General features: G+C 69.5%; 53 protein-coding genes and 1 pseudogene. 32 read left to right on the plus strand and 22 right to left on the minus strand.

All coding sequences use genetic code 11. The features are described from left to right. From A5673_RS11025 to A5673_RS11050, 6 genes are all read right to left on the minus strand, one after another. A partial coding sequence (locus A5673_RS11025) for a lipid-transfer protein (protein ID WP_068231329.1) occupies positions 1-790 on the minus strand: 790 nt, incomplete at its 3' end. Then, entirely contained in the window at positions 790-1,191 is a 402-nt protein-coding gene (locus A5673_RS11030; RefSeq protein ID WP_068231332.1) for a MaoC family dehydratase, read from the minus strand. The genes A5673_RS11025 and A5673_RS11030, both read right to left, overlap by 1 nt. Then, positions 1,188-2,135 (minus strand): bifunctional MaoC family dehydratase N-terminal/OB-fold nucleic acid binding domain-containing protein, encoded by a 948-nt coding sequence (locus A5673_RS11035; RefSeq protein ID WP_068231335.1) that lies wholly within the window; start codon positions 2,133-2,135, stop codon positions 1,188-1,190. The genes A5673_RS11030 and A5673_RS11035 overlap by 4 nt, the downstream gene beginning before the upstream one ends. Next, complete coding sequence (gene fadE29 / locus A5673_RS11040; RefSeq protein WP_068231338.1) at positions 2,132-3,295, minus strand: acyl-CoA dehydrogenase FadE29; 1,164 nt, start codon at positions 3,293-3,295, stop codon at positions 2,132-2,134. The genes A5673_RS11035 and fadE29 overlap by 4 nt, the downstream gene beginning before the upstream one ends. Beyond that, positions 3,286-4,299 (minus strand): acyl-CoA dehydrogenase family protein, encoded by a 1,014-nt coding sequence (locus A5673_RS11045; RefSeq protein ID WP_068231341.1) that lies wholly within the window; start codon positions 4,297-4,299, stop codon positions 3,286-3,288. The genes fadE29 and A5673_RS11045 overlap by 10 nt, the downstream gene beginning before the upstream one ends. Next, positions 4,299-5,552 (minus strand): cytochrome P450, encoded by a 1,254-nt coding sequence (locus A5673_RS11050; RefSeq protein ID WP_068231344.1) that lies wholly within the window; start codon positions 5,550-5,552, stop codon positions 4,299-4,301. The genes A5673_RS11045 and A5673_RS11050 overlap by 1 nt, the downstream gene beginning before the upstream one ends. A 183-nt stretch (positions 5,553-5,735) precedes the next feature. On the opposite strand from A5673_RS11050, the gene A5673_RS11055 reads away from it, so the two are divergent. From A5673_RS11055 to A5673_RS11070, 4 genes are read left to right on the plus strand one after another with little or no spacing between them, the layout of a single operon-like run. After that, positions 5,736-6,899: a steroid 3-ketoacyl-CoA thiolase gene (locus tag A5673_RS11055; RefSeq protein WP_068231347.1), complete on the plus strand. Its 1,164-nt coding sequence runs from the start codon at positions 5,736-5,738 to the stop codon at positions 6,897-6,899. After that, a complete protein-coding gene (locus A5673_RS11060) occupies positions 6,900-7,274 on the plus strand; it encodes a hypothetical protein (protein WP_068231350.1) in 375 nt (124 codons plus the stop codon). A 21-nt stretch (positions 7,275-7,295) separates the two neighbouring features. Then, a complete protein-coding gene (locus tag A5673_RS11065) occupies positions 7,296-7,751 on the plus strand; it encodes a nitroreductase family deazaflavin-dependent oxidoreductase (protein ID WP_068231353.1) in 456 nt (151 codons plus the stop codon). A 2-nt stretch (positions 7,752-7,753) separates the two neighbouring features. Next, positions 7,754-8,215, plus strand: a complete 462-nt coding sequence (locus A5673_RS11070; RefSeq protein WP_068231466.1) for a nitroreductase family deazaflavin-dependent oxidoreductase — start codon at positions 7,754-7,756, stop codon at positions 8,213-8,215. Here A5673_RS11070 and A5673_RS11075 read toward each other — a convergent pair. Together A5673_RS11075 and A5673_RS11080 are read right to left on the minus strand one after the other, a co-directional pair. Continuing rightward, on the minus strand, positions 8,203-9,108 hold the full coding sequence (locus A5673_RS11075) for an SDR family oxidoreductase (protein WP_068231356.1): 906 nt from the start codon (positions 9,106-9,108) through the stop codon (positions 8,203-8,205). The genes A5673_RS11070 and A5673_RS11075 overlap by 13 nt on opposite strands. A gap of 14 nt (positions 9,109-9,122) precedes the next feature. Next, a complete protein-coding gene (locus tag A5673_RS11080; RefSeq protein ID WP_197518348.1) occupies positions 9,123-9,908 on the minus strand; it encodes an SDR family oxidoreductase in 786 nt (261 codons plus the stop codon). Between the two features lie 57 nt (positions 9,909-9,965). On the opposite strand from A5673_RS11080, the gene echA20 reads away from it, so the two are divergent. From echA20 to A5673_RS11125, 9 genes are read left to right on the plus strand one after another with little or no spacing between them, the layout of a single operon-like run. After that, positions 9,966-10,724, plus strand: coding sequence for a (7aS)-7a-methyl-1,5-dioxo-2,3,5,6,7,7a-hexahydro-1H-indene-carboxyl-CoA hydrolase (gene echA20, locus A5673_RS11085; RefSeq protein WP_068231359.1), 759 nt, complete (start codon positions 9,966-9,968; stop codon positions 10,722-10,724). Next, positions 10,721-11,605, plus strand: coding sequence for a cholesterol ring-cleaving hydrolase subunit IpdA (gene ipdA, locus A5673_RS11090; RefSeq protein ID WP_068231362.1), 885 nt, complete (start codon positions 10,721-10,723; stop codon positions 11,603-11,605). Before echA20 ends, ipdA begins: the two co-directional genes overlap by 4 nt. After that, positions 11,602-12,348 carry a cholesterol ring-cleaving hydrolase subunit IpdB gene (ipdB, locus tag A5673_RS11095; protein ID WP_068231365.1) on the plus strand — a complete coding sequence of 249 codons (747 nt, stop codon included), beginning with the start codon at positions 11,602-11,604 and terminating at the stop codon, positions 12,346-12,348. Before ipdA ends, ipdB begins: the two co-directional genes overlap by 4 nt. After that, complete coding sequence (ipdC, locus tag A5673_RS11100) at positions 12,345-13,418, plus strand: (3aS,4S,5R,7aS)-5-hydroxy-7a-methyl-1-oxo-octahydro-1H-indene-4-carboxyl-CoA dehydrogenase (protein ID WP_068231368.1); 1,074 nt, start codon at positions 12,345-12,347, stop codon at positions 13,416-13,418. Before ipdB ends, ipdC begins: the two co-directional genes overlap by 4 nt. A gap of 56 nt (positions 13,419-13,474) precedes the next feature. Continuing rightward, positions 13,475-13,894 carry a nitroreductase gene (locus A5673_RS11105; RefSeq protein ID WP_068231371.1) on the plus strand — a complete coding sequence of 140 codons (420 nt, stop codon included), beginning with the start codon at positions 13,475-13,477 and terminating at the stop codon, positions 13,892-13,894. Between the two features lie 42 nt (positions 13,895-13,936). Beyond that, complete coding sequence (locus A5673_RS11110) at positions 13,937-14,584, plus strand: SatD family protein (RefSeq protein WP_068231374.1); 648 nt, start codon at positions 13,937-13,939, stop codon at positions 14,582-14,584. After that, positions 14,581-15,321, plus strand: a complete 741-nt coding sequence (locus tag A5673_RS11115; RefSeq protein ID WP_068231377.1) for a hypothetical protein — start codon at positions 14,581-14,583, stop codon at positions 15,319-15,321. The genes A5673_RS11110 and A5673_RS11115 overlap by 4 nt, the downstream gene beginning before the upstream one ends. A 19-nt stretch (positions 15,322-15,340) precedes the next feature. Further along, a complete protein-coding gene (locus tag A5673_RS11120; RefSeq protein WP_068231470.1) occupies positions 15,341-15,817 on the plus strand; it encodes a helix-turn-helix transcriptional regulator in 477 nt (158 codons plus the stop codon). Next, on the plus strand, positions 15,810-16,241 hold the full coding sequence (locus A5673_RS11125; protein WP_068231380.1) for a VOC family protein: 432 nt from the start codon (positions 15,810-15,812) through the stop codon (positions 16,239-16,241). The genes A5673_RS11120 and A5673_RS11125 overlap by 8 nt, the downstream gene beginning before the upstream one ends. Before the next feature lie 102 nt (positions 16,242-16,343). Here the strand turns inward: A5673_RS11125 and fadA6 are convergent, their stop codons facing one another. Both fadA6 and kstR2 read right to left on the minus strand, forming a co-directional pair. Further along, positions 16,344-17,504, minus strand: a complete 1,161-nt coding sequence (gene fadA6 / locus A5673_RS11130; protein ID WP_068231382.1) for a steroid 3-ketoacyl-CoA thiolase FadA6 — start codon at positions 17,502-17,504, stop codon at positions 16,344-16,346. Positions 17,505-17,559: 55 nt separating this feature from the next. Continuing rightward, positions 17,560-18,159 (minus strand): TetR family transcriptional regulator KstR2, encoded by a 600-nt coding sequence (gene kstR2 / locus A5673_RS11135; RefSeq protein WP_068231384.1) that lies wholly within the window; start codon positions 18,157-18,159, stop codon positions 17,560-17,562. Positions 18,160-18,443: 284 nt separating this feature from the next. Here kstR2 and A5673_RS11140 point away from each other — a divergent pair, with 284 nt between their 5' ends. Next, a complete protein-coding gene (locus A5673_RS11140) occupies positions 18,444-20,102 on the plus strand; it encodes a PPE family protein (protein WP_068231386.1) in 1,659 nt (552 codons plus the stop codon). A gap of 4 nt (positions 20,103-20,106) precedes the next feature. Here A5673_RS11140 and ipdF read toward each other — a convergent pair whose 3' ends face one another. Together ipdF and ipdE1 are read right to left on the minus strand one after the other, a co-directional pair. After that, positions 20,107-20,895, minus strand: coding sequence for a (5R,7aS)-5-hydroxy-7a-methyl-1-oxo-2,3,5,6,7,7a-hexahydro-1H-indene-carboxyl-CoA reductase (ipdF, locus tag A5673_RS11145; RefSeq protein ID WP_068231388.1), 789 nt, complete (start codon positions 20,893-20,895; stop codon positions 20,107-20,109). A gap of 28 nt (positions 20,896-20,923) precedes the next feature. Continuing rightward, positions 20,924-22,072, minus strand: coding sequence for an acyl-CoA dehydrogenase IpdE1 (ipdE1, locus tag A5673_RS11150; protein WP_068231391.1), 1,149 nt, complete (start codon positions 22,070-22,072; stop codon positions 20,924-20,926). Between the two features lie 118 nt (positions 22,073-22,190). On the opposite strand from ipdE1, the gene fadD3 reads away from it, so the two are divergent. From fadD3 to A5673_RS11175, 5 genes are read left to right on the plus strand one after another with little or no spacing between them, the layout of a single operon-like run. After that, positions 22,191-23,732 (plus strand): 3-((3aS,4S,7aS)-7a-methyl-1,5-dioxo-octahydro-1H-inden-4-yl)propanoate--CoA ligase FadD3, encoded by a 1,542-nt coding sequence (gene fadD3, locus A5673_RS11155; protein WP_068231473.1) that lies wholly within the window; start codon positions 22,191-22,193, stop codon positions 23,730-23,732. After that, positions 23,732-24,865 (plus strand): acyl-CoA dehydrogenase family protein, encoded by a 1,134-nt coding sequence (locus A5673_RS11160; RefSeq protein ID WP_068231393.1) that lies wholly within the window; start codon positions 23,732-23,734, stop codon positions 24,863-24,865. The genes fadD3 and A5673_RS11160 overlap by 1 nt, the downstream gene beginning before the upstream one ends. Then, on the plus strand, positions 24,865-25,800 hold the full coding sequence (locus tag A5673_RS11165; protein ID WP_068231396.1) for an acyl-CoA dehydrogenase family protein: 936 nt from the start codon (positions 24,865-24,867) through the stop codon (positions 25,798-25,800). The genes A5673_RS11160 and A5673_RS11165 overlap by 1 nt, the downstream gene beginning before the upstream one ends. Further along, entirely contained in the window at positions 25,797-26,747 is a 951-nt protein-coding gene (locus A5673_RS11170; protein WP_068231399.1) for an acyl-CoA dehydrogenase family protein, read from the plus strand. The genes A5673_RS11165 and A5673_RS11170 overlap by 4 nt, the downstream gene beginning before the upstream one ends. Further along, on the plus strand, positions 26,744-27,913 hold the full coding sequence (locus A5673_RS11175) for a pyridoxal phosphate-dependent aminotransferase (RefSeq protein ID WP_068231402.1): 1,170 nt from the start codon (positions 26,744-26,746) through the stop codon (positions 27,911-27,913). The genes A5673_RS11170 and A5673_RS11175 overlap by 4 nt, the downstream gene beginning before the upstream one ends. Here A5673_RS11175 and A5673_RS11180 read toward each other — a convergent pair. Both A5673_RS11180 and A5673_RS11185 read right to left on the minus strand, forming a co-directional pair. Continuing rightward, a complete protein-coding gene (locus tag A5673_RS11180; RefSeq protein ID WP_068231404.1) occupies positions 27,903-29,762 on the minus strand; it encodes a fatty acyl-AMP ligase in 1,860 nt (619 codons plus the stop codon). The two genes, A5673_RS11175 and A5673_RS11180, sit on opposite strands and share 11 nt — an antisense overlap. Before the next feature lie 81 nt (positions 29,763-29,843). Continuing rightward, entirely contained in the window at positions 29,844-30,674 is an 831-nt protein-coding gene (locus A5673_RS11185) for an arylamine N-acetyltransferase (protein ID WP_068231406.1), read from the minus strand. Between the two features lie 157 nt (positions 30,675-30,831). On the opposite strand from A5673_RS11185, the gene A5673_RS11190 reads away from it, so the two are divergent. Further along, positions 30,832-33,888 (plus strand): serine/threonine-protein kinase, encoded by a 3,057-nt coding sequence (locus tag A5673_RS11190; protein WP_068231408.1) that lies wholly within the window; start codon positions 30,832-30,834, stop codon positions 33,886-33,888. Positions 33,889-33,983: 95 nt separating this feature from the next. Beyond that, on the plus strand, positions 33,984-34,421 hold the full coding sequence (locus A5673_RS11195) for a hypothetical protein (RefSeq protein WP_068231411.1): 438 nt from the start codon (positions 33,984-33,986) through the stop codon (positions 34,419-34,421). A 56-nt stretch (positions 34,422-34,477) separates the two neighbouring features. On the opposite strand, the gene A5673_RS11200 is transcribed toward A5673_RS11195, so the two are convergent. The 5 genes from A5673_RS11200 to hsaA all read right to left on the minus strand — a co-directional run bounded on the left by A5673_RS11200 (position 34,478) and on the right by hsaA (position 38,906). Next, a complete protein-coding gene (locus A5673_RS11200) occupies positions 34,478-35,305 on the minus strand; it encodes a CHAD domain-containing protein (protein ID WP_068231414.1) in 828 nt (275 codons plus the stop codon). A 69-nt stretch (positions 35,306-35,374) separates the two neighbouring features. Further along, a complete protein-coding gene (gene hsaB, locus A5673_RS11205; RefSeq protein WP_068231417.1) occupies positions 35,375-35,938 on the minus strand; it encodes a 3-hydroxy-9,10-secoandrosta-1,3,5(10)-triene-9,17-dione monooxygenase reductase subunit in 564 nt (187 codons plus the stop codon). Positions 35,939-35,947: 9 nt separating this feature from the next. Further along, positions 35,948-36,850, minus strand: a complete 903-nt coding sequence (gene hsaC / locus A5673_RS11210; RefSeq protein ID WP_068231420.1) for an iron-dependent extradiol dioxygenase HsaC — start codon at positions 36,848-36,850, stop codon at positions 35,948-35,950. Continuing rightward, the gene (gene hsaD / locus A5673_RS11215; protein ID WP_068231426.1) at positions 36,847-37,722 is read right to left on the minus strand and encodes a 4,5:9,10-diseco-3-hydroxy-5,9,17-trioxoandrosta-1(10),2-diene-4-oate hydrolase; all 876 of its coding nucleotides are present in this window, start codon (positions 37,720-37,722) and stop codon (positions 36,847-36,849) included. Before hsaD ends, hsaC begins: the two co-directional genes overlap by 4 nt. Beyond that, positions 37,722-38,906 (minus strand): 3-hydroxy-9,10-secoandrosta-1,3,5(10)-triene-9,17-dione monooxygenase oxygenase subunit, encoded by a 1,185-nt coding sequence (gene hsaA, locus A5673_RS11220; protein ID WP_068231430.1) that lies wholly within the window; start codon positions 38,904-38,906, stop codon positions 37,722-37,724. Before hsaA ends, hsaD begins: the two co-directional genes overlap by 1 nt. Before the next feature lie 149 nt (positions 38,907-39,055). Between hsaA and A5673_RS11225 the strand changes: the two genes are divergently transcribed. Together A5673_RS11225 and A5673_RS11230 are read left to right on the plus strand one after the other, a co-directional pair. Further along, positions 39,056-40,138 (plus strand): ferredoxin--NADP reductase, encoded by a 1,083-nt coding sequence (locus A5673_RS11225; RefSeq protein WP_068231433.1) that lies wholly within the window; start codon positions 39,056-39,058, stop codon positions 40,136-40,138. Between the two features lie 28 nt (positions 40,139-40,166). Further along, positions 40,167-40,703, plus strand: coding sequence for a hypothetical protein (locus A5673_RS11230; RefSeq protein ID WP_068231436.1), 537 nt, complete (start codon positions 40,167-40,169; stop codon positions 40,701-40,703). On the opposite strand, the gene A5673_RS11235 is transcribed toward A5673_RS11230, so the two are convergent. Further along, positions 40,700-41,581 carry an SDR family oxidoreductase gene (locus A5673_RS11235; RefSeq protein WP_068231438.1) on the minus strand — a complete coding sequence of 294 codons (882 nt, stop codon included), beginning with the start codon at positions 41,579-41,581 and terminating at the stop codon, positions 40,700-40,702. The two genes, A5673_RS11230 and A5673_RS11235, sit on opposite strands and share 4 nt — an antisense overlap. Positions 41,582-41,665: 84 nt before the next feature. On the opposite strand from A5673_RS11235, the gene A5673_RS11240 reads away from it, so the two are divergent. Continuing rightward, positions 41,666-42,229, plus strand: coding sequence for a TetR/AcrR family transcriptional regulator (locus A5673_RS11240; protein ID WP_068231441.1), 564 nt, complete (start codon positions 41,666-41,668; stop codon positions 42,227-42,229). Here the strand turns inward: A5673_RS11240 and A5673_RS11245 are convergent. Further along, positions 42,226-44,337 carry an acyl-CoA dehydrogenase gene (locus A5673_RS11245; protein WP_068231443.1) on the minus strand — a complete coding sequence of 704 codons (2,112 nt, stop codon included), beginning with the start codon at positions 44,335-44,337 and terminating at the stop codon, positions 42,226-42,228. The genes A5673_RS11240 and A5673_RS11245 overlap by 4 nt on opposite strands. Positions 44,338-44,605: 268 nt before the next feature. Here A5673_RS11245 and kstR point away from each other — a divergent pair, with 268 nt between their 5' ends. Then, complete coding sequence (kstR, locus tag A5673_RS11250; RefSeq protein WP_197518349.1) at positions 44,606-45,211, plus strand: cholesterol catabolism transcriptional regulator KstR; 606 nt, start codon at positions 44,606-44,608, stop codon at positions 45,209-45,211. Positions 45,212-45,217: 6 nt separating this feature from the next. Here kstR and A5673_RS11255 read toward each other — a convergent pair whose 3' ends face one another. Then, the gene (locus A5673_RS11255; protein ID WP_068231449.1) at positions 45,218-46,300 is read right to left on the minus strand and encodes a LacI family DNA-binding transcriptional regulator; all 1,083 of its coding nucleotides are present in this window, start codon (positions 46,298-46,300) and stop codon (positions 45,218-45,220) included. A 142-nt stretch (positions 46,301-46,442) separates the two neighbouring features. Between A5673_RS11255 and A5673_RS11260 the strand changes: the two genes are divergently transcribed. The 7 genes and pseudogenes from A5673_RS11260 to A5673_RS11290 all read left to right on the plus strand — a co-directional run. Further along, positions 46,443-47,327 carry a metal ABC transporter solute-binding protein, Zn/Mn family gene (locus tag A5673_RS11260; protein WP_082958671.1) on the plus strand — a complete coding sequence of 295 codons (885 nt, stop codon included), beginning with the start codon at positions 46,443-46,445 and terminating at the stop codon, positions 47,325-47,327. Positions 47,328-47,333: 6 nt separating this feature from the next. Further along, positions 47,334-48,158, plus strand: coding sequence for a metal ABC transporter ATP-binding protein (locus A5673_RS11265; protein WP_068231455.1), 825 nt, complete (start codon positions 47,334-47,336; stop codon positions 48,156-48,158). Continuing rightward, positions 48,155-49,015 (plus strand): metal ABC transporter permease, encoded by an 861-nt coding sequence (locus A5673_RS11270; RefSeq protein ID WP_068231475.1) that lies wholly within the window; start codon positions 48,155-48,157, stop codon positions 49,013-49,015. Before A5673_RS11265 ends, A5673_RS11270 begins: the two co-directional genes overlap by 4 nt. Positions 49,016-49,048: 33 nt before the next feature. After that, the gene (locus tag A5673_RS11275; RefSeq protein WP_068231458.1) at positions 49,049-49,759 is read left to right on the plus strand and encodes a sensor domain-containing protein; all 711 of its coding nucleotides are present in this window, start codon (positions 49,049-49,051) and stop codon (positions 49,757-49,759) included. A gap of 39 nt (positions 49,760-49,798) precedes the next feature. Continuing rightward, the gene (locus A5673_RS11280) at positions 49,799-50,557 is read left to right on the plus strand and encodes a LamB/YcsF family protein (RefSeq protein ID WP_068231460.1); all 759 of its coding nucleotides are present in this window, start codon (positions 49,799-49,801) and stop codon (positions 50,555-50,557) included. Continuing rightward, positions 50,557-51,477 (plus strand): MBL fold metallo-hydrolase, encoded by a 921-nt coding sequence (locus A5673_RS11285; protein ID WP_068231463.1) that lies wholly within the window; start codon positions 50,557-50,559, stop codon positions 51,475-51,477. Before A5673_RS11280 ends, A5673_RS11285 begins: the two co-directional genes overlap by 1 nt. 5 nt (positions 51,478-51,482) lie before the next feature. Next, a pseudogene (locus tag A5673_RS11290) lies at positions 51,483-51,752 on the plus strand (arsenic transporter); the annotation flags it as partial. Between the last annotated feature and the right edge of the window lie 67 nt (positions 51,753-51,819).

A 51,819-nucleotide genomic window follows, 5' to 3' on the forward strand; every position in this document is an offset into this window, starting at 1 on the left:
GCCGGTAGTAGCTGACCATCGTGTACTGGTCGGGGCTGGATCCCTGCGCGGCCGCCTCGATGATCGCCGGCCGCTGCTTGAGGTCGCGCGCGCGCTCAGGCGAAGTCACCACGATCGCGACCGCACCGTCGGTCTCCTGGCAGCAGTCCAGCAGCCGCAGCGGCTCGGCGATCCACCGCGAATTCTGGTGATCCTCAATGGTGATCGGCTTCTCGTAGAAGTACGCCTTGGGGTTTTTGGCGGCGTGCTTGCGGTCGGCCACCGAGATGACGCCGAAGTCCCGGCTGGTCGCACCGGACAGGTGCATGTAGCGCTGGGCGATCATCGCGACCTGCGCGGCCGGCGTGGAAAGCCCGTGCGGGTACGAGAACGCGTTGTCGGCCGTCGTCGAATCCGCGCTTGCCCCACCGTCTCCCGCCAACCGGCTCTGCACCTGGCCGAACCGCATCCCTGACCGTTCGTTGAACGCCCGGTAGGCGACCACGACGTCGGCCACCCCCGTCGCGACGGCCATCGCCGCCTGCTGCACGGTCGCGCACGCGGCCCCGCCGCCATAACCGATCTGGGAGAAGAACTTCAGGTCGCCGATGCCGACCGCGCGCGCCACCGCGGTCTCGTTGTTGCTGTCCATCGTGAACGTGGTCAGCCCGTCGACGTCGGCCGGGCTCAGGCCGGCATCGTCCAACGCGTCCAGGACGGCCTCGGCCGCCAACCGCAGCTCGCTGCGGCCGGAGTCCTTCGAAAAGTCGGTGGCCCCGATGCCGACGATGGCCGCCTTACCCGAAAGCATCAGGCATCCCCCATCGTCAGCGTGGCCGTCGCGATGACGTGATCGCCAAGGCTATTGGCGCCCACCACTTTCACGGTGATCACGCCATCTGCCACGGCGGTCACCTCACCGGAGAACGTCACCGTGTCGTACGCGTACCACGGCACCCCGAGCCGCAGGCCGATCGACTTGATCAGCGCCGACGGCCCGGCCCAGTCGGTGACGTAGCGCTGCACCAGCCCGGTGTCGGTGAGGATGTTGACGAAGATGTCCTTCGACCCCTTGGCCTGCGCGAGGTCACGGTCGTGGTGCACGTCCTGGAAGTCGCGGGTGGCCAGGGCCGTCGAGATGATGAATGTGGGGTCGCCGTGCAGTTTCAGCTCGGGCAGCTTGGTGCCCACTTCGATCACCGGCGCGCTCATGCGTCAGGCTCCCAGGCGTAGAGGGTCCATTCCGGGCCGCTGTCGCCGGCCGGGAAGTCGATATACGTTGCGCGCACCGGCAATCCGATCTTCACCGCGGCGGGGTCGATCCCGCGCAGCTCGCCCAGCATGCGGACGCCCTCGTCGAGCTCGACCAAGGCGATGACGAAGGGCGGGGTGCGACCCGGCACCTTCGGAGCGTGGTGCACCACGAAGCTGAACACCGTGCCGCGACCGCTGGCCACCGCGTAGTCGATGGGCGCGGTCTTGTCCTGCCACACCGCCGGCACCGGCGGGTGCTGCAGGCTGCCGTCGGGACGCCGCTGCAGCCGCAGTTCGTGCGCCTTGACACCTTCCCAGAAGAACGCGGTGTCCCGCGACGACGAGGGGCGCATCATGGCGTCGGGGTCCAAATCCGCCGGCACCGCGGACGGCGCGGCCTCCCGGGGCTTGAACTTGAGGATGCGCCAATTCATTTCGGCGACGTCCTCGTCGCCCACCCGCCAGATGATGTGCTGGTTGATGAAGTAGCCCTCGCCCAAACCGGTTTGTTTGGGGCCCACCACGTCGCCCATCTCCGAGCTGATGCTGACCTGCTCGCCGGGTTGCAGGTAGCGGTGGTAGGTCTGCTCGCAGTTGGTGGCGACCACACCGATGTAGCCGGCGTCGTCGAACAGCTTCATCATGGGGCCCATCGGGTCGTCCGTCGGGCGTTCCCCGCCGAGGCCGAACATCGTCCACACCTGAATCATGGCCGGCGGGGCGACAATTCCGGGATGGCCGACCGAGCGGGCCGCGGCCTCGTCGACATAGATCGGGTTGCGGTCGCCGATGGCCTCCACCCAGTTGTTGATCATCGGACGGTTCACCGGATCGCGGCCGGCGCGCGGCTTGGGGTCGCCGGCCGCCTTGATCTCGGCGACGGCTTCGGCGATGTCCGTCATCGTGGCACCCTCGGCACTTTGAGGCCGGCGGCCGCGATCATTTCACGCATGACTTCGTTCACGCCGCCACCGAAGGTGATGACCAGGTTCCGCTTGGTTTGCGAGTCCAGCCAGTCGAGCAGCTCCGCGGTGTCCGAGTCAGCGGGGTTGCCGTACTTGCCGACGATCTCCTCGGCGAGCCGACCGATGTACTGAATGCGCTCGGTGCCAAAGACTTTGGTCGAGGCGGCGTCGGCCACGTTGATGTCCTCGCCCGCGGCGGCGACCTGCCAGTTCAGCAACTCGTTGATCCGCCACATCGCGTGGATCTCGCCGAGCGCCCGCTTGACGTCGTGATGGTCGATCGGCGTGACACCGTCGCTGCCCGGCTTGCTGGCCCAGGCGTGCACTCGGTCGTAGATGCCGGCGACGCGTCCCGCCGGGCCGAGCATCACTCGCTCGTTGTTGAGCTGGGTGGTGATCAGCCGCCATCCGCCGTTCTCCTCACCGACCAGCATGTCGGCGGGCACCCGAACGTCGTTGTAGTAGGTGGCGTTGGTGTGGTGGGCGCCGTCGGACAGGATGATCGGCGTCCACGAGTAGCCCGGATCCTTGGTGTCGACGATCAGGATCGAAATGCCCTTGTGCTTCACGGCTTCCGGGTCTGTGCGGCAGGCCAGCCAGATGTAATCCGCGTCGTGGGCGCCGGTGGTGAAGATCTTCTGCCCGTTGACGATGTACTCGTCACCCTGGCGCACGGCGGTGGTGCGCAGCGAAGCCAGGTCGGTACCGGCCTCGGGCTCGGTATAGCCGATCGCGAAGTGCACCTCGCCAGCCAGTATCGCCGGCAGGAACTTCTTCTTCTGCGCCTCGCTGCCGAACTGCTGCAGGGTGGGGCCGACCGTCTGCAACGTCACCGCGGGCAGTGGCACGTCGGCGCGATGCGCCTCGTTGACGAAGATCGACTGCTCGATGGGCCCGAAGCCCAGGCCGCCGAACTCTTTCGGCCACCCGACCCCGAGCTTGCGGTCCTGGCCCATGCGCCGGATCACCGCGCGGTAGGCCTCGTTGTGGCGGTCCTGCTCCATCGCCTTCATCTCGTCGGTCGAGATCAGGTTCGAAAAGTATTCCCGCAGTTCGGCTTGCAGCTGCCGCTGCTCCGGAGTCAGTTCTATGAACATTGCGCTCCCACCAGATCGAGGCGATGAGATGGCCCGCCCAGAATCCGGGACAGGTCCTTGATCGTGGAGTAGTACCGGTGCATGGGATAGGTGATGTCCATGCCCATGCCGCCGTGCAGGTGGTGGCAGAGCTGCATCACCGGCGGCGCCTGCGAGGCGATCCAGTAGCCCAGGACGTCCACGTCGTCGTCGGCATCCCGCCCTTCCGACAGCCGCCAGACGACCGACTTGGCCGCCAGATCGATGGTGCGCGAGGCGATGTAGATCTCGGAGAGCTGCGCCGCCACCGTCTGGAAGGTGGACAGCGGCTTGCCGAACTGCTTGCGGTTGGCCACGTAGTCGGCGGTCAGCCGCAGCGCCCCGGCCACCAGCCCGTCGGCGAAGGCCCCCATCGCGGCCAGGGCCAACTGGTTGACCCGGTGCGCCGACGCACCGGCCAAGACGTCCGAATCACTTACCGCCACAGCGTCAAAGGTGACGGTGTACTCGTCCGAGCCGTTGGACGTCGGGGTGTGCACCAGCCGCACGCCGTCGGCCTTGGGCGACACCACCACGACGGCGCTGTCGGCCGTCACGATCATCCACTCCGCCTGCTCGGCATAGCCGACGCCGACTTTGGTGCCGGACAGCCGGCCGTCCGCGAACGCCACCCCCGGCCGGTCGGGCAGGGCCGCGCCGGGCTCGTTGAGCGCCGCGGTCAGCACGCCGCCTTTGGCCACCCCGGCCAGGAAGCGGTCCTGCTGCTCGTCGGAGGCCAGGTCCAGCAGCGGCAGCACGCCGAAACCCAGCGTGGCCAACGCCGGCGTGATCGCGCCGTGGCGACCGGCTTCCGTGAGCACCGTGGCGACCTCGGGCAGGCCCACCTCGTCGCCGCCGAGGCGTTCCGGCACCGGCAGCGCCGTCACGCCGCCGCTGACCAGCGCCTCCCACGAGAGGTCCCGGTCCAGCACCGACGTCACCACGTCGGCGACCGCCTGCTGTTCGGCGGTGAGGTCGAAGTCCATCAGTGGTTCACCGGGCACGTGCCGGTGTAGTCGACCTGCCAGCGCTTGATGCCGTTGAGCCAACCCGAGCGCAGCCGCTCCGGCTCCGAGATCGGCTTGAGGTCGGGCATGTGGTCGGCCACCGCGTTGAAGATCAGGTTGATCGTCATCTTCGCCAGGTTGGCCCCGATGCAGTAATGCGCGCCCGTGCCGCCGAAACCGACGTGCGGGTTGGGGTTTCGCAAGATGTTGAAGGTGTAGGGGTCGTCGAAGATCTCTTCGTCGAAGTTGGCTGAGCGGTAGAACATCACCACTCGCTGGCCCTTCTTGATCTGCACTCCCGAGAGTTCGTAGTCCTCCAGCGCCGTGCGCTGGAAACAGGTGACCGGGGTGGCCCAGCGGACGATCTCGTCGGCGGCGGTCTCCGGGCGCTCCTTCTTGAACAGCTCCCATTGGTCGGGGTAGTCGGCGAACGCCATCATCCCCTGGGTGATCGAGTTGCGGGTGGTCTCGTTACCGGCCACCGCGAGCATCATCACGAAGAAGCCGAACTCGTCGTCCGAAAGCTTTTCGCCGTCGATGTCGGCGTTGATCAGCGTGGTGACGATGTCGTCGCCGGGCTTCTCGGCCTTGATGGCCGCCATCTGCATCGCGTAGTTGAGCACCTCGAACGACGACGTCTTGGGATCGACGTCGGCATACTCCGGATCGTCATTGCCGGTCATCTCGTTGGACCAGCGGAAGAGCTTTTCGCGGTCCTCCTGCGGCACCCCGAGCAACCCGGCGATCGCCTGCAGCGGGAGCTCGCAGGACACCTGCTCGACGAAGTCACCGGAGCCGGCGGACGCCGCGTCCCGGGCGATCTTCTGGGCGCGCTCCCTGAGCTCGGCCTCCAGGCGCCCGACCGCCCGCGGCGTGAAGCCGCGGGAGATGATCTTGCGCAGCCGGGTGTGGTGCGGCGCGTCCATGTTGAGCATGACGAACCGCTGCAGCTCGATGTCCTCGCGCGCGATGTCGTCGTTGAACCGCGGGATCACGCAGTTCTCGTAGCTGGAGAAGACATCGCTGCGCCGCGAGATCTCCTTGACGTCGTTGAGCTTCGTGATCGCCCAGAAGCCGCCGTCGTTGAACCCGCCGCCGTGGCCCGGGGCCTGCTCGTTCCACCAGATCGGCGCGGTCGCGCGCAGCTCGGCGAACTCTTCGACCGGAATCCGCTCCGAGTAAATGTCGGGGTCGGTGAAATCGAACCCGGGCGGAAGGTTGGGGCTGGGCACGCTACTTCTCCTTTAACTGCTGGTCCCTATGCTGGTCTGGCGACTGGCCAGTGACTGGCAATCCCAGGACACTAGCTTCCCTAGTGGAGGTCTGTTGCCAGTAAAACATGCCTCCACCGTAGAAAAAAGGCGCGGACGCGTCGTCGCTTGTCATAGTAATGAAACGTGTTCTAGCCTGGCCCCATGGGTAACCCGGTAATCGTTGAAGCCACCCGCAGCCCGATCGGCAAGCGCAATGGCTGGCTGTCAGGACTGCACGCCACCGAGCTGCTCGGCGCGGTGCAAAAGGCGCTGGTCGAAAAGGCCGGCATCGACGCCGCTGAGGTGGAGCAGGTCGTCGGCGGCTGCGTGACGCAGTTCGGCGAACAATCCAACAACATCACCCGGGTGAGCTGGCTCGTCGCCGGCCTGCCGGAGCACGTCGGCGCCACCACCGTGGACTGCCAGTGCGGCAGCAGCCAGCAGGCCAACGGCCTGGTCGCCGGGCTGATCGCGGCGGGCGCCATCGACATCGGCATCGCCTGCGGAATCGAGGCCATGAGCCGCGTCGGACTCGGCGCCAACGCCGGCCCCGACCGCAGCATCCTGCGGCCCGCGTCGTGGGACATCGACCTGCCCGACCAGTTCACCGCCGCCGAGCGGATCGCCAAGCGGCGCGGCATCACCCGCGAGGACATCGACGCCTGGGGCTTCCAGTCGCAGCTGCGCGCCAAGCAGGCCTGGGCGGAGGGGCGCTTCGACCGGGAGATCTCGCCGATCGAGGCGCCGGTGCTCGACGAGCAGAAGCAGCCCACCAGCGAGCGCCACATGGTGGGCCGCGACCAGGGCCTGCGCGACACCACGATGGAGGGGTTGAGCCAGCTCAAGCCGGTGATCGAGGGTGGCATCCACACGGCGGGCACGTCGTCGCAGATCTCCGACGGCGCCGCGGCGGTGTTGTGGATGGACGAAGACAAGGCCAAGGCGCTCGGGCTGCGGCCGCGGGCCCGGATCGTCAGCCAGGCGCTCGTCGGCGCCGAGCCCTACTACCACCTCGACGGCCCGGTGCAGTCGACGGCGAAGGTGCTGGAGAAGGCCGGGATGAAGATGGGCGACATCGACATCACCGAGATCAACGAGGCCTTCGCCTCGGTCGTGTTGTCCTGGGCGCGCGTCCACGAGCCCGACATGGCCAAGGTCAACGTCAACGGCGGCGCGATCGCGCTCGGCCACCCGGTGGGCAGCACCGGCAGCCGGCTGATCACCACCGCGCTGCACGAGCTGGAGCGCACCGATCAGACAACCGCGCTGATCACCATGTGCGCGGGCGGCGCCCTGTCCACCGGCACCATCATCGAGCGCATCTGAGTGGGCGTCTCCGAGGCCGACCGCGTCGCGGCGGCCCAGGCGTACATCGACGCGCTGGTTTCCCACGACGCCGACGCCGTCCCGTTCGCGGCTGGCTGCACCCGCATCGAGGTGGGCCTCAAATCCGGATTCTCCGGAAATCACCTGCGGCGCAGCCTCAATCGGGGACCGCAATACCGCATCATCGCGGCCACCACACAGCCGCACTACACCGTGTCGGGTGCTGAGGTGCGCGCGGTGTACGACGTGCTGACCAAGGTCGCGTTCGGTGGGCGGCGGGTCGCGTCGCGGGTCGACGAGACCTTCGTGATACCGGAATCCGACGGGCTGATCCACCACATCAGGGCCAGGTTGCGTCCGTTCATCCAGCGCTGAGGCCCCTCTAGAATCACGGTCATGCCGAAATCACCCCCACGGTTTCACGACTCGCCCTACGCCGACTTCCTAATCAAGTGGATGTCGCGCCTCAACACGTTCATGTACCGCCGCAACGGCGGCGAGGGCCTCGGAGGCACGTTCCAGAAGATTCCCGTCGCGCTGCTGACCACCACCGGCCGCAAGTCCGGCGAGCCCCGCGTCAGCCCGCTGTATTTCTTGCGCGACGGCGACCGGGTGATCGTCGCGGCGTCCAAGGGCGGCGCCGCGAAAAACCCGATGTGGTACCTGAACCTGAAGGCCAATCCCAAGGTGCGGGTCCAGATCAAAAAAGAGGTGCTCGACCTGACCGCGCGCGACGCGACCGACGAGGAGCGGGCCCGGTACTGGCCGCAGTTGGTGGACATGTACCCGTCCTACGACGACTACCAGTCCTGGACCGACCGCACCATCCCGATCGTCATCTGCGACCCGTGACGGTGTCGAGCCGACACCGTATCCGCAACTCCCGGCCGATAGCGCTGCTGCTCAAGTGGTTTGCGCGCGCGCATATCTGGGTGTATCGGCGAACCGACGGCAGGATCGGCGCGAAACTGTTGCGCTTTCCGGCCGCCCTGGTGACCACGACCGGACGCAAGTCGAACGAGCCGCGAACCACCGCGACCCTGTACCTGCGCGACGGCGCGCGGGTGATCCTGCCGGCGTCCTTCGGCGGGCGCGAGGAACATCCGTTGTGGTATCTCAACCTCAAGGAGCATCCCGAGGTGCAGGTGCAGATTCGGGCGGAGCGGCTGTCGCTCGTCGCCCGGGACGCCACCGATGCCGAACGTGACCGCTACTGGCCGCGGCTGACGCGGATGTACCCGCGCTACCAGAACTACCGCGAGGCCGCGGACCGGGTGATCCCGTTGGTGGTGTGTGAGCCCCGCTACGCCCCGTAGACCGGGACCGGCGGGCGCGCCTTGGCCAGCAGGTCGGCGACGACGGGCCCCAGCTCCGCGGGGTCCCAGCGGGCGCCCTTGTCGATCTGCGGGCCGTGCGCCCATCCCTCGGCGACGCGGATCTTGCCGCCCTCGACCTCGAACACCTTGCCCGTGACGTCGCGGGACTCGGCGCTGCCCAGCCAGACCACCAGCGGCGAGATATTCTCCGGCGCCATCGCGTCGAAATCCTGGTCCTGCGTGGCCATCATCTCGGCGAAGACGGTCTCGGTCATCCGGGTGCGCGCCGACGGTGCGATCGCGTTGACGGTCACGCCGTAGCGGCCCATCTCGGCCGCGCCCACGAGCGTCATCGCCGCGATGCCAGCCTTGGCGGCGCTGTAGTTGCCCTGCCCGACGCTGCCCTGCAGGCCCGCCCCGGAACTGGTGTTGATGATCCGCGCGTCGACGCCCTTGCCCTCCTTGGACAGCCCCCGCCAGTACGACGCGGCGTGGCGCATCGTCGCGAAGTGGCCCTTGAGGTGCACGGCGATGACGGCGTCGAATTCCTCCTCGCTGGTGTTGGCCATCATCCGGTCGCGGACGATGCCGGCGTTGTTGACCACGACGTCGAGGCCACCGAACGTGTCGACGGCACTCTGGACCAGGCCGGCCGCTTGGTCCCAGTCGGCGATGTTGGACCCGTTGGCGACGGCTTCCCCACCGGCAGCGGTGATTTCGTCGACCACTCCCTGCGCGGCGCTGCCGCCGCCGGCCGGCGAACCGTCCAGGCCCACCCCGATGTCGTTGACCACCACGCGCGCGCCCTCGGCCGCGAAGGCCAACGCGTGCGCGCGGCCGATACCGCCGCCCGCCCCGGTGACGATGACGACCCGGCCGTCAACCAGTCCCATAGCTCCCGTCTCCTCTACTTGATCGCGCTTGCGTTCGTTGCCGCCAGATAGTGCGGCGGCTCGCCGCCGCCGTGCACCTCCAGGGCGGCACCGCTGATGTAGGACGCCGCATCCGAGGCCAAAAACGCTGTGGCCCAACCGACGTCCTCCGGCTTGGCCAACCGCCCCAGCGGCACGTTCTTGGAGATCGCGGCGATCGACTCGGCGTCACCATAAAACAGTTCCGACTGTTCGGTCTCCACCATCCCGACCACGCAGGCGTTCACCCGGACCTTCGGCCCCCATTCGACCGCCAGCGTCTGCGTGAGGCTTTCCAGGCCGGCCTTGGCCGCCCCGTACGCCCCGGTGCCCGGCGACGGCCGCCGGCCGGACAGGCTGCAGATGTTGACGATCGACCCGCCCTGCGGTTGGTTCTGCATCTTCTCGTTGGCGTGCTGCGAAACCCACAGCGCCCCAATGAGGTTGAGCTCGATGATCTTGCGGTTGAACTTCGCGCTAGACTCCGCGGTCAGCACGTACGGCGAACCGCCGGCGTTGTTGACGACGACGTCGAGCCGGCCATGCCGGTCGACAATCGCGTCGATCATCGCCTTGACGGCGTCGTCGTCGCGCACGTCGCACGAGTGAAACTCGTGGGGGCAGCCCTCGACGGGCCGGCGCGCGCACGTGATCACGGTCGCGCCCTGCTTGGCGAAAACCGAGCTGATGCCGGCGCCTACGCCGCGCACGCCGCCGGTCACGAGGACCACCCGCCCGACCAGCCCCAGGTTGATACCGTCGGCTGCTTCGGCGGGAGTCACTGTGCTAGCGTACCAAGCAAGTGCTTGCTTAGGTAGTCAGCCCACCCAGGAAGTGCAATGACGATCAACTCCACCACCACCGAACCGGGCATCGTCGCGGTCACCGTCGACTACCCGCCCGTCAACGCCATCCCGTCGCGCGGCTGGTTCGAACTCGCCGACGCGATCACGGCGGCCGGCGCCGACCCCGATACCCACGCGGTGATCCTGCGGGCCGAGGGCCGCGGCTTCAACGCCGGCGTGGACATCAAGGAGATGCAGCGCACCGAGGGCTTCACCGCCCTGATCGATGCCAACCGCGGCTGCTTCGCGGCGTTCCGCGCGGTCTACGAATGCGCCGTGCCGGTGATCGCGGCGGTGAACGGGTTCTGCGTCGGCGGCGGGATCGGCCTGGTGGGCAACTCCGACGTCATCGTGGCCTCTGAGGACGCCACCTTCGGCCTGCCCGAGGTCGAGCGCGGCGCGCTCGGCGCCGCGACCCACCTGTCGCGGCTGGTGCCGCAGCACATGATGCGGCGGCTGTTCTTCACCGCCGCCACGGTCGATGCCGCCACCCTGCACCACTTCGGCTCGGTGCACGAGGTGGTGCCCCGGGATCAGCTGGACGAGGCCGCGTTGCGGGTCGCCCGCGACATCGCCGCCAAGGACACGCGCGTCATCCGCGCCGCCAAGGAGGCGCTCAACCTCATCGACGTGCAACGGGTCAACTCGAGTTACCGCATGGAGCAAGGGTTTACGTTCGAGCTCAACCTCGCCGGGGTCTCCGACGAGCACCGGGACGCGTTTGCCGGCACGACGAAGGGCGAAAAGTCTTGAGCGACAAGCGAACCACCCTCGACGAGGCCGTCGCCCAACTTCGCAGCGGCATGACGATCGGCATCGGCGGCTGGGGATCGCGGCGCAAGCCCATGGCGTTCGTCCGCGCCATGCTACGCACGGACGTCACGGACTTGACCGTGGTCACCTACGGCGGACCCGACCTGGGACTGCTCTGCTCGGCGGGCAAGGTCAAGAGGGTCTACTACGGATTCGTGTCGCTGGACTCCGCCCCCTTCTACGACCCGTGGTTCGCCAAGGCACGCACCGGCGGTGCCATCGAGGCCCGGGAGATGGACGAGGGCATGCTGCGCTGCGGGTTGCAAGCGGCCGCAAATCGGTTGCCGTTCTTGCCGATCCGCGCCGGGCTGGGCAGTTCGGTCCCGGACTTCTGGGAGGGCGAGCTGCGGACGGTGACCAGCCCCTATCCGGCGCCCGGCGGGGGGCACGAGACGCTGCTCGCCATGCCGGCCCTGCGCCTCGACGCCGCCTTCGTGCACCTCAATCTCGGTGACAGCCGGGGCAATGCGGCCTACACCGGCATCGACCCCTACTTCGACGACCTCTTCTTGATGGCCGCCGAGCGGCGCTACCTGTCGGTGGAGCGCGTCGTGTCCACCGAGGAGCTGGTCAAGGCGGTGCCCCCGCAGGCGCTGCTGGTGAACCGGATGATGGTCGACGCGGTCGTCGAAGCGCCGGGCGGTGCCCACTTCACCACCGCCGCACCGGATTACGGCCGCGACGAGAAGTTTCAGCGACACTACGCCGAGGCGGCCTCCACGGACGAGGGCTGGCAGCAGTTCGTCCAGACCTATCTGTCGGGCGGCGAGGACGACTACCAGGCGGCGGTTCGCGCATTCGCAGAGGAGGCCTCCAAGTGAGCAGCACGCGAGCCGAGATCTGCGCCGTCGCCTGCGCCGAGTTGTTCAGGGACGCCGGCGAGATCATGATCAGCCCGATGACGAACATGGCGTCCGTCGGCGCGCGGCTGGCGCGCTTGACCTTCTCGCCGGACATCCTGCTGACCGACGGCGAGGCCCAGCTGCTGGCGGACACGCCGGCGCTGGGCAAGACGGGACCCGTCGAGGGCTGGATGCCCTTCGGGCGCGTGTTCGAGACCCTGGCCTGGGGGCGCCGCCACGTGGTGATGGGCGCCAATCAGGTGGATCGCTTTGGCAACCAGAACATCTCGGCGTTCGGCCCGCTGCAGCACCCGACCCGGCAGATGTTCGGCCTGCGCGGCGCCCCGGGCAACGCGATCAACCACGCGACCAGCTACTGGGTGGGCAACCACTCCAAGCGGGTGTTCTGCGAGAAGGTCGACATCGTCTGCGGCATCGGCACCGACAAGGTCGACGCCGACAACCCGGCGTTCCGGTTCGCGAAGGTCTACCGGGTGGTGTCCAACCTCGGTGTGTTCGACTTCGCGGGCCCCGGCGGCACCATGCGAGCGCTGAGCCTGCATCCCGGGGTCTCGGCCGATGACGTCCGCGAGAACACGTCGTTTGAGATCGACGGCCTGGACTCCGCCGAGGAGAGCCGGCTGCCGAGCGACGAGGAGCTGCGCCTGATCCGCGAGGTCGTCGATCCGAAGGCGTTGCGCGACCGAGAGATTCGGTCATGAAACTGCGCACGCCGCTGACCGAACTGGTCGGTGTCGAGCATCCGGTGGTTCAGACCGGGATGGGCTGGGTGGCCGGCGCGCGGCTGGTGTCGGCCACGGCCAACGCGGGCGGGCTGGGCATCCTGGCCTCGGCGACGATGACGCTGGACGAGTTGGCGACGGCCATCGGCAAGGTCAAGGCCGCGACCGACAAGCCGTTCGGGGTGAACATCCGCGCCGACGCCGCTGACGCCGGCGACCGCGTCGAGCTGATGATCCGCGAGGGCGTGAAGGTGGCCTCCTTCGCCTTGGCACCCAAGCAGGAGCTGATCGCCCGGCTCAAAGAGGCCGGGGCGGTGGTGATCCCGTCGATCGGGGCCGCCAAACACGCGCGCAAGGTCGCCGGCTGGGGTGCCGACGCGATGATCGTGCAAGGCGGCGAGGGCGGCGGGCACACCGGGCCCGTCGCGACCACACTGCTCCTGCCGTCCGTGCTCGACGCCGTGCAGGGCACTGGGATCCCGGTGATCGCGGCGGGCGGATTCTTCGACGGCCGCGGGCTCGCGGCGGCGTTGTCCTACGGCGCCGCCGGCGTCGCGATGGGCACCCGCTTCCTGCTCACCTCGGATTCGACCGTGCCGGATGCGGTCAAGCGGCGCTACCTCGAGGCGGCGCTGGACGGCACCGTGGTCACCACGCGCGTCGACGGCATGCCGCACCGGGTGCTGCGCACCGGCCTGGTGGAGCGCCTGGAAAGCGGCTCTCCGGTACGGGGTTTCGCGGCGGCGGTGGGCAACGCGGCGAAGTTCAAGAAGATGTCTCAGATGACCTGGGCCTCGATGATCCGCGACGGCCTGGCGATGCGCCACGGCAAGGAGCTGACCTGGTCGCAGGTGGTGATGGCGGCCAACACCCCGATGCTGCTCAAAGCCGGGCTGGTCGAAGGCAACACCGAGGCCGGGGTACTGGCCTCCGGGCAGGTGGCCGGCGTCCTCGACGACTTGCCGTCGTGCGCCGAGCTGATCGAGTCGATCGTGCGCGACGCGATCACCCAGTTGAAGGCCGCCGCCGCCCACGTCGAAGAACCCTGAGCCGGGGACCAACGACCCTGGCCCGCCCGATGGCGGGGCATCATCCTGGACGGGTGATGACGCTGGCCCCGGGCTCCTGGCCCACCCCGCTGTTGAACGCGATCCGCGCCTCCAACAGGCACCTGCTCAACCCGGTGATGCTGCGGCTGGCCGGCCACAGGCATTGGTACGCAGCCGCGATCCGGCACACCGGGCGGCGCTCGGGCAAGCAGTACGCGACGCCCGTCGTCGCCGAACGCGTGGCCGGCGGCTTCATCATTCCGCTGCCCTACGGCACGCGGGTCGACTGGTTACAAAACGTGCTCACGGCGGGCCGGGCGACGATCGCGGTCCACGGCGAGAGTTACGACGTGACGCGGCCGGCGATCGTCGATGCGGCGACGGCTCTGCCGCTGTTGTCGGACCGGCGGCGCCGCACCTTCCAGCGGGTCGGCATCGGGCAGTACCTCAGGGTCGAGGATTGTCCAGCGAATTAAGCTGACGTCTAATTTGGTCAGGAATTAAGCTATAATCTTCATATGCTTCGGGTGAAGGCTGATCCTTCACTGCGCGCCACGGTGATCGGCGACGTGGTGGGGTCCCGGCGGACCGGCGACCGTCCCGCGCTGCACCGGCGCGTGGCGGCCGCGCTGCACGAGGCCGCGGCCGGCGCGATCGACCCGCCCGCCTTCACCGTCGGCGACGAGTTCCAGGGCAGCTACGCCACGCTCGGCGCCGCCATCGACGCCGCGATGACCATCCGGCTGCTGCTCGCCCCGGAGATCGACGTCCGTTTCGGCATCGGCTGGGGCACGGTCACCGTCCTGGACGCCGAGGCCGGAATCCAGGACGGGCCGGGCTGGTGGACCGCCCGTGAGGCCATCCAGCAGACGGCAGAGACCCAGCGGCAGCCCGGCTTCACCCTGGTGCGCACGACGTTCCGGGCGGACGCGGACACGCGCGCCGACGTCGGTGCCGTCAACGCGGCCCTGATTTGTCGGGACCATCTGCTTGGATCGCTCGATGAAAGATCGTTGCGGATTCTGAGGGGCTTGATGACCGGCCGGACCAAAAAGGAACTCGCCGCGGCAGAGGGCATCAGCCCGTCCGCGGTGTCCCAGCGCGCGGCCCGCGACGGTCTGGACCTGATTGTCGTTGCCGCTCAAGATCTTCGGGGTCTGCCGTGAGCGCCGTGGCGGTCCTGCTGCTCGCGGTCGGAATCGCCGACCTGTGCCGGCGCGCGGTCCGCGCGGCGTGGCCGTCGCTGGCGGCCGGACCGGTCGTGGTGGTCGCGTGCGCGGCGCTGGGCGCGCTGTGGCATCGCGGCGACATCCCGCTGCTCGCGGTGGCGGCCGCCGCCGCGGTCGTCTGGGAGTGGCTCTGCCTGCGCAGCGAGCGCAGCGGCCGCCAGCAGGCGGCCCCGTTGGCCGTGTTCACCGCGGCGCTGGTGCTGCTGATCGACCTGTCCGGCTGGTCGTCGGCGGTCGGCGGCGTCATCGGGCGATGGTCGGCGTGGGTGCAGCTGCCGCTGAGCCACGTCACGCCCACGCGGCTGCTGATGATCCTCGGGGTGGTGCTGATGCAGTTCGCCACCGGAAATCAGTTGGTGCGCCTGGTGCTTGGCTCGGTGGGTGCGGTGCGCCCGGCCGGGGAGCCGCAGCCGTCGGACCGGCTCAAGGGCGGTCGGCTGCTGGGCCCGATGGAACGGCTGCTGATCCTTAGCCTGGGCGTCGGTGGCCAGGTGGCCGCCGCCAGCGCCGTCGTCGCCGCCAAGGGCATCATCCGTTTCCCCGAGCTGAGCGCCCAGAAGAACCGCAACGGGGATGTCGGCATCGACGAGGTGACCGAGTACTTCCTTGTGGGCAGCTTCACGAGTTGGCTGCTGGCGCTCGGCGGGATTGCGCTGGTGCTGGGGGCCCCTTAAGGGCGGGCAGACTGTGGGGGTGGCATCTGCACCGGCGGCCCGGCACCTGCTTCGGGCCAAAGACCTCGTTGACGCGCGTTACTACGAGCCGCTTTTCGTCGCCGACCTGGCGGCAGCCGCAGGCCTGTCCCCGGCGCACTTCAGCCGACGCTTCAAGCAGACGTTCGGCGAGTCGCCCCACCAATACCTGCTGACGCGGCGGCTGGAACGCGCGGCCGCGTTGCTCCGCGCGACCGACTGGACGGTGGCCGCCGTTTGCATCGCTGTGGGTTGGGAAAGCATCGGCTCGTTCACCACGAGCTTCCGCCGGATATTCGGCGTGACGCCACAGCGGTACCGGGCGAGCTTCCCGCCCGCGGAGCGTCACGTACGAATTCCGCGCTGCGTCGCGCTGGCCTACGGGCGCCCGCAAAACCGCACGTTTCGAGAAGACGACGAACCCGCGTCGTCCGTAGCGTCAACGCAACGCAACGAAGTCAGGAGAACCGATGCTTAAGATTGCCAACGCGCAGTTCTGGGTGCACGACCAAGAGGCGGCGCTTCAGTTCTACACCAAAACGCTCGGTTGGGAAGTCCGGGCCGACGTGACGATGCCGGCCTGGAATTTCCGGTGGCTATGCGTCGGGCCCGTCGAGCAGGACGACATCGGGCTGGTGCTGATGCCCGTTCCCGGGCCGCCGATGCTCGACGCCGCGGCCAGCGCGCAACTGGCCGAGCTGGTGGCCAAGGGAGCCGGTGGCACCTTGTTCCTCGAGACCGACGACTGCCAAGCCGCTTACGACGAATTGTCCGCTCGCGGAGTGACATTCAACGATCCCCCCACGCCGCAGGCCTACGGTATCGACACGTCCTTCCGCGACCCCTCCGGCAACAACATTCGGCTCACCCAAGTGCTCGAGTTCGATCCGGCACGCGGCTGATCACTCGCCCGCCGCGCCGAGCGTGCACAGTTGTACGCGATCTGCGGCGTGTCGGCGTACAAACACGCACGCTGGGCGGTAGAGGCTCGGGCGGAACGGGGGTTACAGCCGCTCGATGATCGTGACGTTCGCGGTGCCGCCGCCCTCGCACATCGTCTGCAAGCCGTAGCGGCCGCCGATGCGTTCGAGCTCGTTGAGCATCGTGGTGAACAGCTTGGCCCCGGTGGCGCCGAGGGGATGGCCGAGGGCGATCGCGCCGCCGTTGGGGTTGACCTTCTCCGGGTCCGCCTTGATCTCCTTGAGCCAGGCCATCACGACCGGCGCAAAGGCCTCGTTGATCTCGACGGTGTCGATGTCGCCGATGGACAGCCCGGTCTTGTCCAGGGCGTGCCGGGTGGCGGGGATGGGGCCGGTCAGCATGAACACCGGGTCGGCGGCGCGGGCGCTGATGTGGTGGATGCGCGCCCGCGGCGTCAGCTTGTGGTCCTTGACGGCCCGCTCGGAAGCCAACAGCACCGCGCTAGCGCCGTCGGAGATCTGACTGGCCATCGCCGCCGTCAGCCGGCCACCGTCGACCAGGGTCTTCAGGCCGGCCATCTTCTCCAGCGACGACTCGCGGGGGCCCTCGTCGACCCGGAACGGCCCGGATTCAGTTTCCACAGTAATGATTTCGTTGTCGAAGTGTCCGCCGCGGATCGCCGCAAAGGCGCGCTCGTGGCTGGTCAGCGCGTACTGCTCCATCTCTTCGCGGGACAGGTTCCACTTTTCGGCGATCAGCTCCGAGCCGCGGAATTGCGAGATTTCCTGGTCGCCGTAGCGGTGCAGCCACTGCTTGGACTCGTTGGTCGGTGACGTGAACCCGAACTGCTCGCCGACGGTCATCGCCGACGAGATCGGGATCTGGCTCATGTTCTGCACGCCGCCGGCCACGATCAGGTCGGCCGTGCCGGACATGATCGCCTGCGCGCCAAAGGAAATGGCCTGCTGGCTGGATCCGCATTGCCGGTCCACGGTGACGCCGGGAACTTCTTCGGGATAGCCGGCGGCCAGCCAGGAGAGCCGGGCGATGTTGCCCGCCTGCGCCCCGATGGCGTCGACGCAACCGGCGATCACGTCGTCCACGGCGGCGGGGTCGACGTCGACGCGGTCGAGCAGTCCGCGCCAGCCGTAAGCCCCGAGGTCGACCGGGTGTACCCCGGCCAGGGCACCGTTGCGCTTGCCAACCGCGGTGCGGACAGCGTCAATGACGTACGCCTCAGCCATAGTGTCGCTCCTCCTCATCACTTCGTTCTGCGTCGTCGCCGACACAAGCCATCTTTCAGGCTCCTTTGGTAATGCCGCCAAGCACGATGGCGAGATATTGCCGCCCCACCTGCTGTGCGGTGAGCGGTCCGCCGGGCTGATACCAGCGCACCGACACCCAGGTGGTGTCGCGGATGAAACGGTAGACGAGGTCGACGTCGAGGTCGGGCCGGAAGTAACCCTCGTCGACGCCCTGATTGAGCACCTCGACCCACATCTTTCGCTGCTGTCGGTTCATGTCCTCGATGTAGGAGAACCGGGGTTGCGACAGCAGCCGCTTGGCCTCGTCCTGGTAGATGACGACCTGGGCGTGCCGATCCTCGATCGCCTCGAACGACGCCATGAACAGGCCCTTGAGCCGCTCCAGCGGATTGGACTCGCTGTCGACGATCTCCCGGTAGCGCGCGAACAACCAGTCCAGGAAGCCGCGCAGCAGCTCGTCGACCATCTCCTCCTTGGAGGAGAAATGGTGATACAGGCTGCCGGACAGGATGCCGGCCCCGTCCGCGATGTCCCGTACCGTGGTGGCGCGCAATCCGCGCTCGGCGAACATCGTCGCGGCGAGCTCTAACAACTCGTCTCGGCGACTGTTTGCCTGACCGGCCACTCGGTCCACTCGATCAGGGTATCAACCAAGCGCTTGCTCGGCCAATGCAGCGGCCGCGTAGGTCCCGGTGAAACATTTCCGCGAAAACGTCCGCTTTCGGCCGCCGCGACGTACCCTACCCACCGTGGCGGTTTGCTGTGGCGTCAGCAGGAAGGCGGTAGCCGATCGAGGAGCCGCGTCATTCGTGTGCGCACAGCCAAGCGCGGCGACGGCATCGGCCACCAAACAAACAGTGTCCCACATCAACTAAAGCTCGCCGGGGCGGCGGGCTGGACAGCTAGGAGGCTACGGTCGTGAGCTTTTTGGTGTTGCCCCCGGAGTTGAATTCGGCATTGATCTTTGCTGGCGCGGGTTCGGCTCCCATGCTGGAAGCCGCGGCCGCCTGGGAAGGGTTGGCCTCCGAGCTGGGTTCGGCGGCGTCGTCGTTCGCGTCGGTGACGTCGGGATTGGCGGGTCAGGCCTGGCAGGGCCCGGCCGCCCAGGCGATGACGGCGGCGGCGGTGCCCTATAGCGGCTGGTTGAGCGCGGCGGCGTCCCAGGCGGCTACGGCGGCCGGGCAGGCCCGCGCGGTGATCAGCGCGTTTGAGGCGGCGCAGGCGGCGACGGTGCACCCGTTCATGGTCGAGCTGAACCGCAATTCGCTGGTGCAGATGGTGATGTCGAACTGGTTCGGCTTCAACGCGCCGGCGATCGCCCAGCTCGAGGGTGACTACGAGGCGATGTGGGCCCAGGACGTCGCGGCGATGGTGGGCTACCACGGTGGGGCGTCGGCGGCGGCCGCGCAGCTAGCGCCCGCGGCGTCGCTGCAGGACCTGCTGGCCGGCCTGCCCAACCTGGGCCTCGGCAACCTCGGCAGCGCCAACCTGGGCGGCGGCAACACCGGCAGCGGCAACGCCGGCAACGGGAACACCGGCAGCTCCAACCTGGGCGGCGGGAACGCCGGCAACCACAACGTCGGCGACGGGAACACCGGTAATCGCAACTTCGGCTCGGGGAACGCCGGATTCGGAAACATCGGCTTCGGCAACGCCGGCTTCAGCCCCACCACAGGGCAAAACGTCGGGATGGGCAACAACGGCGACAACAACGTCGGCTTCGGCAACTACGGCATCGGTAACCGCGGTGGGGGCAACTTCGGCAACAACAACATCGGCGGCGGGAACGCCGGCAACAACAACATCGGCTTCGGGCTCACCGGAAACAACGAGATCGGCATCGGCAACACCTATTTCAACACCGCGACCAACCAGTTCAGCTTCGGCGGACTGAACTCCGGCGCCGGCAACATCGGCATCGGGAACTCGGGCGCCGGCAACATCGGTTTCTTCAACTCCGGTACCGGCAACGTCGGCATCTTCAACACGGGAGCCAACACGATAAATCCGCTGGGCCACATCAACGACATCGGCTTCGGGAACTCCGGCAGCAACAACATCGGCTTCGGGAACTCCGGCCTCGGAAACAACGGCTTCGGGAACTCGTGGGAGTTCAACACAGGCTTCGGGAACTCGGGCGCCCAGAACACCGGCATGGGCAACGCGGGCGTCGACAACACGGGGAACTGGAACTCGGGCGGCGTCAACACGGGCGACGGGAATTCGGGCTTCGTCAACACCGGGATGTGGAATGCGGGGAGCACGAACACCGGCGTCGGCTTCACCACCTACTCGGGCCTTTCCAACTCCGGCGTCGGCAATGTCGGCGAAGACATCTCGGGCTTCTTCAACACGGCCAGCGGCGGCACGGGCTTCAATGGCGAGGTGTCGGGGTTCTTCAACAAGGTCACCGGCGGGTCGGTCTTCGACTACCAGGTCTCCGGCATCGGGAACAACATCGTCCCGGACCCGAACAACGGCCTCCTCGGCACCGCCGTCAGCGGATACGCGTCGGGCTTCTTCAACGCGATCACCGGTTCGTCCGGCATGTTCGGCCTCAGCCGGATGTTGCCCTAACGGCTCACGGATGCTGGCTGGAGACCGAAATCACTTCGCCGGTCAGGTAACTCGAGTAGTCGCTGGCCAAAAACGCGATGGTGGACGCGATTTCCCAGGGCTCGGCGGCCCGCCCGAACGCCTCGCCGGCCGACAGCCGGTCCAGCAGGTCGGCCGAGGTCGTCTTGTCGAGGAACTTGTGCCGCGCGATGCTCGGCGAGACCGCGTTGATGCGTACCCCGTACTCGACGGCTTCGATTGCGCTGCAACGGGTCAGCGCCATCACACCCGCCTTGGCGGCGGCGTAGTGCGACTGCGAGTGCTGGGCGCGCCAGCCCAGCACGCTGGCGTTGTTGACGATGACGCCGCCGTGCGACGCCTCGCGGAAATAGCGCAGCGCCGCGCGGGTGGCCCGGAACACCGACGTCAGCGTCACGTCCAGCACGCGGTCCCATTCGTCGTCGGTCATGTCCACCACCGGCGTCTGCCCGCCCAGCCCGGCGTTGTTGACCAGCACGTCGAGGCGGCCCATGCGCGCGGTTGTCGAGTCGACGAGGGCATCGATCTGGGCGGTGGACGTCACGTCGCACACGACCTTTTCGACCCGCCCCAGACCCAGCGCTGAAAGCTCGTCGGCGGTCTCGCCCAGCCGCCGCTCGTGGTGATCGGACACCACCACGTCGGCGCCCTCGGCCAGGGCGCGGCGGGCGGTCGCCGAACCGATGCCGGTCCCCGCCGCCGCGGTCACGACGACCACCTTGCCTTCCAAGAGGCCGTGTCCGGCAACCTCTTTCGGAGTTTCGGACAGGCTCATGCTTCCTCCCATGTCTTCGCGCAAGCGCTCATCCACGAACTTCTCGGGGTAAGCCGAGCACCCGTTCGGCGATGATGTTGCGCTGGATCTCGTTGGACCCGCCGTAGATGGTGTCGGCGCGGGTGAACAGGAACAGCCGCTGCCACTCGTCGAACTCGCCGCCCGTCAGCGTCATCCCGGCCTTGCCGATCACGTCCATCGCCAGCTCGCCGAGGTCGCGATGCCAGTTGGCCCACAACAACTTCGACACGTTGTCCTGGCCGGGTTGCTCGACATCCATGGTGGCCAGCGCGTACGAACGCATCGCGCGCAGGCCGGTCCAGGCCCGGGTCAGCCGGTCGCGGATGAACGGGTCTTCGGCCGCGCCGTTGCGCTGCGCGAACTCGGCCAGATTGGAAAGCTCACGGGCATAGCGGATTTGCTGTCCCAGCGTGGAGACGCCGCGCTCGAAGGTCAGCGTCCCCATCGCGACGCGCCAGCCGTCGCCGGGCTGGCCGACCACCAGCGACGCGTCGGTGCGCGCGTCGTCGAAGAACACCTCGTTGAATTCCGAGTCGCCCGTCAGCTGGATGATCGGGCGCACTTCCACCCCGGGCTGGTCCAGCGGCACCAGCAGGTACGACAGCCCGGCGTGCCGCTTGGAACCCTTCTCGGTGCGGGCGACCACGAAGCACCACTGCGCCCAGTGCGCCAGCGACGTCCACACCTTTTGGCCGTTGATCACCCATTGGTCGCCATCGAGTTCGGCGGTCGTCGCGACGTTGGCCAGGTCGCTGCCGGCGCCGGGTTCCGAATAGCCCTGGCACCACAGCTCGGTGACGTCGAGGATGCGCGGCAGGAAGCGCTGCTGTTGCTCGGGCGTGCCGAACGCGATCAACGTCGGACCGAGCAGCTCTTCGCCGAAGTGGTTGACCTTGTCCGGCGCGTCCGCCTTCGCATACTCCTCGTAGAACGCCACCCGGTGCGCGGTCGAAAGTCCGCGACCACCATGCTCGACGGGCCACCCCAGGCAGGTCAGCCCGGCCTCGGCGAGGTGCTGGTTCCACGCGCGGCGTTCCTCGAAGGCCTCGTGCTCGCGCCCCGGCCCGCCGAGCCCCTTGAGCGCGGCGAATTCACCGACCAGATTGTCGGCGAGCCACTGGCGGACCTCGGCCCGGAACTCCTCGACGTCCTGCATGCCCTGTAGGCTAACCTACCAAGCACTTGCTTTGTTAGCGCGGCGGTGAAGCCGCGTGAGGAGGAGCCGGGCCATCACCGACGAGCGTGCGCAGAATGCCAGCAGCTACGGCGTGCCGCTGTACAAACACGCACGCTCGCGGACGATTCCGGCGGCGCTGGATCGTCTCGCGCAGCAGCTCCCCGATCACGACGCGCTGATCACCGACGAGCGGTCCTTCACGTCGGCCGCGCTGCGCGCCGAGGTGCACCGGGCGGCGGCCGCGCTCATCGCGCTGGGCGTCCGGGCGAAAGACCGGGTCGCGATCTGGTCGCCGAACACCTGGCACTGGGTGGTGGCGTGCCTCGCGATTCACCACGCCGGGGCCGCGATGGTGCCGCTGAACACCCGCTACACCGCCGAGGAGGCCGCCGACATCCTGGCGCGCACGGCGGCGCCCGTGCTGTTCGGGATGGGCGAGTTCCTGGGCAACGATCGCGTCGCCGACCTGGACCGCATGTCGCTACCGGCGCTGCGGCACATCGTCCGCATCCCGATCGAGGGCGACGACGGGACGTGGGACGACTTCATCGCCCAGGGAACAGACTTCGATGCGGTGGACGAACGCGCCGCCGCCGTCGCCCCGGACGACGTCAGCGACATCCTGTTCACCTCCGGCACCACCGGTCGCAGCAAAGGCGTGCTGTGTGCGCATCGGCAGTCGCTGTCCGCCTCGGCGTCGTGGGCGGCCAACGGCAAGATCACCGGCGACGACCGGTACCTGTGCATCAACCCGTTCTTCCACAACTTCGGCTACAAGGCCGGGATTTTGGCCTGCCTGCAGACCGGCGCGACGCTGATCCCCCACCTGACCTTCGATCCGCTGCGGGCGCTGCAGGCGATCGAGCAACACCGCATCACCGTGCTGCCCGGGCCGCCCACCATCTACCAGACCCTGCTGGACCATCCGGCGCGGCGCGACTACGACCTGAGCTCCCTGCGGTTCGCGGTGACGGGCGCGGCCACGGTGCCGGTCGTGCTGGTCGAACGCATGCAGTCCGAGCTCGACATCGACATCGTGCTGACGGCCTACGGGCTGACCGAGGCCAACGGCATGGGCACGATGTGCCGCGCCGACGACGACGCGGTCACCGTCGCCACCACCTGCGGGCGGCCCTTCGCCGACTTCGAATTGCGCATCGACTCAAGTGATTCCGGGGAAGCGGGTGAGGTGCTGCTGCGCGGGCCGAACGTGATGCTGGGCTACCTCGACGACCCGGCCGCGACGGCCGCAGCCATCGACGCCGACGGCTGGCTGCACACCGGCGACATCGGCGCCGTCGACGAGGCCGGCAACCTGCGCATCACCGACCGGCTCAAGGACATGTACATCTGCGGCGGATTCAACGTCTACCCGGCCGAGGTCGAGCAGGTCCTGGCCCGGATGGAAGGGGTCGCCGACGTGGCGGTGATCGGGGTGCCCGACGAGCGGCTCGGCGAGGTCGGCCGCGCGTTCGTGGTGGCCCGGCCGAGCGCCGAGCTCGACGAGCAATCCGTGATCGCTTACACCCGAGAGCATTTGGCGAACTTCAAGGCACCGCGGTCGGTGCGCTTCGTCGACGCGTTGCCGCGCAACCCCGGCGGCAAGGTGGTCAAACCACAACTGCGGGAGCTGGCCTGATGGACCTGCAATTGGACGACGACACGCTGGCCTTTGCGGCCGAGGTCCGGGACTTCCTGGCGGCCAACGCCGGGGAGATCCCGACCAAGAGCTACGACAACGCCGAAGGCTTTGCCCAGCACCGGCATTGGGACAAGGTGCTGTTCGACGCCGGCCTGTCGGTGATCACCTGGCCGGAGCGCTACGGTGGCCGCGACGCGCCGCTGCTGCATTGGGTGGTGTTCGAGGAGGAGTACTTTCGCGCCGGCGCACCCGGCCGGGCCAGCGCGAACGGAACCTCCATGCTGGCCCCGACGCTGTTCGCGCACGGCACCGAAGAGCAGCTCGACCGGATCCTGCCGAAAATGGCCAGCGGCGAACAGATCTGGGCGCAGGCGTGGTCGGAGCCCGAGTCGGGCAGCGACCTGGCGTCGCTGCGCTCCACCGCCACCAGAACCGACGGCGGCTGGTTGCTCAACGGTCAGAAGATCTGGAGCTCGCGGGCGCCGTTCGCCGAAATGGGCTTCGGGCTGTTCCGTTCCGACCCCGCGGCCGAGCGACACAACGGCCTGACCTACCTGATGTTCGATCTCAAGGCCAAGGGCGTCACCGTTCGGCCCATCGTGCAGCTCGGCGGCGACACCGGCTTCGGGGAGATCTTCCTCGACGACGTGTTCGTTCCCGACGAGGACGTCATCGGCACCCCGAACGAGGGCTGGCGCGCGGCCATGAGCACGTCCAGCAACGAGCGCGGCATGTCGCTGCGCAGCCCGGCCCGCTTCCTGGCGGCGGCCGAACGATTGGTGCAGCTGTGGAAGGACCGCGGGTCCCCCGCCGCGTTCGCCGACCGGGTCGCCGATGCGTGGATCAAGGCTCAGGCCTACCGGCTGCAGACGTTCGGCACGGTGACCAGGCTGGCCGCCGGCGGCGAGCTCGGCGCGGAATCGTCGGTGACCAAGGTGTTCTGGTCGGACCTGGACGTGGCCATCCATCAGACGGCCCTCGACGTCCTCGGCGCCGACGGCGAGCTGGCCGGTCCGTGGACCGACGGGCTGCTGTTCGCCCTGGGCGGCCCGATCTACGCCGGCACCAACGAAATCCAGCGCAACATCATCTCGGAACGTCTGCTGGGTCTGCCCCGGGAGAAAAGGTAATGGACTTCGCACTAGACGAACAGCAGCGCGACTTCGCGGCCAGCATCGACGCGGCGCTGGGCGCGGCGGACCTGCCGGGCACGATCCGCGCGTGGTCCGCGGGGGATACCGCGCCGGGCCGCAAGGTGTGGGAGCAGCTGGCGAACGTGGGCGTCACCGCGCTGGCCGTGCCGGAGAAATTCGACGGCATCGGCGCCGAGCCCGTCGACCTGGTGGTCGCGCTCGAGCGCCTCGGCCGCTGGTGCGTGCCCGGCCCGGTCGCCGAATCCATCGCGGTGGCACCGATATTGCTCGCGGACGACGAGCGCTGCGCGGGCCTGGCTTCCGGCGAGCTCATCGCCACCGTCGCGATGCCGCCGCACACCCCGCGCGCCGTCGACGCCGAAACGGCCGGGCTGGTGCTGCTGGCCGGCGGCAGCGGCGTGAGCGAGGCCGCCCCGGGCGCAGAGCACGAGTCCGTCGACCCCAGCCGCCGCCTCTACGACGTCACCGCGTCCGGCGAGCCCTGGCAGGCCGACGTCCAGCGCGCCTACGAGTTCGGCGCGCTGGCCACCGCTGCGCAGCTGGTCGGCGCCGCCGAGGCGCTGCTGCACGGCGCCGTGGACTACGCCAAGCAACGCAGCCAGTTCGGCCGGGTGATCGGCTCCTACCAGGCGATCAAGCACAAGCTCGCCGACGTGCACATCGCGATCGAGCTGGCCCGCCCCCTGGTGTACGGCGCGGCGCTGTCGGTCGAGGCGCGCGACGTCGGCGCGGCCAAGGCCGCGGCATCCGAGGCGGCCCTGCTGGCGGCGCGCGCGTCGCTGCAAACCCACGGCGCGATCGGGTTCACCCAGGAACACGACCTGTCGCTGTGGCTGCTGCGGGTGCAGGCATTACGCTCGGCCTGGGGTACGCCCGAGGCGCATCGGCGCCGAGTGCTGGAGGCGCTATGAACCAAGAACGCGAGCTGCTGCGCGAAACCGTCGCGGCCCTGGTGGCCAAGCACGCGGATCCGCCGGCGGTGCGCGCCGCGATGGAGTCCGAGCGCGGCTACGACGAATCGCTGTGGCGGCTGCTCTGTGAGCAGGTCGGCGCGGCCGCGCTCGTGATTCCCGAGGAGCTCGGCGGCGCGGGCGGCGAATTGGCCGACGCGGCAACGGTTCTGCAGGAGCTGGGCCGCGCCCTGGTGCCCTCCCCCTTGCTGGGTACGACGCTGGCGGAGCTGGCGTTGCTCGCCGCGGCCGAGCCGGACGGCGAGACGCTGGCCGGGCTGGCCGAGGGTGGTTCGATCGGCGCGCTGGTGCTCGACGCCGACTACGTGGTCAACGGGGACGTGGCCGACGTCGTCGTCGCCGCCGACGGCGACCGGCTGAACAGGTGGACCCGTTTCACCGCGCAGCCCGTGGCCACCATGGACCCCACCCGCCGGCTGGCCCGGGTCAGGCCCGAAGAATCCGAGGAGATCGGGGCCGACCCCGGCATCGCACACACCGCGGCCATCCTACTGGCGGCCGAGCAGCTCGGCGCCGCCGAACGTTGCCTGGAGCTGACCGTCGAATACACCAAGAGCCGGGTGCAATTCGGCCGCCCGATCGGCAGCTTCCAGGCGCTCAAGCACCGGATGGCCGATCTGTATGTCACCGTTGCCGCGGCGAAGGCCGTGGTGTCCGACGCGTGCGACGACCCCACGCCCACCAACGCCGCCACCGCGCGCCTGGCCGCCACCGAGGCCCTGAAAGACGTGGCCGCAGAGGGGATTCAGCTGCACGGGGGCATCGCGATCACGTGGGAACACGACATGCACCTGTACTTCAAACGCGCCCACGGCAGCGCGCACCTGCTCGGCTCGCCGCGAGAGCTGCTGCGCCAACTGGAATCCGAGGTGCTCAGCGCGCCGTGACCGACCACGTCGCACTGCGCGCCGGCATCCCGCCGTTCTACGTGATGGATGTCTGGCTGGCCGCCGCCGAGCGCCAGCGCAGCCACGGCGACCTGGTGAACTTGTCGGCCGGCCAGCCCAGCGTCGGCGCCCCCGAGCCGGTGCGCGCGGCGGCGGCCGCCGCACTGCGCGACAACCAGCTGGGTTACACCGTCGCGCTGGGCATTCCGGAGCTGCGCGCCGCGATCGCCGCCGACTACCGACGCAAGCACGGCCTCGACGTGGAGCCCGACGCGGTCGTCGTGACCACCGGCTCGTCGGGCGGGTTCCTGCTCGCCTTCCTGGCGTGCTTCGACGTCGGCGACCGGGTGGCGCTGGCCAGCCCCGGCTACCCCTGCTACCGAAACATCCTGTCGGCGTTGGGCTGTGAGGTGGTGGACATCGCGTGTGGGCCGGACACGCGGTTCCAGCCCACTGCCGCGATGCTCGCCGAACTCGACCCACCGATCCAGGGCGTCATCGTCGCCAGCCCCGCCAATCCCACCGGGACGGTCATCCCACCGGCGGAGCTGGCCGCGATCGCGTCGTGGTGCGCGGCCTCCGGGGTGCGGCTGATCAGCGACGAGGTCTACCACGGCCTGGTCTACGACGGGGCACCGCAGACCAGCTGCGCCTGGCGGACGTCGCGAGATGCGGTGGTGGTCAACAGCTTTTCGAAGTACTACGCGATGACGGGCTGGCGGCTGGGCTGGCTGCTGGTGCCGGGCGAGCTGCGCCGCGCGGTGGACTGCCTGACCGGCAACTTCACCATCTGCCCGCCGGTGCTGTCGCAGATCGCCGCGGTGGCGGCGTTCACCCCGGATGCCACGGCCGAGGCCGACGGCAATCTGCGCCACTACGCGGTCAACCGGTCGTTGCTGCTCGACGGGCTGCGCGCGATCGGCGTCGACCGGCTGGCGCCCACCGACGGCGCGTTCTATGTGTACGCCGACGTCTCGGAGCACACCGGCGACTCGCTGGGATTCTGCTCAAAGCTGCTGGCGGACACCGGCGTTGCCATCGCGCCGGGCATCGACTTCGACACCGTCCGCGGCAATTCGTTCGTCCGGCTCTCGTTTGCCGGACCCACCGGCGACATCGAGGAGGCCCTGCGACGGATCGGGCGCTGGCTGCCGGTCAGCGGTTGAAACGCCCGTCGAGGTACTCGGCCCGGCAGGCGTTGCGGGCGAGTTTGCCGCTCGTCGTGCGGGGGATGGCCCCGGCGGCCACCAGCCGCACGTCGGCGACGCGAATCTGGTGATGCCGCGAGATCGCCGCCCGCACCGTGTCGGCGATCGGCGCCAGGTCGCGGCCCGCCCCGGCGGCGCGCTCGGCGACGACGACCACCTGCTCGCCGGACCCGCCGCTGCCGGTCATGGCTGAAACCGCCTCGGCGGGAACGGAAAACGCCGCGACGTAGCCGGTGCGGATGGCCGGCGAGGCTTCGCTCACGGTCGTTTCGATGTCGTGCGGGTAGTGGTTGCGGCCGTCGATGATGATGAGGTCCTTGATCCGCCCCGTCAGGTACAGCTCGCCGTCGACGTAGACGCCGAGGTCGCCCGTGGCCAGCCAGGACCCGTTGTCCGGGGCGCCCTCCGCGTGGCTGCCGACCTCGAGGCGGGACTGCAGCTTGTTGCCGAACACCCGTCGCGTCTCGTCCTCGCGGCCGAAGTATCCGCGGCCGACGTTGTTGCCGTGCAACCAGATTTCGCTCACCGTGCCGTCGGGCACCTCCGCGCCGTCCGCGTCGGCGATGACCGCCCACTGCTCGAGGATCGGCTGGCCGCACGAGACGAGGGAAACCGCTCCGGGGTCCGTCGGGTCGACGACCACCGCACGGCCGGCGCCGAGCTGCACCCGGTCGAGCGAGATCGCGCTGGCCGCGGCGTCCGAGGCGATACTGGCGACCGACAGCGTCGCTTCCGCCATGCCGTAGGACGGCTTGACCACGGATGCGGGCAGGCCGTATGGGGCGAAGGCTTTGGTGAACTGCTCGATGGCCGACATGCTCACGGGCTCGGACCCGTTGAGCAGGCACACCACATTGCTGAGGTCGAGGTCCTCGCCCTGGGGCGGCAGGCCCCGCTGGGCCGTCAACTCGAACGCGAAGTTCGGTGCCGCCGCCATCGTCCGGCCGCGGGTCGCCGCGATGCCCAGTTGCTTGATCCATCGGTAGGGCCGGCGCAGGAAGGCCATGGGGTCCATCAGCGTGACGTGCGCCCCGAAATACGCGGTGAACACGATCATCATCAGTCCCATGTCGTGATACAGCGGCAGCCAGCTCACGCATTGGACGTCGGTGTTCAGACCGCCGTGCAGGATCATCTGCATCGCGTTGGTGTAGACGGCGCGGTGCGTGATCTCCACCCCGGCCGGCGTGCGGGTCGAGCCCGACGTGTACTGCAGGTAGGCGAGGTCGTCGGTATCCCGGACGGGGTCGGTGAAGGTTTCGGCGAGGGTCGCGGGCACCGCGTCCACCGCGATCATCCGCGGCCGCTCCTGCGGGGGCAACGTCCGGATGAACGTCCGCACCGATTCCGCGGCCGCGGTCGTGGTCAGGACCGCGGCGGGCCGGCCGTCGGCCAGCACCGCCGCCAGCCGCTCGCCGTGCCCGGCCAACGTCGGCGCAAAGAGGGGGATCGCGACGTTGCCCGCGTGGATGGCGCCGAAGAAGCCCGCCACGTAGTCGAGGCCCTGCGGCGCCAGGATCGCCACCCGATCCCCGGGCTGGGTGACCTGCTGCAGGCGGGCGCCGATCGCGCAGACCCGAGACCACAGCTCGTTCCAGCTGAGCTCGACGACCCGCCCATCCTGGTCCTGCGAGTAGTCGAGGAAGCGGTACGCCGGGCTGTCACCGAGCGAGGCCCGGTTCTGGTCGAAATTCGAGGTCAGCGTCACACCCTCGGGCACCACGATCTTGCCGGTCGCGGCGGCGTCAGCGGCAGCGTTGCCCGAGGCGACGCCGACAGTATGGGTTGACCCGTGATCCCGACTCACGTCGGGAAAGATTAATAGACGTCCTTATAATTTGCCGCATTTGCCTCGGTATGGCGGTCGTCACGTCCGGTGACGTGGGGATTAGGCGTCGAGGACCTCGTCCAGGCGGGCTTCCAACGCGGCGCGCTCGCCGAGATCCGCCAGGTTGACGCCGAACCGCTCGGCGAGGGTCTCGACGACGGCGGCCGCGTCCCGCAGGCGGATTTTCTCGCTGCCACCGGCGCGGTGGATGCTTAGGTCGCGGCCGGCCAGGTTCAGTCGGGCGTCGTCGGTGACCTTCGCCGCCATCAGGCCGGTCACGAAGTGCGACGAGGGGTGGGTGGAGACGAACCAGCTGGCCACCAACAGGTCGACGTCCGGCTGGGTTCGCGTGGTGAATTCGTACAGCGGCACCCAGCGGTCCCGGATGAGGGTCTGCAGGACCAGCCCGTCGCGACGGTCCTCGAGCCGGTACGGCTCGCGCGCCGTCTGTTGGACGGTGCCGGTTTCGATGCGCAGGGGCGACGTCGGTGTCTGGCCGCCGAAGCCGACGTCGACGAGATACGTCCCCTGGGAGCCGGGGAAGGTCACCGCCAGCACCGTGTGCGTCTGCGCCGGGAACGGCGCGTCGGGCGGCTGCATCCAGACCACCCGGCCCGCCAATCGCCGTACCCGAAACCCGATTTCGCGCAGCGCGTAACCCATCAGCCCGTTGTGCTCGTAGCAATAGCCGCCCCGGCGCCGGTGAACGAGCTTGTCGGTCAGGGCCTCCGGGCTCAGGTCGTCGACCGGCACCCCGGTGAGTGGATCGAGGTTCTCGAACGGGATCGTTCGCGTATGGGCGGTCACCAGGGCCCGCAAGACGTCCAGGTTCGGTTCGGCGGCGCCGCCGAAGCCGATGCGATCGAAGTACCCGTTGAGATCCAGCGTCATAGGGCCATTCTGGCGTGCGCCCGCTCGAATCGCTTGGGCCAAACCCGTTGCAGATCTTGGCTTGATAACGAAGAGCGCCGAAAGATATGCCGGCGAGGTCGCGGGCGTTACTCTTGAGCTCTCTGAGCTCCATTAACCGGAGGTTAAGCGGCGAGGAATGCCCGAAGAACCCAGGTCCGACGGCGTGGCGTCGGTAGCCGGCGGAATCGCCGCGGAGCTGGCGGCCGCCGGCTTCGAGGACGCACGCCAGGTGGCCCGGGGCGGCGCCGGCGTCATCTACTGCTGCTACGAGACGGCACTGGGTCGAAACGTTGCGGTCAAGGTGCTGCCGTCGCACATGGACGAGGAGAGCCGGGAACGGTTCCTGCGCGAGGGCTACGCGATGGGCGGGCTGTCCGGGCATCCGAACATCGTCAACATCCTGCGGGTCGGCGTGACCACCAGCAACCGGCCTTTCATCGTGATGCCCTACCACGCCGCGGATTCGCTGGCGGTGCGGTTGCGCCGGGAGGGGCCGGTGCCCTGGCCCGAAGCCTTGCGAATCGGCGTAAAACTGTGCGGCGCACTGGAAACCGCGCATCGGGCCGGAACGCTGCATCGCGACATCAAGCCGGCGAACGTACTGACCAACGACTACGGCGAACCGCAGCTGAGCGATTTCGGCATCGCCCACATCGAGGGCGGCTACGAGACGGCGACCGGGTTCTTCTCCGGCACCATCGATTACACCGCTCCCGAGGTGATGACCGGCAGCCCCGCCACGGTCGCCGCCGACATGTACTCGCTGGGTGCCACCATTTACGCCCTCATCTCCGGCAACGCCGCCCACGAGCGCAGGAAGGGCGAAGACCTGATCGCGCAGTATCTGCGGATCAGCACCACCGGGGTCCCGGACATGCGCCCCGACGGAATCCCGGACGCGGTGTGCTCGGCGATCGAGCGGGCGATGGCGCTCGACCCGGCCGACCGCCCCGCGTCGGCCGAGGAGTTCGGCCGCGAATTGCAGGCCGCGCAGCGCCTCAACGGCCTAAAAGCCGATGCGATGGCGATCACCGGAGGGCCCGCGGTCGCCCCGGACACCAACGGCGGGGAAGCGCGGTCGCCCGCCCACGACAAACCGACCGCGCCGCTGTCCCCCTCGGGACCCGATCCGGGCGAATACTCCGCGGCGGCCGGCCTGTTGCGCACCGGCCACGGCACGCCGACGCAGCCCGAGGCGCCGGGCGGCGGCTCGAACGGCCCGCCGCCCGACCCCGGTCGCGGCGCGGCACCGCCGCCAGTCCCGCCGCCATGGCGCAAACCGGTGGCGGTGCGAATCAAGGAGTGGTTCGCGGAGCCGGGCAAGCGGCGGACCCGCATCGGCCTGGTCGCCGGTGCGGCCGCCCTGGTCGCCGCGTTGGTGGCCGGCGCCGTCTTTCTCGGCCTGCGGCCCAACGACGACCACCACACCGCCGCGAGCGCGCCGAGCGCCCCGGCACCGGCGGCGTGGAAACCGATCACCAACGCCCGCGTCGCCCGCGACGCGGTCGCGACCACCCAGGCCGACGGCACGATCTGGGTCTTCGGCGGCATTCGCAGCGACGGCACCGCGACCACCAGGCACGAGGGCTACGACCCCGCCATCGACGAATGGAAGGGCGGCGACGACCTGCCGGTGGCGCTGCAGCACGCGACGGCGGTCACGTGGCAGGGAAACCCCGTCGTGCTCGGCGGATGGAAGACCGACAACGGCAAAAACGTTGCCAGTGACCAGGTTTGGCGCGTGGTCAACAGCCGCTGGGTGGAGTTGCCGCACCTGTTGCAGCCCCGGGCGGCAGCGGCGGCCGCGGTGGCGGGAGACCGCCTCGTCGTCACCGGCGGCGTGGACGCCAACGGCGCCTTGCTGAACACCACCGAGGTCTTCGACGGCACCTCGTGGACCCTGGGTGCGCCGCTGCCGACCCCGCGGCAGCTGCTGGCCGCCGCGTCGGACGGGAAGCTGGTGTACGCGGTGGGCGGCAGCAGCGGGGGCACGGACCTGGCCGCGGTCGAGGCCTACGACCCCGCCGCGAAGACGTGGACGGCGCTGGCCGCCCTGCCGCAGCCGCGCAGTGACCTGGGCGTGGCGATCGCCGATGGGCGCCTGGTCGCGGTCGGGGGCGTGTCGTCCGGGCGGGTGCTCAAGAGCGTGTCCGTGTTGGACCTGATGATGAAGACCTGGGACACGCTGCCGGACATGGCGACCGCGCGACACGGGATGGCCGTTGCCGCGGTCGAGAAGTCCGTGTACGCGATCGGCGGCTCGACGGCCGTCGGGGACAGCCAGCTGGTTGCGACCGCCGAGACGCTGAAGCTGCCCGCCCGCCAGATCCAGCCCGCGCCGCAATGGCGTTCGCTGCCCGATGCGCCGACGCCCCGGCTGATGATGGCCTGGGCGGTGCAGGGCGACAAGATCTGGCTGATGGGCGGCCTGCGCAACGGCGCGACCCTGCAGACCGTCGAGAGCTACGACCCGCGCACCGCGACCTGGGCGACCGGACCGCCGCTGCCCATCCCGCTGCACCACGCCGCGGCGGCGACCTTCCGCGGCGAGGTGGTCGTGCTCGGCGGCACCAGCGACAACATCGCCGACGCCTCCAACAAGGTGTTCGCGCTGCGCGGCGGCAACTGGGTGGAGCTACCCAGCCTGATCCACGCGCGGGCGGCGCCGGCGGCGGCCGCTGCCGGTGACAAGCTCGTCGTCGTCGGCGGCCAGAACGACAAGCAACTCGTCCCCCAGACCGAGGTCTTCGACGGCAGCTCGTGGCGCGACGCCGCCGACATGCCGACCCCGCGCGAACACCTGGCCGCCGTGTCGGACGGGACCTACGTGTACGCGATCGGCGGCAGGTTCCTGTCCTCCGACAAGAACTCCGCGGCGCTGGAACGGTTCGATCCGGCGGCGGGGACGTGGACCCGGTTGGTGGGCATGCCGACGCCGCGCGGCAGCTACGGCGCCACCTACCTCGACGGCCGCATCGTCGTGGTCGGTGGCGAGGAGCCGACGATGGTGCTGAACGTGGTCGAGATGTACGACATCGCGGCCGGCAAGTGGAGCACCATCACCCCCATGCCGACGCCGCGCCACGCCGCGGCGGTGGCGGCGGTCGGCAATACGGTCTACTGCATCGGCGGCGCGGACCGCCCGACCCACGAAGGTCCCATCCCGACCGTCGAGGCGCTCGACTTCAAGTAGCCCGCCGACGCCGGGCTTGTTTTATATCTGTCGAATATGGGGACCCGATACGGACGGGCCGCAGCACACCACCCACGAAACGTACGGAGCCCCTGATGAGCACCACTATTTGGATCGTGATCGCCGTGATCGTGGCGGTCCTGGTGATCGCCGCGGCGATCGTCGCGGCGAACGCAGCGACGCGTCACCGCCGCCAGCGGCGGGCCGAGGAGATTCGCGAAGAGGCCAAGGTCGCGTCGGCGCAAGTAGAACGGCGGCAGGCGCTCGCCGACGAAACGGCCGCCAGGGCGCGTGCCGCGCAGGCCGAGGCCGAGGCCAAGGCCGCCGAGGCCGCGCGGCTGCAGGAGCGAGCCGCCAGTCACCACAGTGACGCGGCGACATCGCGCGAGCAGCTCGACGAGCAGTTCAGGCGCGCCGACCGCCTCGACCCGAACGTCCGGGAACCGGGCGAGACGACCGGGGAGGCGTCGCAGTCGCAGGAGTCGGTGACCGACGCCGAATCGGTCCGATCGGACCGGCGCGCACCAGGCTAAAGACCCGGGCACACCCGATGGCCCGCCCCCCTCAAGCGGGCCATCGGGTGTGCCTCTCACACGAGCTGCAAGGCGCCTTCGCGGCATCGCCGGGCGATCTGCTGCTCGCGCGCGTACAACATGCCGTAACTGAAGCCGTTCTCACCCACCGTGGTCCCCGCCGCCAACGCCATCTGCCGAAGCGCCTCGGTGGCGACGACGGTGTCCTGGTGGTCACCGAGCAAGCCTTGAATCCGCTTGTAGTGCTTGATTATTCGCCTGGCACGCTTGTCCAGTGGTTTCCGCAATTCGGCGGCGTAGCGAGCCCGTTTGGCCGCCTTGCGCGCCTTGTGCAGCAGCACGTCGTCACCGGAGTCGAGCGCCGCGGCCAGCCGGCGGTCCGCCTTGCGTTGCGCCCGCCGCGCCCGCTTGCGCAGCGCCTTGGCGGACAGCCGCGCGTCGACGGGCGGTTCGTCGCGCCAGCGGCGCAGCGCCGCCTGTAGCAGGCGGTAGCGGTCGGAGTCCATCGCCTCGCTCAGCCGGGCCCGGGCGGGAAGCTCGATCGCCCGCAGGTCGCTGCGGATCCGCGCGCGGACCGGACCCAGGATCAGTTCGTCGGGCATCGCGTCCAGCGCCGCGTCGAACCGGCGCCCCTGGACCTGGCAGTCGCGGACATCGCCGAGCAGCCCGGCATACCACTTCAGTTCGCGGTCCACGTCGCCCGCGGCGCCATCGAGGACCTTGGCGTAGACGCGCAACGTGCTCCGGAATCGCCGGGTCGCGACGCGGGTGTCGTGGATGGTGTCCGGGGTCTCCCCGCGGCGCAGTTGGGCGTCGCCGTGTTCTATCTGGTCGAGCTGTGCGTCCAGGTAGTCCGTCAACGCTCGGGCGGCCGGTGAGCGCATGACACGACGGATTCCCGGAAGCCCGCGGCCGCCAAACATGGGCTCGCCGTCGGGCGCGTCACCGAGGTGCTAGAGCCAGGTGTCCTGGGTGGTGGTGGTGAGGAACGCTTCCAGGTCGTCGCGCCACTGGGCCGGCGTGGTCTTGTCGGGCTCGATGCCGGTGTAGTCGCCGCGATAGAACAGCAGCGGCCGCGGCTTGACCTTGGGGGCCTCCGAAAGCGATTGGACCGCGCCGAACACCACGAAGTGGTCCCCGCCGTCGTGCACGGACGCCACCGCGCAATCGATGTAGGCGAGCGACCCGTCGATGATCGGTGAACCCAATTCCGAAGGGTGCCAGTCGATGCCGGCGAACTTGTCGGGCTCCTTGGAGCCGAACCGGGCCGACACGTCCTTCTGCTTCTCCCTCAGCACATTGACGCAGAACCGGCCGGTGGCCTCGATGGCCTTCCAGGATCGCGAGACCTTGGTGGGGCAGAACAGCACCAGGGGCGGGTCCAGCGACAGCGCCGCGAAGGATTGGCAGGCAAAGCCGATCGGCACCTCGTCGTGCACGGTGGTGATGATGGTGATCCCGGTGCAGAACTGACCCAGCACCTGCCGGAAAGCCCGCGGATCGATCTGACCTGACATGTCTTCAGGTTAGGCGCGGAAGCCGACCGTGAAGTCATGGCCCCACAGGCTCACGGCGGTGCTTTCCCGGGCGATCCAGTCGTGGTCGTCGACTTTCCTGCCCTCACAACCGAACTCGACGTCGAACCCACCGGGTGTCTTCATGTAGAAGGACAACATCAGGTCGTTGACGTGGCGGCCCAGCGTCGCCGACATCGGCACCTTGCGGCGCAGCGCCCGGTCCAGGCACAGACCGACGTCGTCGGCCTCCTGGACCTCGACCATCAGGTGCACGATGCCGCTCGGGGTCTGTCCGGGCATGAAGGCGAGGCTGTGATGGCGCGGGTTGCAGCCCAAGAACCGCAGCCAGACCGGCGCCCCGTCGGCCGGCCGCCCCACCAGCTGCGGCGGCAGGCGCATCGAATCGCGAAGCTTGAAGCCCAGCACGTCGCGGTAGAAGTGCAGCGTCTCGTCGTCGTCGCGGGTGGTCAGCACCACGTGCCCCAGGCCCTGCTCGCCGGTGACGAACCGGTGCCCGTACGGGCTGACCACCCGGCGGTGTTCCAGGGCGGCGCCGTGGAAGACCTCGAGGCAGTTGCCCGACGGGTCGGAGAACCGGATCATCTCGTCCACGCGTCGATCCGCCAGTTCGGCCGCGGTGGCCTCCTTGTAGGGCGTGCCCTCCACGTCGAGCCGATTTCGGATCTCTTGCAGGCCTTCGGCATTCGCGCACTCCCAGCCCGCCTCGCTCAGCTGGTCGCGCTCACCCGGCACGATGACCAGCCGGGCCGGGAAGTCGTCCATCCGCAAATAGAGCGCGCCCTCGGTGCTGCCCTTGCCCTCGACCATGCCCAGCACCTTCAGGCCGTACTCACGCCAGGCCGCCATGTCGGTGGCCTCGATGCGCAGGTAGCCCAGCGACCGGATACTCATCGCGCGCCTCCCAGGAAATCGATGGTCAGCTTGTTGAATTCGTCGAACTTCTCCACCTGCGCCCAGTGCCCGCACTGCCCGAACACGTGCAGCTGCGCGCGCGGGATGGTCTTCAGCGCCACCAGCGCGCCGTCCAGCGGGTTGACCCGGTCCTCGCGCCCCCAGATCAGCAGCACCGGCTGGCGCAGCTGATACACCTCGCGCCACATCATGCCGAGCTCGAAGTCGGCCCCCGCGAACGACATTCCCATCGCCCGGGTGGCCGTCAGCGATTCCGGCGTGCTGGCCAGCGCGAAGCGCTGGTCGATCAGCTCCTCCGTGATCAGCTTCTGGTCGTAGACCATCACCCGCAGGAAGGCTTCGAGGTTATCGCGGGTGGGGTCTATGGAGAACTTGCCCAGCCGCTTGACGCCCTCGGTCGGGTCCGGCGCGAACAGGTTGACGCTCAGCCCGCCCGGGCCCATCAGCACGAGCTTGCCGGCCCGGTCGGGGTAGTCGAGCGCGAACCGGACCGCGGTGCCCCCGCCCAGCGAATTGCCCACCAGCGGAACGCGTCCCAGGCCCAGCCGGTCGAAGAGCCCGGCGAGCGCCCGCGCGGCGTAGCGGTTGAACTGCCCGTGCTCCGCCCGCTTGTCCGAATGCCCATAGCCGGGCTGGTCGACGGCCAGCACGTGAAATCGCTCCGCCAGCACCGCGATGTTCCGCGAGAAGTTCGTCCAGCTCGACGCGCCGGGGCCGCCGCCGTGCAGCAGCACCACGGTCTGGTCGTTACCGGCCCCCGCCTCGTGGTAGTGCAGCTTCAGCGGTCCGTCGACGTCCACTTCGACGAAGCGCGAGGTCGACTCGAACGTGAGTTCCCCGATCGCGGTCATCAGACCATGGTGTCGCCTGGCGGCAACCCGAATTCGTTGTTCCCGAAGATCACGTAGGCGCGCTCGGGGTCGTTGGCCGCGTGCACCCGCCCCGCGTGCGCGTCGCGCCAGAACCGTTGCACCGGTTGGTCGTTGGCCAGGGCGGTGGCGCCGGACGCCTCGAACAAGCGGTCGATCGCGGAGATCGACCGGCCGGTGGCGCGCACCTGATCGCGGCGGGCGCGGGCACGCAGCTCGAACGGGATCTCCTTGCCGGCGGACAGCAGCGCGTACTCGTCGGCGACGTTGCCGCTGAGTTGCCGCCACGCGGCGTCGATGTCGCTGGCCGCCTCGGCGATGCGGACCTTGGCGAACGGGTCGTCCTTGGCCTTCTCGCCGGCGAACGCCGCCCGCACCCGCTTGCCCTGGTGCTCCACGTGCGCGTCGTAGGCGCCGTAGGCCATGCCGACGATCGGCGCCGAGATGGTGGTGGGATGCATGGTGCCCCACGGCATCTTGTACACCGGGGCGGTGTTGGTCTCGTAGCCGCCCGCGGTGCCGTCGTTCATCGCCTTGTAGGACAGGAACCGGTGCCGGGGCACGAAGACGTCCTTGACGACCAGCGTGTTGCTGCCGGTGCCGCGCAGGCCCACGACGTGCCACACGTCGTCGATGCGGTACTCGCTGCGGGGGATGAGGAAGCTGCCGAAGTCGACGGGTCGGCCGTCCTTGATGACCGGACCGCCCACGAAGGTCCACGAGGCGTGGTCGCAGCCCGACGACCAGTTCCACGAGCCGTTCACCAGGTAGCCGCCGTCGGTCACGACGCCGGCTCCCATCGGGGCGTATGACGACGAGATGCGGGTCTTGGGGTCGTCGCTCCAGACGTCCTCCTGGGCCTGCTGGTCGAACAGCGCCAGGTGCCAGTTGTGCACGCCGATGATCGAGCTCACCCACCCGGTGGACCCGCAGGCGCTGGCCAGCCGGCGGACGGCCTCGTAGAACAGGGTGGGGTCGCACTGCAGCCCGCCCCACTGCTCGGGCTGCAAAAGGGTGAAGAACCCGACGTCCTCGAGCTCCTGAACGGTCTGGTCGGGCAGCCGGCGCAGATCCTCCGTGGCCTGGGCGCGCTCCCGGATCTGCGGAAGCAGATCGTCGATCCCAGCCAACACCGACTGCGCATCGCGCTGTTGAATGGACGTCACGTAAGTTTGCCTCCCCGGGAGTGCGGACTTACCCAGAAGACTAGAACACGTTCCGATTTGTGTCGAGCAGGGTATTCCTGCGGCTGGTAGCGATACGAATCCGGTTTTCTATAACATGTTCTAGTTGGCAACAAGGGAAGGGACGGGTCTTGACGGAAGCGATTCCCGACGAGCCGCTCGGCGACCACGTCCTCGAACTGCAGATCGCCGAGGTCGTCGCCGAAACCGACGAGGCGCGGTCGCTCGTGTTGGCCGTGCCGGACGCGCCCGGCGATCCGCAGATCCCGCCGGAACGGCTCCGATACTCCCCCGGGCAGTTCCTGACGTTGCGCGTGCCCAGCGAGCGCACCGGCTCGGTGGCGCGGTGCTACTCGCTGTGCAGCTCGCCATTCACCGGCGACGCGCTGACGGTCACGGTGAAACGGACCGCCGACGGCTACGCGTCGAACTGGCTGTGCGAGCACGCGCACGCCGGCATGCGCATCCACGTGCTGGCGCCGTCGGGCAACTTCGTGCCCAAGACGCTCGACGACGACTTTCTGCTGATGGCCGCCGGCAGCGGGATCACGCCGATCATGTCGATCTGCAAGTCCGCGCTCGCCGAGGGCAGCGGGCAGGTGACGCTGCTCTACGCCAACCGCGACGACCGGTCGGTGATCTTCGCCGATGCGCTGCGCGAACTGGCCGCGAAGTATCCCGACCGGCTGACGGTGCTGCACTGGCTGGAATCGCTGCAGGGATTGCCCAGCACGACCGCCCTGGCGAAGCTCGCCTCGCCGTTCACCGATCGGCCCGTGTTCATCTGCGGTCCGGGGCCGTTCATGGACGCCGCGCGTGCCGCTCTCGACGGGCTGAAAGTGCCTGCCGCGCAAGTGCACATCGAGGTGTTCAAGTCGCTGGAATCGGATCCGTTCGCGGCGGTGAAAATCGAGGACACCGCCGAAGGCGACCAGCCGCCGGCCACGGTCGTCGTGGAGCTGGACGGCGAGACGCACACGGTGTCGTGGCCACGCAACGCCAAGCTGCTCGACGTGCTGCTCGCGAAGGGGTTGGACGCGCCGTTCTCGTGCCGGGAGGGTCACTGCGGCGCGTGCGCGTGCACCCTGCGCAAGGGCAAGGTCGACATGGAGGTCAACGACGTCCTGGAACAGCAGGATCTCGACGAGGGCCTGATTTTGGCCTGTCAATCTCGCCCGGAATCTGATTCGGTAGAAGTCACCTACGACGAGTAGTCGCGTAGCGAACCCGAAGGGGGCGCCGATGAAGCGGTTGTTGCCGGGATTTGCGGTCGTCGCAGCCGTGCTGGCGCTGCTGCCGGTTGCGCCCGCTTCGGCGGCGAGCAACACCGCCACCACCCTGTTCCCGCTGGACGGCCCCAACCAGCTGGAGACGCATGTGACCCTCGATTGCTTCAGCTCGGGCGGCTTCTGCAACTTCACCGCCGGGGCGGACACCCGCACGCCGGACGGCGGCGTGATCGGGTTCCCGCCGGGGCTGTGGGCGCGCCAGACGACCGAGGTTCGGTCGCCAAATCGGCTGGCCTACCTGGACACCCACGCCAACGGCCAATACGAGAGGGTGCACAAGGCGATGGGGTCCGACGAGATCACCACCGTCTACTTCGGCGAGGGACCGCCGGACAAATATCAGACGACCGGGCGCATCGACTCGACCGACTGGCAGACCGGCCAGCCCAAGACCGACATCAGCGTCATCGCCTGCACCCACATCCAGGTGGTCTACGGCGGCGTCAACATCACCTCGCCCAGCACCTGCGCGCAGACGACGTTTTCCTAGGGGTAGACGCCGGTTTCGAGGTCTTCGAGCAGGCTCGGGCCGGTGGGGCTCCATCCGAACCTCTGGCGGGTCAGCGCGCTCGACGAGGGCTGGTCGATAGCGAACATGGTGCCGAGCGGGCCGAAATCCTCGGCCGGGGCCGATTCGACGGGCACGCCGAGCCGGCGACCGATCACCTCGGCGATCGCCCGCATCGGGTCGCCTTCGTCGCCCACCGCGTGCAGCACCGCACCGGGTGGGGCCTCTTCGAGGGCGAGACGGAACAACGACGCGGCATCGTCGCGATGCACGGCGGGCCAGCGTTGCGCGCCGTCACCGACGAACGCCGACACGCCGCGCTGCCGTGCGACCTGAATCAGGATGCCGGAGAAGCCGTAGCGGCCACCGGCGTCGTGCACCGACCGCGGCAGCCGCACCACGGCCGATCGGACGCCTTGCTCGGCCAGGTCGATGACGGCCTGTCCGGTGCGGCCGCGTCCGGCCATCGGCCCCTCGGCGTTGAAGGGGTCCTCCTCGGTGCTCGTGCGGCCGGCCCGCGCCGGGGTGCCGCTGGCGACCACCAGCGGTTTACCAGTGTCGACGAGCGCGGCGCCGATCGCGGCGACGGCGCGGGATTCGTCGCCGATCGCGTCCCCGATCATTCGGGTGAAGTCGTGCGAGAACGCCAGGTAGACAACGCCGTCGGCGTCGCCCGCCGCCTTCCGCATGAGATCGAGGTCGGTGACGTCGCCGTGCAGCGGCTCGGCGCCGAGTCCGCTGATGATCGCGGCCGAAGCATCCGAACGGGCCAGGCCCACGACGCGGTGGCCGGCAGCGACCAGTTGCGAGACGACGGCCGAGCCGATTCCTCCGCTGGCGCCGGAGACGAATACGCGCACGAGCAACTCCTTCGAGTGATGAGACTATGGTCCCCTCACCCTACACCCGTGACGGGACCATAGTCGCATCACTAGGGTGGGGCCATGGCTCGTTGGCAACCCGATGCGCGCGAACGCCTGGTCGCCGCGGCGCTCGATCTGTTCAACGAACGCGGGTACGACCAGACGACCGTCATGCAGATCGCCGAGCGCGCCGGCCTGACGAAAAGCACCTTCTTTCGGCACTTCCCGGACAAGCGTGACGTGCTCGCCGCCGGCCAGGACGCCATCGCGCAGCTGCTGCGCGAGGGCATCGCCGCGGCGCCCGACGACGCGACACCGCTGGCCGCCGTATGCTCCGGCCTGAAGTCGGCAGCCGCCGGGTTCACGTTCAATCGAGACCTCGTCGCCCGGCTCAAGGCCGCGATCGCCGCCAGCGCCGAACTGCAAGCGCGCAACGCGCTCAAACATATTGGGCTAGCGCGGGCGATGGTCGAAGCGCTCCAATCCCGCGGCGTGCCCGAGCCGACGGCCGTCTTGGCCGCCGAGCTGGGTGCGCTCGCGTTCAAGACGGCCTACGCCCGCTGGGCCGACGAAAGCGGGGACTTGGGCGCCATGGCGTGCGAGGCGCTGCGCGAATTGCAAGCTGCCGCAGCCGATCTCGACTAACGCGGCAGGCCGAGCAGCCGCTCGGCGGCGACGGTGAGCAGGATCTGCTCGGTGCCGCCGGCGATCGTGAGGCAGCGGGTGTTGAGGAAGTCGTAGACCGCCTGGTTGTGGACGAGCCCGCCGCCCTCGGAGACGTCCATCCCGTATTCGGCCAGCGCCTGCCGGTAGCGCACGCCGATCAGCTTGCGCACGCTGGACTGCGCGCCGGGGTCCTGGCCGCCCACGGCCAACTGCGCGATGCGCTGGTCGAGCAGCGCGCCCGTCTGGGCGGTGGCGATCAGCCGGCCCAGCCGGTCTTGCTGCGCGGCGTCGAGGTCCATGGCCGCCAGCACCCGCAGCAGCTGCTCCATCGGGTTGCCGAGCGCGGTGCCGGTCGCCATCGCGACCCGCTCGTTGGCCAGCGTGGTCCGCGCCAGCCGCCAGCCGTCGTTCACCGTGCCGACCACCATCTCGTCGGGGACGAACACGTTGTCCAGGAAGACCTCGTTGAACAGCGAGTCACCGGTGATCTCGCGCAGCGGCCGGATCTCGATGCCGGGTGAGCGCATGTCCACCAGGAAGTAGGTGATGCCCTTGTGCTTCGGGGCGTCGGGATCGGTGCGCGCCAGGCATACGCCCCAGCGCGCCTTGTGCGCGGCGGACGTCCACACCTTCTGCCCGGTGAGCAGCCAGCCGCCGTCGCCCCGCACCGCCTTGGTGCGCAGCGACGCCAGGTCGGACCCGGCGCCGGGCTCGGAAAACAGCTGACACCAGAGGAATTCGCCGCGCAGCGTGGCCGGCACGAACTGTTCGATCTGTTCGGGCGTCCCATGTTCGAGGATGGTCGGCGCCGCCCACCAGCCGATCACCAGGTCCGGCCGCACCACGCCGGCCGCCGCCATCTCCTGATCGATGAGCAACTGCTCGGCCGGTGACGCGCTGCGCCCGTACGGCGGCCGCCAGTGCGGGGCCTGCAGCCCGGCCTCGGCGAGGGCGGCCTGGCGCTGCGCCTCGGGCAGCGCGGCAACCTCGGCGACCGCCGCGGCGATCTGCGGGCGCAGGCCCTCCACCTCCGAGAGGTCGATGCTCAGGCGGCGCCGCACCCCCGCCTGGGTCAGCGCGGTGATGCGCCGCAGCCAGGGTTCGGCGCCGCCGAGAATCCGGCCGATGCTGTGCGCGCGGCGCAGGTACAGGTGCGCGTCGTGCTCCCAGGTGCAGCCGATGCCGCCGAGCACCTGGATGCAGTCCTTGACGTTGGCCTTGGCGGCGGCGATGCCGATGCCCGCGGCCAGGGCGGCCGCGATGGAAAACTGGTCGGCGTCGGGGTCCGCGGCGGCGCGCGCGGCGTCGGCGGCGGCCACCTCGGCCTGCTCGGCGCGGCACAGCATCTCGGCGCACAGGTGCTTGACGGCCTGGAAGCTGCCGATCGGCTTGCCGAACTGTTCCCGCACCTTGGCGTAGGCGACCGCGGTGTCCAGCGACCACCGGGTGATGCCGGCCGCCTCGGCCGCCAGCACGGTCGCCGCCAATTCCTCGACCCGCCGCTCCGCCGCCCCGAGCACGGTGACCGCCGCCGACGTCAGCACCACCCGGGCCAACGGCCGGGAGAAGTCGGCGGCCGTCAGCGGTTCGACCTTGACGCCGTCGGCGCCGGTGTCGACGAGCAGCCACTTGCCGTCCGAGGGCAACAGGACGACGGCGCCTTCCGCGCCGCCGAGCACCCACGGCAGGGTGCCGGACGCGCGTGCCGCCGCGCCGTCGAGCCGAACGTCACCTTCCAGCGCCACCCCGGCGAAGCGCTCCCCGGACGCCAGCGCGGCCAGCAAGTCCGGGTCATCGACGACCAGAGTCGCCAGCGCGGTCGTCGCAACCGGCCCGGCGATCAGCGCCTTGGCCGCCTCCTCGACCATCGCGCACAGGTCCTCGATGCTGCCGCCCGCCCCGCCGCGATCCTCCGGTATCGCCACCCCGAACAGCCCCAGCTCGGCAACGCCGGCGAAGACGGGGCGCCACGCGTCGGGATCGCCCTGTTCGACGGCGCGTACGGCCTCGCTCGAACCCGAGCTTCGCGCCCAGTCGCGCACCAGCGCACGCGCGGCGAACTGCTCGTCGGTGACGGTCGCTACCACCCTCTGGTCCTCCGCGTGCCTGGTTCGGGATGAAGGGGCGCTAAGCCCACTAGAACGTGTTCTAATAGTGCCAGCGATCGAGCGTCAAGTCGAACGCCATTACAGCAGTACACGTGGTTGTCCCTGCTGCGGGGAGGTGGGAAATTTACGCACAGCATGCGTATCGTTTGCGAGCGAACCACCTGAAAAAGGAGCCTTTCTTCAGATGTCGTCAGCCAACCCGGGTTCGGCCCGCGTTCCTGACTCGCAGCCGCGCGAGGTCATGAACGTGGCGGTACTGGCTGAGTCCGAGCTCGGTTCGGAGGCGCAGCGGGAGCGGCGCAAGCGCATCCTGGACGCCACCATGGCCATCGCGTCCAAGGGCGGCTACGAGGCGGTGCAGATGCGCGCCGTCGCGGACCGCGCCGACGTCGCGGTGGGGACGCTGTACCGGTATTTCCCCTCCAAGGTGCATCTTTTGGTGTCGGCGCTCGGGCGGGAGTTCAGCCGCATCGACGCCAAGACCGACCGCTCCTCGGTCGCCGGCGGCACGCCGTTTCAGCGGCTGAACTTCATGGTCGGCAAGCTCAACCGGGCGATGCAGCGCAACCCGCTGCTCACCGAGGCGATGACGCGCGCTTATGTCTTCGCCGACGCGTCGGCGGCCAGCGAGGTCGACCAGGTCGAGAAGCTGATCGACAGCATGTTCGCGCGGGCGATGGCCGACGGCGAACCGACGGAGGACCAGTACCACATCGCGCGGGTGATCTCGGACGTGTGGCTGTCGAACCTGCTGGCGTGGCTCACCCGGCGGGCCTCGGCGACCGACGTCAGCAAGCGGCTGGACCTGGCCGTGCGGTTGCTGATCGGCGATCAGGAGACCCAGAAGAGCTAGGCGGAGTTAGGCGGGCGGCCCCGCGGTGCGGCCGCGAATCAGCTCTGTCTCGAGGAGTTCCACGACCGGCAGGCCCGATCGCGGGGGCTTCAGCAGTAGCTCACCGGCCCGCCGGCCCTTCTGCAGGCTCGGCTGCGCCAGCGTGGTCAACCCGCGGCCGATCGCGTCGGGCACGCCGTCGAACCCCGTGACGCTCAGCTGACCCGGCACGTAAATGCCATGTGCGCGAAGGTAATCCATGGCGGACAGGGCCAGGATGTCCGCGGTGCACATCAGCGCGGTGATCCGCGGGTTGGCCTCCAGCGCCGCCTTGGCCGCGGCGCCACCCGACTCGGGGAGGTGCTCGTAGCTCTCCACCACCGTCAGCGAATCCGGATCGACACCGACGGCCGCCATCGCCTCCCACACGCCGATGATCCGCTCGCGCTGGACGTCGAAGGCCGGCGAGCGCAGCCGGTCGGCGTCCACCAATCCCTGGCGGCGTTCCCGGCCCAGCCGCATGGTCAGCACACCGATCTCGCGGTGCCCCAGCCCGAGCACATAGTCGGCCAGCGTGCGCATCGCCGCCCGGTCGTCGATGCCGACCCGGGACACCCCGGGCAGCCCCTTCGGCTGGTCGACCACCACGACCGGCAGCCGGCGTTGCAGCACCACCTGCAGGTAGGGATCGTCCTCGCAGACCGAATACACCACGAACCCGTCCACGCCGGCGCCGAGCACGGCGGCCGTTCCGTCGTCGAGGCTGCGGCCGGCGCCGACGGCGACCAGGAGCAGCCCCTGCCCGAGTTCTTCGCAGGATTGCGCCACCCCCGCGACGAAATCCCGCGCCGCGGGGTCGTTGAAGAAGTAGGTCAGCGGTTCGGCCATCACCAGACCCACCGCGCCCGCCTTGCGGGTCCGCAGCGACCGCGCCACCGGGTCGGGTCCCGGATAACCCAGCCGCTTCGCCGTCGCCAGCACCCGTTCGCGTAGGTCGGCGGACAGCTGGTCGGGCCGGTTGAAGGCATTCGAGATCGTGGTGCGCGAAACCTGCAGTTCGTCCGCCAATGACGCCAGAGTCGCACGCCGACGCGGGGTGGGACTCCTCACGCTCGGTGACGCTACAGCGGCGCACCGCCGGCGCCTACCAGGCCGCTCGGCGGCACTTTCTAATGGAAACGATTTTCATTAGTATTTAGGGGGCGGCCGCCGGGCCGGCGAGAGGAAAACACAGGTGCATGTAGGGCGTTGGCTGCCGGTCGCCCTGACCGTCGGCGTCGTCGTGGCCGGCCTGGTGGCGATCACCGGGTGCGGTGGGACGGCGCGCGCCCGCGCGGCCACCGTCGTGGCCTCCACCGACGTGTGGGGCAGCGTGGCCAGCGCGGTCACCGGCCGCCACGTCTCCGTCCGGTCCATCCTCAGCGGCTCCGACACCGACCCGCACTCGTACATGGCGAGTCCCTCGGACGCCGCCGCGCTCGCCGACGCCGCCCTGGTCGTCTACAACGGCGGCGGTTACGACCCCTGGGTGGACCAGGTGCTGGCCGGGCATCCGGGCATCAAATCGGTCGACGCCTACTCGTTCGTCCCTGCCGCCGCCGGCGAGCCCCCCAACGAGCACGTCTTCTACGACCTGAGCGTCGCCAAGTCGGTGGCGGCCGCGATCGCCGAGCGCCTGGCCGCCATCGACCCGGCCAACGCCGCCGACTACCGGGCCAACGCGGCGGCGTTCTGCCGCGGCGCCGACTCGATCGCCGCCTCCGAGCGCGCCATCGCCGCCGCCTACCCGGAGGCCGGCGTCATCGCGACCGAGCCGGACGTCCACTACCTGCTGGCCGCGGCGGGCCTGGTGGACCGCACCCCCGCCGCGTTCGCCGCGGCCGGCGAGAACGAAACCGATCCCTCGCCGTCGGACCTGGCGGCCGTGCTCGACATGATCGACCACCGGCAGGTGTCGGCGCTGCTGGTCAACCCCCAGACGTCCAGCTCCGCGGTGAACGGCCTACAGGGCGCCGCACGGCGCGCGGGCGTGCCGGTCACCCAGGTGACCGAGACGCTGCCCGACGGCAGCGACTACCTGACCTGGCAACGCAACACGGTCGACCACCTGCTGGCCGCGTTGCGGTCGAGCCGATAACAGCGCATGAGCGTCGAAGCGCCCCGGGCCGTCGCCAGCCACGCCCACACCGTGTCGCTGCGCGGCGCGCGGCTGGCGTTCGGCGACCGGGTGCTGTGGGACCACCTCGACCTGTCGGTGTCGCCCGGCGAGTTCGTCGCCGTGCTCGGCCCCAACGGCAGCGGGAAGACGTCGCTGCTCAAGGTCCTGCTCGGGCAGCTCCCGCTGAGCGCCGGCGTCGCGCTGGTCGACGGAAAACCGATCACGTCGGGCAGCGGCAGCATCGGCTATGTGCCACAACACCGCCCGATGGACTCCGACGTGATGCTGCGGGGGCGCGACCTGGTCCGGCTGGGCATCGACGGGCGGCGCTGGGGCGGCGGGCCGTTGCGATCGGCGGACCGGGCCCGCCGGCGCGCGGCCGTGGCCGAGGCGCTGCATCAGGTCAACGGCGAGGCGCTGGCCGACGTCCGGGTCGGCGTGATGTCGGGCGGCGAGCTGCAGCGCGTGCGCATCGCCCAGGCTCTGGCCAGCGACCCGAGGCTGCTGCTGTGCGACGAACCGCTGCTGACGCTGGACCCGGCGAACGCGAAGCTGGTGTCCGCGCTCATCGACCGGCGCCGTCGCGACGCCGGAACCACCGTCATCGTCGTCACGCACGAGATCAACACGATCCTGCCGTTCGTGGACCGGGTGCTCTATCTCGTCGACGGCCACTTCCGGATCGGCACCGTCGAGCAGGTGATGACCAGCCAAACGCTCTCGGCGTTGTACGGGGCCGACATCGAGGTGGTCAAGGTCAGGGGCGGCTACGTGGTGGTGGGCGAGCCGGACGACGGGTGCGGCGGATGAATCACCGGCTCGCCGGGATGCTCGGCCGCCTGTTCTCCTTCGACATCACCGCCGACTTGCTGCGCCACGATTTCGTCCAGCGGGCCCTGGTGGCCGGCGCCCTGCTGGGGCTGGTGGCCGGGCTGATCGGGCCGTTCATCGTGATGCGCCAGATGTCGTTCGCCGTGCATGGATCCAGCGAATTGTCTTTGACCGGAGCCGCTTTCGCGCTGCTGGTCGGCTTCGAGGTTGGCGCGGGGGCGCTGATCGGCAGCGCGCTGGCGGCGGCGCTGTTCGGCGTTCTGGGGCAACGGGCGCGGGAGCGCGACTCGGTGATCGGCGTGGTCCTGGCGTTCGGTTTGGGCCTGGCGGTGCTGTTCATCCACCTCTACCCGGGGCGCACCGGCACCGCCTTCGCGCTGCTGACCGGCCAGATCGTGGGCGTCGGCTACACGGGCCTGGCCATGCTCGCGCTGGTGTGTCTGCTGGTGGTCGCCGTGCTCGGCGCCTGCTATCGGCCGCTGTTGTTCGCCACCGTCGACCCGGACGTCGCGGCGGCGCGCGGGGTTCCGGTGCGGTCCCTGGGCATCGTGTTCGCCGCGCTGGTCGGCGTGGTGGCCGCGCAGGCCGTGCAGATCGTCGGCGCGCTGCTGGTGATGTCGTTGCTGATCACCCCGGCCGCCGCGGCCGCCGCGGTGGTCGCCTCGCCGGCGGCGGCGGTGGCGGCCTCGGTGGCCTTCGCGGAAGCCGCCGCCGTCGGGGGCATCCTGCTGTCGCTGGCGCCCGGCGTTCCGGTATCGGTGTTCGTGGCGACCATCTCGTTTGTCATCTACCTGATTTGCTGGCTCGTCGGGCGACGTCGCGAGGTCGCCACTTAAGCTTGGTCGCACGAAGCGGGGAGGGGGCCAGCAGTGCGCCAGCGACTCACCGTGCTTGTGCTCGCCGCGGTGTCCGCGCTGGCCGTCGGCTGTACCACCGTCTCGGGCGGCAGGGCCGTCCCCGCCGACCACTCCGGTCCCCTGCCACGCAATCCCGTCGCGGTGTCGGCCCTCGACGGGCTGCTGCTCGACGAGGGCCAGATCAACACCGCGCTGAACGCGGCATCGATGAAGGTGTGGTTTTCCGCCGACGCGATGTGGGACTGGAGCTCGAGCATCAGCGACAAGGACTGCCTGCCGCTCGACGGGCCCGCGCAGGACAAGGTCTACGCCGGCAGCAGTTGGACCGCCATCCGCGGCCAGCGGCTCGACGACAGCGTCGACGACTCCAAGGGCCGCGACCACTACGCCATCCAGGCCGTGATCGCGTACCCGTCGGCGCGCGACGCAAACGCCTTCTACGACTCCTCGGCGCAAACCTGGTCCGCCTGCGCCAACCGGCGGTTTTCGGACTTGCCGCAGGGCAAGCCCCCGGTCGTGTGGACGGTGGCCGGCATCGACAAGGTCAACGGCACGCTCAGCACGTCGGAGGTTCAGGAAGGCGGCGACGGGTGGACCTGCCAGCGGGCCCTGACCGTGCGCAACAACGTCGCCGTCGACGTGCTGGCGTGCGCCTCCCCGTTGGCCGGCGGCTCGGCCATCGGCATCGCCGAGCGGATCGCGGCCAAGGTGGCCCGCCAATAGGCGGTGCGGCGGCGTCCGCGCGGCCCATAAGCTAGGCGGGTGTCCGCCATCGACCTCAACGCCGACTTGGGTGAGGGCTTTGGCGTTTGGCGCCTCGGGGACGACGACGCCATGCTCGGCATCGTCACCAGCGCCAACGTGGCATGCGGGTTCCATGCCGGGGATCCGGCGGGCCTGCTGCAGGTGTGCCGGTCGGCCGCCGAGCGCGGCGTGCGCATCGGGGCGCAGGTGAGCTACCGCGATTTGGCCGGATTCGGCAGGCGCTACATCGACGTCGCCCACGACGACCTGGTCGCCGATGTCGTCTACCAGATCGGCGCGCTGCAGGCGATCGCGGCGGCTGCCGGCTCGGCGGTGTGCTACGTCAAACCCCATGGCGCGCTGTACAACACGATCGTGACCGATCGGGACCAGGGCGCCGCCGTCGCGGAGGCGGTGCGCCTGGTGGATCCGGTTTTGCCGGTGCTGGGCATGGCGGGCTCGGCGTTCTTCGACGAGGCCGCCCGCCTGGGCCTGCGCACCGTGGCCGAGGCGTTCGCCGACCGCGCCTACCAACCGGACGGCCGGCTGGTGTCCCGTCGCGAAGCGGGCGCGGTGTTGCACGATCCGGCGCAGATCGCGGACCGCGTGGCGACGATGGTGACCTCCGGGCAACTCGCCGCGATCGACGGCACGCAGATCGATGTCACCGTGGAATCGGTTTGCGTGCACGGAGATTCGCCGGGCGCGGTGCAGATCGCGACGGCGGTGCGGGATCGGCTCGCCGCGGCCGGCGCCGACGTCAGGGCGTTTTGCTGATGCGACTCAAACCCGGCCGGCCCGACCTGGCGCGCTACTCGGACCGGTTCGACGCGCCCGCCGCCGGGCCCGATGCGCCGCTGTCGGCTACGTGGCTGGGGGTGGCGACGCTGCTGCTCGACGACGGGTCGTCGGCGCTTCTGACCGACGGCTACTTCTCGCGGCCCAGCCTGGCGCGGGTGGCGGCCGGCAAGGTGGCGCCGTCGCCGGCCCGCGTGGACGGCTGCCTGGCCCGCGCCGGGGTGTCGCGGCTTCAGGCCGTCATCCCGGTGCACACCCACATCGACCACGCGCTCGACTCCGCCCTGGTGGCCGACCGCACGGGGGCGCGGCTGGTCGGCGGTGAGTCGGCGGCCAACGTCGGGCGCGGATACGGGCTGCCCGAGGACCGGATTACGGTCGCCACCTCGGGTGAACCAATTCGGTTGGGCGCCTACGACGTAACGTTGGTGGCGTCGCATCATTGCCCGCCGGACCGGTTCCCCGGGACGATCGACGCGCCGCTGACCCCGCCGGTGCGGGCGTCGGCATACCGCTGCGGCGAGGCGTGGTCGACGCTGGTGCACCACCGGCCGTCGGGCCGGCGGCTACTGATCCAGGGCAGCGCCGGCTTCGTCAAAGACGCGCTGTCACGACAGCGCGCCGACGCGGTCTATCTCAGCGTCGGCCAGCTCGGCCTGCAGCCGCGTTCCTACCTGCTGGACTACTGGGCCGAGACCGTGCGCGCGGTGGGCGCGCGCCGGGTGATCCTCATCCACTGGGACGACTTCTTCAGCCCATTGTCAAAGCCCTTGCGGGCCTTGCCGTATGCGGGCGACGACCTGGACGTGTCCATCCGCGTCCTCGACGAGCTGGCCGCCCGCGACGGCGTCGCGCTGCACATGCCGACGGTGTGGCGGCGCGAAGACCCCTGGACGTAGAACGCATGCCCTTGGCCATTGCGCTGGTGTTGCTTGCTGCCGTGCTCGTGTTCGCCGTCGTCCGCCCGCGGGGTCTGCCCGAGGCGGTGGCCGCGGTTCCCGCGGCGCTGATCCTGGTCGCGGTCGGCGCGGTCTCGGTGCGGCAGGCCACCGAGGAGGTGGCCGGATTGTCCGGCGTGGTGGGGTTTTTGGGCGCGGTGCTGGTGCTCGCCAAGCTGTGCGACGACGAGGGCCTGTTCGAGGCGGCGGGCGCGGCGATCGCGCGGGGGCGGGTGGTCATCAGCAGGTCCGCGCAGGCCGAAAGTCGGTCCTTGTCGATCCGGTCGCCCTGCAGGTGAAACG

Source organism: Mycobacterium sp. E3198 (assembly GCF_001667015.1).
GTDB lineage: Bacteria > Actinomycetota > Actinomycetes > Mycobacteriales > Mycobacteriaceae > Mycobacterium.

Coding starts and splice junctions, on each gene's coding strand:
- A5673_RS11190 (WP_068231408.1), top strand. CDS start 30,832: ATGCCCGAAGAACCCAGGTCCGACGGCGTGGCGTCGGTAGCCGGCGGA.
- A5673_RS11030 (WP_068231332.1), bottom strand. CDS start 1,191: ATGAGCGCGCCGGTGATCGAAGTGGGCACCAAGCTGCCCGAGCTGAAA.
- fadE29 (WP_068231338.1), bottom strand. CDS start 3,295: ATGTTCATAGAACTGACTCCGGAGCAGCGGCAGCTGCAAGCCGAACTG.
- A5673_RS11045 (WP_068231341.1), bottom strand. CDS start 4,299: ATGGACTTCGACCTCACCGCCGAACAGCAGGCGGTCGCCGACGTGGTG.
- A5673_RS11170 (WP_068231399.1), top strand. CDS start 25,797: ATGAACCAAGAACGCGAGCTGCTGCGCGAAACCGTCGCGGCCCTGGTG.
- A5673_RS11055 (WP_068231347.1), top strand. CDS start 5,736: ATGGGTAACCCGGTAATCGTTGAAGCCACCCGCAGCCCGATCGGCAAG.
- ipdC (WP_068231368.1), top strand. CDS start 12,345: ATGAAACTGCGCACGCCGCTGACCGAACTGGTCGGTGTCGAGCATCCG.
- A5673_RS11035 (WP_068231335.1), bottom strand. CDS start 2,135: ATGACGGACATCGCCGAAGCCGTCGCCGAGATCAAGGCGGCCGGCGAC.
- A5673_RS11125 (WP_068231380.1), top strand. CDS start 15,810: ATGCTTAAGATTGCCAACGCGCAGTTCTGGGTGCACGACCAAGAGGCG.
- A5673_RS11065 (WP_068231353.1), top strand. CDS start 7,296: ATGCCGAAATCACCCCCACGGTTTCACGACTCGCCCTACGCCGACTTC.
- A5673_RS11230 (WP_068231436.1), top strand. CDS start 40,167: ATGAAGCGGTTGTTGCCGGGATTTGCGGTCGTCGCAGCCGTGCTGGCG.
- A5673_RS11160 (WP_068231393.1), top strand. CDS start 23,732: ATGGACCTGCAATTGGACGACGACACGCTGGCCTTTGCGGCCGAGGTC.
- ipdF (WP_068231388.1), bottom strand. CDS start 20,895: ATGAGCCTGTCCGAAACTCCGAAAGAGGTTGCCGGACACGGCCTCTTG.
- ipdE1 (WP_068231391.1), bottom strand. CDS start 22,072: ATGCAGGACGTCGAGGAGTTCCGGGCCGAGGTCCGCCAGTGGCTCGCC.
- fadA6 (WP_068231382.1), bottom strand. CDS start 17,504: ATGGCTGAGGCGTACGTCATTGACGCTGTCCGCACCGCGGTTGGCAAG.
- hsaC (WP_068231420.1), bottom strand. CDS start 36,850: ATGAGTATCCGGTCGCTGGGCTACCTGCGCATCGAGGCCACCGACATG.
- A5673_RS11075 (WP_068231356.1), bottom strand. CDS start 9,108: ATGGGACTGGTTGACGGCCGGGTCGTCATCGTCACCGGGGCGGGCGGC.
- A5673_RS11265 (WP_068231455.1), top strand. CDS start 47,334: ATGAGCGTCGAAGCGCCCCGGGCCGTCGCCAGCCACGCCCACACCGTG.
- A5673_RS11110 (WP_068231374.1), top strand. CDS start 13,937: ATGCTTCGGGTGAAGGCTGATCCTTCACTGCGCGCCACGGTGATCGGC.
- hsaD (WP_068231426.1), bottom strand. CDS start 37,722: ATGACCGCGATCGGGGAACTCACGTTCGAGTCGACCTCGCGCTTCGTC.
- A5673_RS11200 (WP_068231414.1), bottom strand. CDS start 35,305: ATGCGCTCACCGGCCGCCCGAGCGTTGACGGACTACCTGGACGCACAG.
- A5673_RS11165 (WP_068231396.1), top strand. CDS start 24,865: ATGGACTTCGCACTAGACGAACAGCAGCGCGACTTCGCGGCCAGCATC.
- A5673_RS11270 (WP_068231475.1), top strand. CDS start 48,155: ATGAATCACCGGCTCGCCGGGATGCTCGGCCGCCTGTTCTCCTTCGAC.
- A5673_RS11105 (WP_068231371.1), top strand. CDS start 13,475: ATGACGCTGGCCCCGGGCTCCTGGCCCACCCCGCTGTTGAACGCGATC.
- hsaB (WP_068231417.1), bottom strand. CDS start 35,938: ATGTCAGGTCAGATCGATCCGCGGGCTTTCCGGCAGGTGCTGGGTCAG.
- A5673_RS11285 (WP_068231463.1), top strand. CDS start 50,557: ATGCGACTCAAACCCGGCCGGCCCGACCTGGCGCGCTACTCGGACCGG.
- A5673_RS11240 (WP_068231441.1), top strand. CDS start 41,666: ATGGCTCGTTGGCAACCCGATGCGCGCGAACGCCTGGTCGCCGCGGCG.
- A5673_RS11185 (WP_068231406.1), bottom strand. CDS start 30,674: ATGACGCTGGATCTCAACGGGTACTTCGATCGCATCGGCTTCGGCGGC.
- A5673_RS11195 (WP_068231411.1), top strand. CDS start 33,984: ATGAGCACCACTATTTGGATCGTGATCGCCGTGATCGTGGCGGTCCTG.
- echA20 (WP_068231359.1), top strand. CDS start 9,966: ATGACGATCAACTCCACCACCACCGAACCGGGCATCGTCGCGGTCACC.